At 61.1% G+C, this 54,840-nt stretch carries 61 protein-coding genes and 1 tRNA gene (1 of these 62 running past the window's edge); 34 read left to right on the forward strand and 28 right to left on the reverse strand.

Features of this window, described 5'->3' with window-relative positions; genetic code table 11:
• Window positions 1–149: 149 nt before the first annotated feature.
• Window positions 150–353, reverse strand: a complete 204-nt coding sequence (locus tag AGR7B_RS11830; protein ID WP_003522925.1) for a DUF1059 domain-containing protein — start codon at window positions 351–353, stop codon at window positions 150–152.
• A gap of 288 nt (window positions 354–641) precedes the next feature.
• Complete coding sequence (locus AGR7B_RS11835; protein ID WP_013636730.1) at window positions 642–992, reverse strand: flagellar export protein FliJ; 351 nt, start codon at window positions 990–992, stop codon at window positions 642–644.
• Window positions 993–1,472: 480 nt separating this feature from the next.
• On the opposite strand from AGR7B_RS11835, the gene ctrA reads away from it, so the two are divergent.
• Together ctrA and AGR7B_RS11845 are read left to right on the forward strand one after the other, a co-directional pair.
• Window positions 1,473–2,177, forward strand: coding sequence for a response regulator transcription factor CtrA (gene ctrA, locus AGR7B_RS11840; protein WP_003522926.1), 705 nt, complete (start codon window positions 1,473–1,475; stop codon window positions 2,175–2,177).
• Window positions 2,178–2,327: 150 nt separating this feature from the next.
• Window positions 2,328–2,858, forward strand: coding sequence for a GNAT family N-acetyltransferase (locus AGR7B_RS11845; protein ID WP_065655530.1), 531 nt, complete (start codon window positions 2,328–2,330; stop codon window positions 2,856–2,858).
• On the opposite strand, the gene AGR7B_RS11850 is transcribed toward AGR7B_RS11845, so the two are convergent.
• From AGR7B_RS11850 to chpT, 3 genes are all read right to left on the reverse strand, one after another.
• Complete coding sequence (locus AGR7B_RS11850; RefSeq protein WP_162934117.1) at window positions 2,855–3,901, reverse strand: alpha/beta hydrolase family protein; 1,047 nt, start codon at window positions 3,899–3,901, stop codon at window positions 2,855–2,857. The two genes, AGR7B_RS11845 and AGR7B_RS11850, sit on opposite strands and share 4 nt — an antisense overlap.
• A gap of 140 nt (window positions 3,902–4,041) precedes the next feature.
• The gene (locus tag AGR7B_RS11855) at window positions 4,042–4,569 is read right to left on the reverse strand and encodes a GNAT family N-acetyltransferase (protein ID WP_080815931.1); all 528 of its coding nucleotides are present in this window, start codon (window positions 4,567–4,569) and stop codon (window positions 4,042–4,044) included.
• Between the two features lie 85 nt (window positions 4,570–4,654).
• Window positions 4,655–5,302: a histidine phosphotransferase ChpT gene (gene chpT / locus AGR7B_RS11860; RefSeq protein ID WP_003522930.1), complete on the reverse strand. Its 648-nt coding sequence runs from the start codon at window positions 5,300–5,302 to the stop codon at window positions 4,655–4,657.
• Window positions 5,303–5,553: 251 nt separating this feature from the next.
• Between chpT and AGR7B_RS11865 the strand changes: the two genes are divergently transcribed.
• On the forward strand, window positions 5,554–6,150 hold the full coding sequence (locus tag AGR7B_RS11865; RefSeq protein WP_003522931.1) for a DUF1134 domain-containing protein: 597 nt from the start codon (window positions 5,554–5,556) through the stop codon (window positions 6,148–6,150).
• 274 nt (window positions 6,151–6,424) lie between these two features.
• The gene (locus tag AGR7B_RS11870) at window positions 6,425–7,654 is read left to right on the forward strand and encodes a coiled-coil domain-containing protein (protein ID WP_080856719.1); all 1,230 of its coding nucleotides are present in this window, start codon (window positions 6,425–6,427) and stop codon (window positions 7,652–7,654) included.
• Between the two features lie 222 nt (window positions 7,655–7,876).
• Here AGR7B_RS11870 and AGR7B_RS11880 read toward each other — a convergent pair whose 3' ends face one another.
• Entirely contained in the window at window positions 7,877–8,731 is an 855-nt protein-coding gene (locus AGR7B_RS11880; RefSeq protein WP_121490417.1) for a TrmH family RNA methyltransferase, read from the reverse strand.
• Entirely contained in the window at window positions 8,721–9,113 is a 393-nt protein-coding gene (locus tag AGR7B_RS11885; protein ID WP_065655535.1) for a hypothetical protein, read from the reverse strand. The genes AGR7B_RS11880 and AGR7B_RS11885 overlap by 11 nt, the downstream gene beginning before the upstream one ends.
• Window positions 9,114–9,151: 38 nt before the next feature.
• Here AGR7B_RS11885 and AGR7B_RS11890 point away from each other — a divergent pair, with 38 nt between their 5' ends.
• From AGR7B_RS11890 to rpoH, 3 genes are all read left to right on the forward strand, one after another.
• A complete protein-coding gene (locus AGR7B_RS11890; RefSeq protein WP_080856720.1) occupies window positions 9,152–10,174 on the forward strand; it encodes an RluA family pseudouridine synthase in 1,023 nt (340 codons plus the stop codon).
• A 273-nt stretch (window positions 10,175–10,447) separates the two neighbouring features.
• Entirely contained in the window at window positions 10,448–11,272 is an 825-nt protein-coding gene (locus AGR7B_RS11895; RefSeq protein WP_080856721.1) for a class I SAM-dependent methyltransferase, read from the forward strand.
• 166 nt (window positions 11,273–11,438) lie between these two features.
• Window positions 11,439–12,341 carry an RNA polymerase sigma factor RpoH gene (gene rpoH, locus AGR7B_RS11900; RefSeq protein WP_003522581.1) on the forward strand — a complete coding sequence of 301 codons (903 nt, stop codon included), beginning with the start codon at window positions 11,439–11,441 and terminating at the stop codon, window positions 12,339–12,341.
• A gap of 450 nt (window positions 12,342–12,791) precedes the next feature.
• On the opposite strand, the gene AGR7B_RS11905 is transcribed toward rpoH, so the two are convergent.
• Both AGR7B_RS11905 and AGR7B_RS11910 read right to left on the reverse strand, forming a co-directional pair.
• Entirely contained in the window at window positions 12,792–15,086 is a 2,295-nt protein-coding gene (locus AGR7B_RS11905; RefSeq protein WP_162934118.1) for a hypothetical protein, read from the reverse strand.
• A gap of 70 nt (window positions 15,087–15,156) precedes the next feature.
• Window positions 15,157–16,455 (reverse strand): adenylosuccinate synthase, encoded by a 1,299-nt coding sequence (locus AGR7B_RS11910; protein WP_046801505.1) that lies wholly within the window; start codon window positions 16,453–16,455, stop codon window positions 15,157–15,159.
• 241 nt (window positions 16,456–16,696) lie between these two features.
• Between AGR7B_RS11910 and AGR7B_RS11915 the strand changes: the two genes are divergently transcribed.
• On the forward strand, window positions 16,697–17,584 hold the full coding sequence (locus AGR7B_RS11915; RefSeq protein ID WP_162934119.1) for a DMT family transporter: 888 nt from the start codon (window positions 16,697–16,699) through the stop codon (window positions 17,582–17,584).
• Between the two features lie 90 nt (window positions 17,585–17,674).
• On the opposite strand, the gene AGR7B_RS11920 is transcribed toward AGR7B_RS11915, so the two are convergent.
• From AGR7B_RS11920 to AGR7B_RS25885, 5 genes are all read right to left on the reverse strand, one after another.
• Window positions 17,675–18,208: a transglutaminase-like cysteine peptidase gene (locus AGR7B_RS11920; RefSeq protein WP_080856724.1), complete on the reverse strand. Its 534-nt coding sequence runs from the start codon at window positions 18,206–18,208 to the stop codon at window positions 17,675–17,677.
• A gap of 65 nt (window positions 18,209–18,273) precedes the next feature.
• On the reverse strand, window positions 18,274–18,459 hold the full coding sequence (locus AGR7B_RS25880; protein WP_162934120.1) for a hypothetical protein: 186 nt from the start codon (window positions 18,457–18,459) through the stop codon (window positions 18,274–18,276).
• Between the two features lie 25 nt (window positions 18,460–18,484).
• A complete protein-coding gene (locus tag AGR7B_RS11930) occupies window positions 18,485–20,260 on the reverse strand; it encodes a hypothetical protein (protein WP_080856725.1) in 1,776 nt (591 codons plus the stop codon).
• A gap of 16 nt (window positions 20,261–20,276) precedes the next feature.
• On the reverse strand, window positions 20,277–20,954 hold the full coding sequence (locus AGR7B_RS11935) for a hypothetical protein (protein ID WP_080856726.1): 678 nt from the start codon (window positions 20,952–20,954) through the stop codon (window positions 20,277–20,279).
• Window positions 20,914–21,129 (reverse strand): hypothetical protein, encoded by a 216-nt coding sequence (locus AGR7B_RS25885; protein WP_162934121.1) that lies wholly within the window; start codon window positions 21,127–21,129, stop codon window positions 20,914–20,916. Before AGR7B_RS25885 ends, AGR7B_RS11935 begins: the two co-directional genes overlap by 41 nt.
• A 599-nt stretch (window positions 21,130–21,728) precedes the next feature.
• On the opposite strand from AGR7B_RS25885, the gene AGR7B_RS11945 reads away from it, so the two are divergent.
• The gene (locus AGR7B_RS11945) at window positions 21,729–22,313 is read left to right on the forward strand and encodes a transglycosylase SLT domain-containing protein (protein ID WP_003522586.1); all 585 of its coding nucleotides are present in this window, start codon (window positions 21,729–21,731) and stop codon (window positions 22,311–22,313) included.
• 54 nt (window positions 22,314–22,367) lie between these two features.
• Here AGR7B_RS11945 and AGR7B_RS11950 read toward each other — a convergent pair whose 3' ends face one another.
• The 5 genes from AGR7B_RS11950 to AGR7B_RS11970 all read right to left on the reverse strand — a co-directional run bounded on the left by AGR7B_RS11950 (window position 22,368) and on the right by AGR7B_RS11970 (window position 26,529).
• A complete protein-coding gene (locus AGR7B_RS11950; protein ID WP_078051922.1) occupies window positions 22,368–22,982 on the reverse strand; it encodes an alpha/beta hydrolase in 615 nt (204 codons plus the stop codon).
• Between the two features lie 158 nt (window positions 22,983–23,140).
• Window positions 23,141–24,085, reverse strand: a complete 945-nt coding sequence (locus AGR7B_RS11955; RefSeq protein WP_080856728.1) for a VOC family protein — start codon at window positions 24,083–24,085, stop codon at window positions 23,141–23,143.
• Window positions 24,086–24,248: 163 nt separating this feature from the next.
• Window positions 24,249–25,325, reverse strand: coding sequence for a siderophore-interacting protein (locus AGR7B_RS11960; protein ID WP_080856729.1), 1,077 nt, complete (start codon window positions 25,323–25,325; stop codon window positions 24,249–24,251).
• 71 nt (window positions 25,326–25,396) lie between these two features.
• Window positions 25,397–26,110 carry a uracil-DNA glycosylase gene (gene ung, locus AGR7B_RS11965; protein ID WP_065655545.1) on the reverse strand — a complete coding sequence of 238 codons (714 nt, stop codon included), beginning with the start codon at window positions 26,108–26,110 and terminating at the stop codon, window positions 25,397–25,399.
• Between the two features lie 23 nt (window positions 26,111–26,133).
• Entirely contained in the window at window positions 26,134–26,529 is a 396-nt protein-coding gene (locus tag AGR7B_RS11970; RefSeq protein ID WP_003522591.1) for a VOC family protein, read from the reverse strand.
• Between the two features lie 252 nt (window positions 26,530–26,781).
• Here AGR7B_RS11970 and AGR7B_RS11975 point away from each other — a divergent pair, with 252 nt between their 5' ends.
• Window positions 26,782–27,138, forward strand: coding sequence for a YbaN family protein (locus AGR7B_RS11975; protein ID WP_080856730.1), 357 nt, complete (start codon window positions 26,782–26,784; stop codon window positions 27,136–27,138).
• A 16-nt stretch (window positions 27,139–27,154) separates the two neighbouring features.
• Here AGR7B_RS11975 and AGR7B_RS11980 read toward each other — a convergent pair whose 3' ends face one another.
• The 3 genes from AGR7B_RS11980 to AGR7B_RS11990 are packed head-to-tail and all read right to left on the reverse strand — an operon-like array spanning window position 27,155 to window position 29,912.
• Window positions 27,155–27,937: a heme ABC transporter ATP-binding protein gene (locus AGR7B_RS11980; RefSeq protein WP_078051670.1), complete on the reverse strand. Its 783-nt coding sequence runs from the start codon at window positions 27,935–27,937 to the stop codon at window positions 27,155–27,157.
• Window positions 27,934–29,022: a FecCD family ABC transporter permease gene (locus AGR7B_RS11985; protein ID WP_080850954.1), complete on the reverse strand. Its 1,089-nt coding sequence runs from the start codon at window positions 29,020–29,022 to the stop codon at window positions 27,934–27,936. The genes AGR7B_RS11980 and AGR7B_RS11985 overlap by 4 nt, the downstream gene beginning before the upstream one ends.
• On the reverse strand, window positions 29,019–29,912 hold the full coding sequence (locus AGR7B_RS11990) for a heme/hemin ABC transporter substrate-binding protein (protein ID WP_080857084.1): 894 nt from the start codon (window positions 29,910–29,912) through the stop codon (window positions 29,019–29,021). The genes AGR7B_RS11985 and AGR7B_RS11990 overlap by 4 nt, the downstream gene beginning before the upstream one ends.
• Window positions 29,913–30,099: 187 nt before the next feature.
• Between AGR7B_RS11990 and hmuQ the strand changes: the two genes are divergently transcribed.
• From hmuQ to AGR7B_RS12035, 9 genes are all read left to right on the forward strand, one after another.
• Entirely contained in the window at window positions 30,100–30,447 is a 348-nt protein-coding gene (hmuQ, locus tag AGR7B_RS11995) for a heme-degrading protein HmuQ (protein ID WP_003522597.1), read from the forward strand.
• A gap of 9 nt (window positions 30,448–30,456) precedes the next feature.
• A complete protein-coding gene (gene hutX / locus AGR7B_RS12000) occupies window positions 30,457–30,981 on the forward strand; it encodes a heme utilization cystosolic carrier protein HutX (protein ID WP_080856731.1) in 525 nt (174 codons plus the stop codon).
• A 184-nt stretch (window positions 30,982–31,165) separates the two neighbouring features.
• A complete protein-coding gene (locus AGR7B_RS12005) occupies window positions 31,166–31,555 on the forward strand; it encodes a hypothetical protein (protein WP_245317703.1) in 390 nt (129 codons plus the stop codon).
• Window positions 31,556–31,682: 127 nt separating this feature from the next.
• Window positions 31,683–32,222, forward strand: a complete 540-nt coding sequence (locus AGR7B_RS12010; protein WP_078051667.1) for a DUF2975 domain-containing protein — start codon at window positions 31,683–31,685, stop codon at window positions 32,220–32,222.
• A gap of 9 nt (window positions 32,223–32,231) precedes the next feature.
• A complete protein-coding gene (locus AGR7B_RS12015; RefSeq protein WP_078051666.1) occupies window positions 32,232–32,474 on the forward strand; it encodes a helix-turn-helix domain-containing protein in 243 nt (80 codons plus the stop codon).
• A 94-nt stretch (window positions 32,475–32,568) separates the two neighbouring features.
• Window positions 32,569–33,345, forward strand: a complete 777-nt coding sequence (locus tag AGR7B_RS12020) for a YbaY family lipoprotein (RefSeq protein WP_078051920.1) — start codon at window positions 32,569–32,571, stop codon at window positions 33,343–33,345.
• 218 nt (window positions 33,346–33,563) lie between these two features.
• A complete protein-coding gene (gene purU, locus AGR7B_RS12025) occupies window positions 33,564–34,448 on the forward strand; it encodes a formyltetrahydrofolate deformylase (RefSeq protein WP_065655552.1) in 885 nt (294 codons plus the stop codon).
• A gap of 45 nt (window positions 34,449–34,493) precedes the next feature.
• Window positions 34,494–34,790 (forward strand): type II toxin-antitoxin system RelE/ParE family toxin, encoded by a 297-nt coding sequence (locus tag AGR7B_RS12030; RefSeq protein WP_035263680.1) that lies wholly within the window; start codon window positions 34,494–34,496, stop codon window positions 34,788–34,790.
• A gap of 4 nt (window positions 34,791–34,794) precedes the next feature.
• Window positions 34,795–35,100: an addiction module antidote protein gene (locus AGR7B_RS12035; protein WP_026363923.1), complete on the forward strand. Its 306-nt coding sequence runs from the start codon at window positions 34,795–34,797 to the stop codon at window positions 35,098–35,100.
• Window positions 35,101–35,113: 13 nt separating this feature from the next.
• On the opposite strand, the gene AGR7B_RS12040 is transcribed toward AGR7B_RS12035, so the two are convergent.
• Window positions 35,114–36,508 (reverse strand): sensor histidine kinase, encoded by a 1,395-nt coding sequence (locus tag AGR7B_RS12040; RefSeq protein WP_080856733.1) that lies wholly within the window; start codon window positions 36,506–36,508, stop codon window positions 35,114–35,116.
• Window positions 36,505–37,185 (reverse strand): response regulator, encoded by a 681-nt coding sequence (locus AGR7B_RS12045; protein ID WP_003491888.1) that lies wholly within the window; start codon window positions 37,183–37,185, stop codon window positions 36,505–36,507. The genes AGR7B_RS12040 and AGR7B_RS12045 overlap by 4 nt, the downstream gene beginning before the upstream one ends.
• A gap of 82 nt (window positions 37,186–37,267) precedes the next feature.
• Here AGR7B_RS12045 and AGR7B_RS12050 point away from each other — a divergent pair, with 82 nt between their 5' ends.
• The 10 genes from AGR7B_RS12050 (at window position 37,268) to dps (ending at window position 46,699) form a co-directional block, all read left to right on the forward strand.
• Window positions 37,268–38,335 carry an ABC transporter substrate-binding protein gene (locus AGR7B_RS12050; protein ID WP_425321148.1) on the forward strand — a complete coding sequence of 356 codons (1,068 nt, stop codon included), beginning with the start codon at window positions 37,268–37,270 and terminating at the stop codon, window positions 38,333–38,335.
• Between the two features lie 337 nt (window positions 38,336–38,672).
• A complete protein-coding gene (locus AGR7B_RS12055; protein WP_078051664.1) occupies window positions 38,673–39,617 on the forward strand; it encodes a Bug family tripartite tricarboxylate transporter substrate binding protein in 945 nt (314 codons plus the stop codon).
• Window positions 39,614–40,108, forward strand: a complete 495-nt coding sequence (locus AGR7B_RS12060) for a tripartite tricarboxylate transporter TctB family protein (protein WP_065655556.1) — start codon at window positions 39,614–39,616, stop codon at window positions 40,106–40,108. Before AGR7B_RS12055 ends, AGR7B_RS12060 begins: the two co-directional genes overlap by 4 nt.
• Window positions 40,109–40,215: 107 nt before the next feature.
• On the forward strand, window positions 40,216–41,733 hold the full coding sequence (locus AGR7B_RS12065; RefSeq protein ID WP_020809148.1) for a tripartite tricarboxylate transporter permease: 1,518 nt from the start codon (window positions 40,216–40,218) through the stop codon (window positions 41,731–41,733).
• A gap of 129 nt (window positions 41,734–41,862) precedes the next feature.
• Window positions 41,863–42,120, forward strand: coding sequence for a hypothetical protein (locus AGR7B_RS12070; RefSeq protein WP_080857086.1), 258 nt, complete (start codon window positions 41,863–41,865; stop codon window positions 42,118–42,120).
• A 274-nt stretch (window positions 42,121–42,394) separates the two neighbouring features.
• Window positions 42,395–43,330 carry a siderophore ABC transporter substrate-binding protein gene (locus tag AGR7B_RS12075; RefSeq protein ID WP_080856734.1) on the forward strand — a complete coding sequence of 312 codons (936 nt, stop codon included), beginning with the start codon at window positions 42,395–42,397 and terminating at the stop codon, window positions 43,328–43,330.
• Between the two features lie 76 nt (window positions 43,331–43,406).
• Entirely contained in the window at window positions 43,407–44,372 is a 966-nt protein-coding gene (locus tag AGR7B_RS12080) for an ABC transporter permease (RefSeq protein WP_080856735.1), read from the forward strand.
• Complete coding sequence (locus AGR7B_RS12085) at window positions 44,365–45,333, forward strand: iron chelate uptake ABC transporter family permease subunit (protein WP_080856736.1); 969 nt, start codon at window positions 44,365–44,367, stop codon at window positions 45,331–45,333. The genes AGR7B_RS12080 and AGR7B_RS12085 overlap by 8 nt, the downstream gene beginning before the upstream one ends.
• Window positions 45,330–46,088 (forward strand): iron ABC transporter ATP-binding protein, encoded by a 759-nt coding sequence (locus AGR7B_RS12090; RefSeq protein WP_080856737.1) that lies wholly within the window; start codon window positions 45,330–45,332, stop codon window positions 46,086–46,088. The genes AGR7B_RS12085 and AGR7B_RS12090 overlap by 4 nt, the downstream gene beginning before the upstream one ends.
• A gap of 122 nt (window positions 46,089–46,210) precedes the next feature.
• Window positions 46,211–46,699, forward strand: coding sequence for a DNA starvation/stationary phase protection protein Dps (gene dps, locus AGR7B_RS12095; protein ID WP_003522611.1), 489 nt, complete (start codon window positions 46,211–46,213; stop codon window positions 46,697–46,699).
• A gap of 76 nt (window positions 46,700–46,775) precedes the next feature.
• Here the strand turns inward: dps and AGR7B_RS12100 are convergent, their stop codons facing one another.
• Window positions 46,776–46,997: a hypothetical protein gene (locus tag AGR7B_RS12100; protein ID WP_003522612.1), complete on the reverse strand. Its 222-nt coding sequence runs from the start codon at window positions 46,995–46,997 to the stop codon at window positions 46,776–46,778.
• A gap of 384 nt (window positions 46,998–47,381) precedes the next feature.
• Between AGR7B_RS12100 and AGR7B_RS12105 the strand changes: the two genes are divergently transcribed.
• A tRNA-Gly gene (locus AGR7B_RS12105) sits at window positions 47,382–47,456 on the forward strand.
• Between the two features lie 141 nt (window positions 47,457–47,597).
• Here the strand turns inward: AGR7B_RS12105 and AGR7B_RS12110 are convergent.
• Both AGR7B_RS12110 and AGR7B_RS12115 read right to left on the reverse strand, forming a co-directional pair.
• Window positions 47,598–48,431: an aldo/keto reductase gene (locus tag AGR7B_RS12110; protein ID WP_080856738.1), complete on the reverse strand. Its 834-nt coding sequence runs from the start codon at window positions 48,429–48,431 to the stop codon at window positions 47,598–47,600.
• A gap of 61 nt (window positions 48,432–48,492) precedes the next feature.
• Window positions 48,493–49,674 carry an MFS transporter gene (locus AGR7B_RS12115; RefSeq protein WP_080857087.1) on the reverse strand — a complete coding sequence of 394 codons (1,182 nt, stop codon included), beginning with the start codon at window positions 49,672–49,674 and terminating at the stop codon, window positions 48,493–48,495.
• 191 nt (window positions 49,675–49,865) lie between these two features.
• Here AGR7B_RS12115 and AGR7B_RS12120 point away from each other — a divergent pair, with 191 nt between their 5' ends.
• A complete protein-coding gene (locus AGR7B_RS12120; RefSeq protein ID WP_065655563.1) occupies window positions 49,866–50,765 on the forward strand; it encodes a LysR family transcriptional regulator in 900 nt (299 codons plus the stop codon).
• 9 nt (window positions 50,766–50,774) lie between these two features.
• On the opposite strand, the gene AGR7B_RS12125 is transcribed toward AGR7B_RS12120, so the two are convergent.
• Window positions 50,775–51,674: a LysR family transcriptional regulator gene (locus AGR7B_RS12125; protein ID WP_003522616.1), complete on the reverse strand. Its 900-nt coding sequence runs from the start codon at window positions 51,672–51,674 to the stop codon at window positions 50,775–50,777.
• Between the two features lie 248 nt (window positions 51,675–51,922).
• Between AGR7B_RS12125 and AGR7B_RS12130 the strand changes: the two genes are divergently transcribed.
• The 3 genes from AGR7B_RS12130 to AGR7B_RS12140 form a co-directional block, all read left to right on the forward strand.
• The gene (locus AGR7B_RS12130; RefSeq protein WP_020809339.1) at window positions 51,923–52,729 is read left to right on the forward strand and encodes an alpha/beta hydrolase fold domain-containing protein; all 807 of its coding nucleotides are present in this window, start codon (window positions 51,923–51,925) and stop codon (window positions 52,727–52,729) included.
• A gap of 56 nt (window positions 52,730–52,785) precedes the next feature.
• On the forward strand, window positions 52,786–53,976 hold the full coding sequence (locus AGR7B_RS12135) for an efflux RND transporter periplasmic adaptor subunit (protein WP_078051656.1): 1,191 nt from the start codon (window positions 52,786–52,788) through the stop codon (window positions 53,974–53,976).
• A 130-nt stretch (window positions 53,977–54,106) separates the two neighbouring features.
• Window positions 54,107–54,840: the 5' end (the start) of an efflux RND transporter permease subunit gene (locus AGR7B_RS12140; protein WP_080856739.1), read on the forward strand. Its footprint extends 2,461 nt past the window's final position; only the first 734 of its 3,195 coding nucleotides appear in the window; the start codon lies at window positions 54,107–54,109; its stop codon lies beyond the right edge, outside the window.

A 54,840-nucleotide genomic window follows, 5' to 3' on the forward strand; every position in this document is an offset into this window, starting at 1 on the left:
CGACGTCGGCGATAAATCGAGAACTTGCCCCTCATCCCGCTGCCGCGGACTTATCCCCGCGGGGAGAAGAAACAAGCGGCTTACGCTTAATCCCTCACAACCGTTCCAAATATCGCGGTATTCATACAAAAGGGCGTCGATCCGCCGCGTCACGCCACCTTCAATGGCGGCGTCCCGGCATGCATGCTTCGGCGGACTTCTTCACGGAATTCAAGCGTATCCTTTGCGCCGTGCACGGCCACGGCGTGTTGCACGGCCGCTTCCATAAGTTCCTCCGGAGAATCGGCGGAGATGGCGACGGTGCATCTGCTGTCACTGGGGAATTCGCGGCAATCGATATATTGGCGGGCCATTTTTTCCTCCCTGCAAGTGCCGCCCGCACCCGCACGGGGCGCGTGCGCGTAAAAGCCTCCGGCTCACGGTCGGAACCCCCGTAAAATACGCCTTTCCCCACCTCCGGACAATCGAAATCAGGCCTGACCGTCCCGGCGGGAAACACCGGCGACGCGGCAAAACAAAAGGCCGCCCTTAAGGAGCGGCCTTTCGAAAAAATGCATGGCGTCCCGTCATTGAAAGCCGCCTCCTGATCCACCGGCAGCCGTCAATGAGGACGATCTTCGTAAATTCCTGCGCCTATAGGGTCAGGCGCGGGCGCGGATGGCTCCGTCGCGGTTTTCCAGTGCGGCGGCCTTTTCATATTCGGCCTGCACTTCTTCCAGCGAAGCTTCGGCGGCTTCCTGCTGGGTCTTCAGCTCACGGATCGAGACCTGAAGATTATCCGCCCGCTGGCGCGCGGCCTTGGCGAAGGTCGGATAGGCGAAATGCGTCGGATCGGTAATGCCCGACTTGCTTTCTTCCAGAGATATCTGATGCACCAGTTCCTTTGCCATCCGCTCGAACTCGGACATCATCTGCTGCAGCTGGCTAAGCTGCCGGCGTTTTTCATTGACCTGAAATTCCTTCAGGCGAACCAGGCTGTCACGCGACTTCATACGCAATACTCCATGGATAGCGAGACCCGGATCAAAAAGGCACTATGCCACCCTGATCGGCCCGTTTAACCCGCCCGTTTTTCCGTAAGGGTTGACCCCTGTCCCGGAATGATTCCCAAAAGTTACCCGACGTTAATAAAAAACCGCCGTCGTTAACCTTTCGTTTACGGGCATCGTTAATGATAACGACGATCATTTAAGGGTCGGTAAATGCCAGGTCCAAAAAAATGGACCCGACGATGTAAGAGTCGATTGAATCACTTAACGGGATTTCCTCACGTTAAGCTTCAATTTTGGCGATGGTGGATTCACGTGCAAAAACAGCGAAATGCCTACTTTGCTTAATAAATTCGATACACCTTGCCAAAGGCAATTAGAATTTGTTAACCATTTGGTGGCAGCCTGCAAATCAGGCAACGTCTGGATCCGCATCGCGCGAGGCAATGATTTACCGGTTCGCGGGCGGCAAAGGGGATAATTATGCGGGTTCTACTTATTGAAGACGACAGCGCGACAGCGCAGAGCATTGAACTGATGCTCAAGTCGGAGAGCTTTAACGTCTACACGACCGACCTCGGTGAGGAAGGCGTGGACCTCGGCAAGCTCTATGATTACGACATTATTCTTCTCGACCTCAACCTGCCCGACATGTCGGGTTACGAGGTTCTGAGAACGCTTCGCCTCTCCAAGGTCAAGACGCCGATCCTCATCCTGTCCGGCATGGCCGGCATCGAGGACAAGGTTCGCGGCCTGGGCTTCGGCGCAGACGATTATATGACGAAGCCGTTCCACAAGGACGAGCTTGTTGCCCGCATTCACGCTATCGTCCGCCGTTCCAAGGGCCATGCACAGTCGGTCATCGCCACCGGCGAGCTGATCGTCAATCTCGATGCCAAGACGGTTGAAGTGGGCGGCCAGCGCGTTCACCTGACCGGCAAGGAATATCAGATGCTCGAGCTGCTTTCGCTGCGCAAGGGCACGACGCTGACCAAGGAAATGTTCCTGAACCACCTCTATGGCGGCATGGACGAGCCGGAACTGAAGATCATCGACGTCTTCATCTGCAAGCTGCGCAAGAAGCTCGCAAACGCCGCCGGCGGCGCAAACTACATCGAAACCGTCTGGGGCCGCGGCTATGTTCTGCGCGAGCCGGATGGCGCGACGGAATTCCTCGAAACCGCCTGATCCATTCCGGAACAGGACAGTTTTTAAAAGACCCGCTGGAAACGGCGGGTTTTTTGTTGCGATTTGAAGATTTATTCTCCCTCATTTCTGTGCTTGTCACAGGAATGAGGGAAGAAAACCTGGCTACGCACCGCCAAGGGACAACGGCAGATGAACCACCCTATCCCCACCCTCAGGACCGAACGCCTGACGCTGCGCCCGCTGATGATCCCAGACTTTCCCGCCTATCGGGACTTCATGGCGTCGCCACGCTCCATCGGTGTCGGCGGTCCTTACGACCTGCCCTCGACATGGGGCGTGTTCTGCCACGATCAGGCTAACTGGTACTTTTTCGGCCATGGCGCACTGATGATCGAGCTTGGCGAAACGGGACAATGCGTCGGCCAGGTCGGCATCAATCACGGTCCGCTGTTTCCGGAAAAGGAACTGGGCTGGCTGCTTTACGAAGGCCATGAAGGGCGCGGTTATGCGGCGGAAGCCGCCTCGGCACTGCGCGACTGGGCCTTCAAGACCCTGAACCTGCCCACGCTTGTCAGCTACGTCTCGCCGCAGAACCGCAAATCCGCGGCCGTCGCCGAACGAATCGGCGGCAGGCTCGACCCGGCGGCACCCCGTTCCGATCCCGAAGACCTCGTTTATCGGCACCATCCGGCCACGAGGCTTCCGGAAAACCCGACCTAGCGCATCTCCGCTTTCAGAAAGCCGAGGATTGCCTGCGCGATCTGCGCATGGATGGCCGCGCGGTCCCTACCGCCGCCATCCCGGCAGACGAAACCTTCGCCCGGTGAAAGCTCCTCCACGATCTTTTCGCCGTTCGGCCTACAAATCTGCATAAAGCTGAAATGGCTGGCATCCGGTATCTCCCGATAAACGGTCGTCGCCTTTGGCAGATGCCGGGCGATATAGTCGGAATCGGCCTTGATGGCGGCGATCTCCGGTGTTTCCACACCCGCGGCCAGAACCAGAACCGGCACGCCGACGGCTTGCAGCGTCTCGGGCAGGAAACCGGCGGCCGGCCCGAGATCGAGCGCAATGGCGGCGCGGATGCGGGTATCCTTCAAATCCATCGAAAGCCGCGGATCGGCCCTGCCGTCACCGACAACCCCGACTTTGGCGAGCAGCCGCGGAGCCTTGCATTGCGGCGGGCGCTTCTCCCCGCGGCAATCCTTCAGGGCAAGATCGGCGCTGTATCGCGCGCCAACCAGCTCGATTGCGGTCCAGCCGCCGAGGGAATGGCCGATTACGGCGATGCGCGTCGCGTCGATCCTGCCGGCGAATCGGTCATCGTCGAGCAATGCGGTCAGCGTTCTGCTGATGTCGCGCGGCCGTTCCCCCAATGGAACGATCTCAGCCGCATTTTCTTCGGTGAACGATTCGCCGCCGTGATCCGGGGCGGCCACGACATAACCTTCCCGAACAAGCTCACCGGCAATCCAGTTCAGATTGCGCCAGCTTCCCCCGAAACCGTGCGACAGCAATATGAGAGGACGTGAACCGTCAAGAAGGGAAGCGCCCGGTTGAACCTCAAGGCCGTAAAAGGCGGCATTTTCGCCGACGATCTCGCTTTTGCTCGACGGCGCGGCCGGGTACCACAATGAAACGGCTAGCGTTCTCGAACCGGCCTCATCCGGCAATTCGATCTGTTTAAAACCGATGCCGCTTTCCGCCGCTGAGGACTGGACAGTGGAAAAAATGACGATGACCGCCGCAAGAAGATAGCGCATGGGATGCTCCGGAGTTGATATGGACCAACTCCTGGTTCAATCCGCCGCCCGCCGAGACCTCAAACAGGTTTCAGGTCGTCCTGAAACGCGATTGGAGACAGCAACACCGTGTGCTTGAGAAAGCCGCGTTCAGAAATGCTCTAGATATCCGCGATCCGCTCGAAAAGCCGAACGGGACTGTCGCGGAACGCCGTATCGCGAAATGGCCGGAAACCGAATCGGGCGGCTATGGCCAGCGACGGGCTGTTGAGCGGATTGATCATGCAGACGGTCCGCTGGGAAATCCCGCGACCATCGAACCATCGCAGCGCCGCCTCCACCGCCTCTGTCGCGACACCCTTGCCCACCAGCGCCCCGTCGATTTTCCACATCGCCTCGGGCACGCCGTCGAAATCCTCACCGTTACCACGGCGCATATGGGCAAAGCCCACCTCGCCCACGATGCGCCCCGTGGCAAGCTCTTCCACCACAAAGGGGCCGAAGCCGAACGCGGACCAATGGCCCAGAAAACGCAAAAGCCGGGCGAAGGCGAGTTCCGGGTCCAGCGGCGCAATCGATACGACCCCTTCGATCTGCGGAACATCCGCGCCCCAGAAGGCGCGATAGAGCGCTTCATCCGCGATGGCATGCGGCCGCAGGACAAGGCGAGCGGTTGTCAGACGGGTCATGAACATGCTCCCCAAACGAAAAAGGCCGGCGCGTCGGCAGACGCGGTCCCGGCCCTTTCACAAATTCAGATCGGCGATTGAACGGTCACTCGGCAACCGTCTTGGCGGTAAACACGATGCGGTCGTCATGCACCTTGTATTCCACCGCCATATTGGCCTCCTCGGCCAGAAGCAGCGTGTAATAGGGCTGAACGGAATGGGCATCGACCGCCTCTTCCAGCCTGCCCTCGTAAATTTCCACGAACTTGGCCGGCACGCGCATCATCCGGCCCTTGACGGTGATTTCGAACCTGGCGTCGCCGTCGGGGCTTTCCAGCAGCACATCCACATTGCCGCCGCGCGGAATGGCGCCATAAGCCACGAGGAAGAGATTGAGCAGAAGTTTGACACGATTCTTCGCAACGATGGCGCGCGGGCCGTTCCAGCTCACCTCCGCCTTCTTTTCAGCGGCGGCGAAATCCTGGGCGGCTTTTTCGGCCTCGCCGGTGTCGATGGACGCGCCGGCGGAGCCGGAAGCGCCGAAAGCAAGGCGGGCGAACTTCAGCCGCACGGATGCGTTAAGGGCTGACGTGCGGATGAGATCGAGCGCGTCGTCATCCGTGCCGCCCTCGTCCAGGAGTTCGAGGCCGTTATTGATGGCGCCGACAGGAGAAATCACATCATGGCACACACGGCTGCACAGAAGAGCCGCCAGATCGGGACCGGACAGCGTGATATTGAGTTTGCTGGTCATAAAATTCTCTCCTGCGCAAGGGAGGCGCGGACGGTGTGGAAATTGTTAAGCCATAATGACACCATATTTGGTAAACCGATTGTTAATAGGATGGTTTCAAAATGCCAAATGCCTTAACAGGCCACACTGGAGCCCCGTGTATCCGCAAGGATGCGCGAAACATGCTGTAGAACTTTGACTCTGGGCATCGGCCCTTTCGAAAACCGATTCGGATTTTCGAACCGATGCGCTAACGAAACAGACGGACGGACATGACGATGCGCCTTACGAAAACCCGCACCATTGCACGCCTCGGACTGGGAAAGATTGTCGCGCTCCTTGCGAGCCTCCTGATATGGGTCGCACCGGCCGCGGCCCAGAACAGCGATCAATATTCTTTCCAGGAAGTCGTGGATGCAGGCCACGGATTCTTCGGTGAAACCACCGGCGGCCTTGCCAAGGTGGTGGAGCGCGCCTTCCAGCAATACGGTCTTCCAAACGGTTACATTCTGGGCCAGGAAGGCTCCGGCGCGTTCGTCGCGGGCCTCACTTATGGCGAAGGCACGCTTTACACCAAGAATGCCGGCCAGCACCCCGTCTTCTGGCAGGGCCCCTCCCTCGGCCTCGATTATGGCGGCCAGGGCACCCGCGCCATGATGCTGGTCTACAACCTGCCCTCCGTCGATGCGCTTTACCGCCGCTACGGCGGTGTGAGCGGCTCCGCCTTCATCGTCGCCGGCGTCGGCATGACCTATCTGAAGAGCAGCGACGTAACGCTTGCCCCCATCCGCACCGGCATCGGCGCGCGCCTCGGCATCAATGTCGGTTACCTGAAGCTCACCCAGCAGCCGACCTGGAACCCCTTCTGATAAGACGGGACGGTGCGGCATCTTTCTTCTCCCCGCCGGGGAGAAGGTGGCCCGAAGGGTCGGATGAGGGGGCAACGTTGCCGTATCTCACTACCCTTTCCCCCTCATCCCGCTGCCGCGGACTTCTCCCCCTCGGGGAGAAGAAACAAGTGGCGCCGACACCGCCTGTGCAATTGCCGGGAGCCCCCTCCCCACGGTTGCAATAATAGCGTAACGTGCTTTCGCGCCCCTCTTTCCGAATGCGCGCGTATCTGAGTTTCGGAGACTGTCCCGCGTGATCGAATATGCCATTCTCTTCGGATTGGGTTTCCTTACCGCAACCCTGCTGGCCCTGCTGATCGCACCCGCGATCCACCGCCGCATCGTCGCCTATACGGAAAACCGCATACGCGCGACGATGCCCATCAGCCCGCAGGAAGTGCGCGCCCAGAAGGACATGGCGCGTGCGCTCTACGCCGCCGAAAACGCCAAGGTCCGCCAGGAACTGGATACGGAACGGGAAAAGAACACCTCGCTGCGCCTCGCCAACGAAGCCGCTTCCAGCGATGCCTATCGCCTTGGTGAGCAGAACCGCAGCTTCTCCCTGAAAATCGAGGAACTGACGCTGGAAATCGGCGAATTGCGCGCGGCCCTCGATGCTGCCGAAGAACACGCCGGCATCATACAGGCGAACCTCGCACAGCAGGAGCAGGCCGCCAACGAGCGCGCCAGCCAGATGTCCGATCTCACCGCCCGCCTCACCAATCTGACGCGCGAGCTGGATGATTCGAAAATCCTCGCCGCCACCCGCGATCTGGAAGCCGAGCAGGCCAAGCAGAGCGCCACGCGTTTCCGCAAGGAAGGCGAGACCGCCACCCGCGAATTGCAGGATGTGGCGGCCCGCAACAAGGAGGCGATGACGGCGGTTGCGCGCGAAAGCCGCAAGGTCACCCGGCTGGAGGAACAGGTCGCTACGCTCGTGGCGAAAAATGCCGATCTCGACACGATCCTGACGCTGCGCAACCAGGAAGTCGCCCGCCTTAAGGAACAGCTTGCCGCAACCGGCGGCCGCGCCAACGACATGATCATCCGCCTGCCGAACCCTGCCGTGCCGGTCGAAAAAACGACTAGCCCTTCGCAACCCGCGGCCCCTGCCCCAGCCGCCGCGCTTGAAACCGCACCCGCCGCCGAAGAAGAGGCGGCACCGGCGATGGCCGCAGCGGAGCCAGCCCCCCCGGTCGTGACGGAGCCAGCGGCGTCGCAAGGTCTGGAGCAGGAAATCGAGGATATCCGCAATCAGGGCACCGCGCTCACCGAACGCCTGCTGAACGTGCGCGGCACCGGCAATGACGAACCCATCCGCCGCGAAATCGCAAGGATCGCCGCCGAGATGATCGCGCTCACCGCCGCGCAGGAGGGCGAGAAATCGCCCATTCCGGGGCTGCTCGCCAAGGCCTCCGGCTCATCGGGGCGGGAGAGCCTTGCGAAGCGGGCGAAGGTGGTGATGGAGAAGCGGGAACATTAGGTCCGCGGTGGGTGTGGTTGTACCCCGCGTTGAGTGTGTGGCTTACCCCCCTCTGCCCTGCCGGGCATCTCCCCCTCAAGGGGGGAGATCGATATGCGGCACTCTTCAGCCCAACTCTAACGTTGCGAATGAGCGAGCGTTAGCTCCCAGCTGATCTCCCCCCTTGAGGGGGAGATGTCCGGCAGGACAGAGGGGGGTGAGCCGCATATGCTGCGGAAACCCCTAAACCCGCCCCATAACCCCCGCCATCTGATAAAGCGCCAGCCCCGAAGCCGTCCCCGCATTCAGGCTATCCAGCTGCGGCGACTGCGCAATCCGCGCCGTATGAAACCGCGAGAGCACCGATTGCGGCAGCCCCTCGCCTTCCGTGCCGATCACCAGCGCCATGCGCTCGGACCGGGGAATATCGCGGATCTCGGTCTCGCCACCAGGCGAAAGGCTCCAGATCGCAAAACCGGCCTCGGAAAGCCGCTCCAGCATCTCCACCGCCCCGCCGCCGCGATGCCAGGGAACCGAAAGCACCGAGCCGACGGAAACGCGCAGCGCCTTGCGATAAAGCGGATCGCATGAGGTCTCGTCCAGCAACACCGCATCGGCATAAAACGCCGCCGCGTTACGGAACATCGCGCCGAGATTGTCGTGGTTGGAAATGCCGCAGCCGACCAGCACCAGAGACGACGCAGGAAGTGCTGCCGTCATCTCTTCCAGTCCGCGATCCTGAACCCGCCGCCCGAGCGCCAGAATGCCGCGATGCAGATGGAACCCGACGATGCCATCCAGCACCGGAGCTTCAGCCACATAAACCGGCACATCCGGCGGGAAATCGGCAAGGATATCCGCAACGCCCGAAAGCCGGTTTCTGAGGATGAGGATGCTCTCGGCCGCAAAGGCGCCGCCCGCTTTATGGGCGGCGGCCAGCATGCGCAGCACCACCGTTCCTTCGGCAATGAAACGGCCCTGACGCCCGGTCAGGTCGCGCTCGCGAATATCGCGAAAGGCGGCGATGCGCGGATCGGCTGGATTTTCGACCGGGATCAGCGCGCGCCCGTCCAGCAGCGTATTGGCCTCACTGGCCATCGACCGTCACATCGGCGAGGAACCGGCCGGCCGCGACGTTGAAGACCAGCGCCTTGCGGGTGCCGTTGGCGAGCCGCCCGTAAAACAGCATGTCGCCGCCGGAATAACTGACATTATCGATGACGAAGCCCTGCGGCAGGCTGGCGGTGACGGCAACCGGCCCGTTGCCGGTGGGAACGGCGAGGTTCGGCGCTTCCGTCTGCGTCTGAACCGCCTTCGACGGCCCCATCGCCTTGTAGACAACCGCACCGAAGACGGCCATAAGGCTGATAAACATCACGGAGCCCGACACGATCTGCAAACGGATCATCTTGCGGCGAACTTTTTCCATGGCCGGATCAAGCGGCTTGTCTTCCTGTTCGTCTTGCTCGATCTGCGTCATCGGGTTCCCTGAAATGCTGATGGATCGGAAAAATAAGAATGAACGACCCCTTTAAACAAGGCGGAGACGCAAGGAAAGTCCTGATTGCCGGGGAAGACGCCGAAGGCCGCCTCGATTCCTGGCTGGCAGGCGAAGTGGGCGGCGACTTCTCCCGCAGCCGACTGAAGGCGCTGATCGAACAGGGCGCGGTCTCCATCAACGGCCAGCCGGTGACGGAGCCGAAAAAGAAGGTGCATCCCAAGGATCGCATCGAAATCGTCATGCCCGAGCCGGAAGACCCGGAACCCAAGGGCGAGGACATTCCGCTCGACGTGGAATATGAGGATGAAGACCTGATCGTGCTCATCAAGCCCGCCGGTCTCGTCGTGCATCCGGGCGCCGGCAACTGGACCGGCACGCTGGTCAACGCCCTCATCCACCATTGCGGCGACAGCCTCTCCGGCATTGGCAGCGTCAGGCGGCCGGGCATCGTGCACCGGCTGGACAAGGAAACCTCCGGCGTCATGGTCGTGGCGAAGAACGACAATGCCCACCGCCATCTCGCCGCACAATTTGCCGACCATGGCCGCACCGGGCCGCTGGAGCGCGCCTACAAGGCCGTTGTCTGGGGCCGCCCGCGCACCCTGCGCGGCACCATCGACGCCGCACTGGGCCGCAGCGCCGACCGCACCAAACGCGCCGTCAAGCACGAGGATTCGGACGATGCCCGCGAGGCGATCACCCATTACGAGGTGATGGAGCGTTACCATGAGCGGCCGGACGCCACCTGCCTCGCCTCGATGGTGGAATGCCGGCTGGAAACCGGCCGCACCCACCAGATCCGCGTTCACATGGCCCATATCGGCCATCCGCTGATCGGCGATCCCGAATATGGCGCGGCCTTCCGCACCAAGGCGAACCTTCTCGAAGAACCGGCAAAAAGCACCGTCCGCGGCTTTCCGCGCCAGGCCCTGCATGCCTATCTGCTCGCTTTCGAACATCCGCGCACCGGCGAGGTGATGGAATTCGAAACCGACCTGCCGGATGACATGGAAGCGCTGACCGCCGCATTGCGTGGCTGAAAACCTGCATGGCGCGGTCAAAAAAACTGCGCCACGCATTTCGCCGGAAGCCCCGGATAATAAAAAAAGATTAGCGGATAGCGATATTCCGCAGTCGGTCCTTTTTATAGACCGCCCCAATTTCGCTTCAATCGTCACACCTCCTCGGCCCCGCAAAGCCTGAAATCGCCGCCATTAACCGTGGCGATTTCAAGCCTGCCAAACAAAACCGCAGGGACGCCATTCGTTCGATCCGCACCCGAACGGAACCGGCATGATGACGGGATCTATCGCATGAATATCGAAGACCGCCGGTTTATCTTTCAGGAGTTGCGCAGCGTCGAAGGCTATATCGACCCGCCCGATGCGCTCGTCTTTAAGGCGCTGTTGCAGGCCCAGACGAAAAGCGGCCTCCACGGCGGCATGGCGGAAATCGGCGTTTATTACGGCCGCTCCTATTTCCTGCTGCGCAAATTCGCCGGGAGGCAGGAAAAAGTGCTGGGCATCGATCTCTTCGATCTCGATCCGCCCGAAGATGGCAGCCTCGACCAATATGAACGCCTGATGGAAAACGGCCGTCGGCTGGGTTTCGCCATGGATGAGGACCTGATCATCAGGGGCGACAGCACGCAGCTGGCGCCCGCCGACATCACCTCCCGCATCGGCCCCGCCCGCTTCTTCAGCATCGATGGCGGCCACAACCTGCACCACGTGCTGGCCGATGCGAAACTGGCAATGGAAGTGATCGCGCCGCATGGCGTCATCGTCTTCGACGACACTTTCAATCCCGCCTGGCCGGAAGTGACGGTGGGCGTCGCCGATTTCCTGCGCACCCATGGCCACAGCCTGGTCTGCTTCGGCATGACGAAATACAAAACCTATGTCTGCCGCCGGGAATTTCACGCAACCTACGCGAACGCGATTGCCGCCGATCCCGATCTGCAGGCGCTTGCCCATGTGGAGACGCAGTTCCTCGGCTCCAAGGTTGTGCGTCTGCACAATCCCATGCGCCGGCGGGTAATGTATGAGCTGATGGTGCGCTCCGGCCTTGGCGGTTTTTCGGAACGAATCTACCGTTCGAAAGTTAAACAGGTCAAAGAAGGTGTCACTGGAACATAACGCATGTGTGAACGCAGCGTTCGCTTGAAACGCGGCGCGCGCGTACATATCTGTCACATGGGTTCGTGCGGGGTCGGTAACGACCCGCAGCTTACGGTGTGCCTCCGGCGGGTCAGTCGCCGATCAAAGAGGGTGCCGTTCCAGACCATAGATAAGGGGGTGCTTTATGGCCCGCAATAGTTTGCCTACGATTACAGCCGGCGAAGCCGGTCTCAACAGATATCTCGACGAAATCCGTAAATTTCCGATGCTGGAGCCGCAGGAAGAATACATGCTCGGCAAGCGTTATGCCGAGCATGGCGACCGCGACGCCGCGCATAAACTCGTCACCAGCCATCTGCGTCTCGTCGCCAAGATCGCCATGGGTTACCGCGGTTACGGCCTGCCCATCGGCGAAGTCGTCTCCGAAGGCAATGTCGGCCTGATGCAGGCGGTGAAGAAGTTCGATCCGGAGCGCGGTTTCCGCCTCGCCACCTATGCCATGTGGTGGATCAAGGCCTCGATCCAGGAATACATCCTGCGCTCCTGGTCGCTGGTGAAGATGGGCACGACCGCCAACCAGAAGCGCCTGTTCTTCAACCTGCGCCGGCTGAAAGGCCGCATCCAGGCAATCGACGATGGCGATCTGAAGCCGGAGCATGTCAAGGAAATCGCGACGAAGCTTCAGGTGTCGGAAGAAGAAGTCATCTCGATGAACCGCCGCCTGCATGGCGACGCCTCGCTGAATGCGCCGATCAAGGCGTCCGAAGGCGAGTCCGGCCAATGGCAGGACTGGCTGGTGGACGACCATGACAGCCAGGAAGACGTGCTGATCGAACAGGACGAACTGGAAACCCGCCGCCGCATGCTGGCGAAAGCCATGGGCGTGCTGAACGACCGCGAGCGCCGCATCTTCGAAGCCCGCCGGCTTGCCGAAGACCCGGTGACGCTGGAGGAACTTTCCTCCGAGTTCGACATCAGCCGCGAACGCGTGCGCCAGATCGAGGTTCGCGCCTTCGAGAAGGTGCAGGAAGCGGTGCAGAAGGAAGCGCTGGAAGCTGCGCGTGCGCTGCGCGTGGTGGATGCGTGAGTGGACGCGCTCCTGACGCCAATGCGCTGACCGTGAATCATCCTCGGCCTCCGGCCGGGGATTTTTTATTTGTAAAAGGCGGGCGGGGAAATGCTCTGCCTCTGAGACCCACGATTGTGCTGGAGGAGAAGCGGTAGGGAAAATATCCGCATTTCGGAGTATGCCGCTTACCCCCCTCTGCCCTGCCGGGCATCTCCCCCACAAGGAGGGAGATCGGCAAGACGCGCTGCGTTGCGCTATCTCCGACTGTCAAGAAAAGCGAAACCTCGCCGCGAGTCGATCTCCCCACCTGTGGGGGAGATGCCCGGCAGGGCAGAGGGGGGTGAGCCGCACCCACTCACATCACCAAAACCATCACCCGACAAAGCAAAGACAACGCCGCAGCCATTCCACAAGCACGTCGCCCTTTGCCATGTAACAAAAAGGGCGGCCTGAGCCGCCCTTAAATGATCACTGCCCGGTCGCCGGCGTTGCCGCCGCCCATTCGCTGAGCGCCTTGTCGAAGGCGGCGATGCCGTCATTGCCCTTTTGCAGGGTCAGCAGCGCACGCCGGCCGTTGCGGTAGGAAACCGGGATATCGATCCAGTTGCGGCTCTTCAGAAGCTCCAGATTGGTCTTCATCGCATCCGGGAAGTCGTTGAGCGCGATCATGTGGAAATCGTCGGTGATCTTGGCCGGAACCGCGATCAGCGCGTTGCCGCGATCCTGCTCGGTGCTCTTCATCGCGATGCGCTGGACGCTGTCGATAGCGCCGCCTTCGAAGCCGGGCGAAACCGAGAAGACGATCTCGATCAGATGGCTGGCCGGCAGCGACGGATCGGTATTGCGCTTGAAGGTGATCAGCGCGCTGAGGCCACGGCCGGGAACGGTGATCTGGCCCTGCACGGTCGGAGAAGGTTTGCCCTCACCGTCGTTTTCCTGCTGCAGCGACCAGGAAACGCTGCCCTGAATGGCGGTCGGCACCGTCTGGCCCAGCACTTCCTCATAAAGGAACATGCGGTCGCCGGCAGCGGCCGCAGGCTGCTGCGCCGGCGGCGTGCCGGCAGGTGTTCCAGCGGGCGCACCGGCATTATTGGCCGGAGCCTCGCCCGCAGGCGGCGGCGCGACATTCTGCTCATAGACCGACTGGCCTTCGGCGGTGACCGGCTGGCCGTTCGCACCGGCGGCAGGTCCCTCGTCACGCTCGGTGCCGTCGGCCAGAAGCCGCTGGGTGAACTTGGTGCCGCTGACGGAGCCGTCATCGCCATGGGTCGGGGTCTGATGGTTGGTTGGGGTTGTCGGCTGCTGCCCCGTGGCTGGCGGCTGCTGGGTCGCCGGCGGTGTCGAGGTCTGCGCCTCACCCGTGCCGTTCGAAGCCGTCTGGCTGGTGCCGCCGTTCTGTGCGGAACTGACCAGCCCGCCGACCATATCGTTCAGCGCATCACGGTTCATCCACACGGCATAACCGCCGCCGGCAAGCAGCGCCACGCCTACAAGAGCCAGAACCAGCGACGCATAATTGCGGCGCGGCTTCTTCTTGACCATATAGGCGGGCGTTGCGGCGGCAGCGCCCACGCCATTCGTTTCGCCCGAAGCCTGACGGGTGGAGGACGACGCGCCGTCATAACCGATCAGCTCGTCCAGATCGTCCCAGGGCGTGCGTTCCTTGTTGTCCTTTGCCGCTGCCTGATCGCCGAAGAGATCGTTATCCGCGCGCGGCAGCGCCGGCGCGTCCTTGGCGGGAATGGCAATATCCGCATCCTGGAAATAGGACGAGAAATCCTCGACCACGGCCGCCTTTTTCGGAGGCTGCTCTTCCGGCTGGCGATGGTCGTCAAAATCGTGCCGCCCGCCAAACGCCGGAGCATGCTCCACGGCGGCGGGGCCGAAATGGTCGTCCGCCTCGCGCCGCTCATCCTTTTCGTAAGGGGCGGGCTCGAAACTTACTTCCGGCTCCTGGTAATGCTGCGCGGCATAACCGGCAACGAGCGGACGTTCGTCGGTCTCGTTGCGAACCTCTTCATATTCCTCGGCGGCCGGACGCACATCGTCGTCCTGCCCTTCATCGAGCTTGCGCCAGTCATCCTCATCCACCGGCTGAGCCCAATGGGAGGGAACGGAATCATCGGCAGCGCCGAGCGCCGTTTCAGGCTCCGGCTGGTGAGCCGGCTCTTCATCCGCCCGTGTGAAATAGGTGCCGACGACTTCGTCGGAACCGTGTGCCGGGGCGGGAGCGGCATGAACCGTTTCCGGCGCATCATAAAGCTCTTCCGGCGCGCGGTCGCCATGATGCCGCTCCTCATCGGCAGCGGTGTCAGCGTGCCGGGGCTCTTCCTCTTCGGCCGCGTCTTCGTAAGCCGGCTCCGATTGCGCGGGTTCAGCGGATGCCGGCTCTTCGTAGGCCGGCTCGTGCCGCGCCTCTTCCCGGTCGGCATGCTCTGCCGGCTCGGCAGCGCGGGCCTCGTCTTCGTCGGCAGCATCCTGCTGGTAGTAGGATGCCGCCGTCTCTTCCGCAGCGGCAGAGACAGCGTCATCATCCTCCAGCGCCGGAAGCGCCTCGGCATATTCGCTGTCCACCTCGGCTATGGCGGCGTCCAGCTTGGCGATCTGCCGGCGCAACAATTCTTCCGGCGGACGTGGCTTCATATTCTCGAGTTGGCGCACAACCGCACTGCGCGCCTTGTCGTAAACCTTCGCCCGGTTTTCGGGAGTATTGTTCGCCAAGCCATCCACGGCCTTGCGAATGACTGCTACAAAATCCGCCATAAGCACTTTCTCGTCGTGACCGGCGACGTACCGGCCCGATATGGTTTATGAATCTAGATCGCCGAGGACATTAATCCTCAAACGGATCAGTCACAAGTATGGTGTCGTCACGCTCCGGACTTGTCGACAGAAGTGCGACAGGCGCCCCGATCAATTCCTCGACCTGACGGACATATTTGATTGCCTGAGCAGGCAAATCCGCCCATTTTCGGGCACCGACGGTAGATTCCTTCCAGCCTTCCAGCGTGATGTAGATCGGCTCGACGCGCGCCTGCGCGCCCTGGCTGGCCGGAAGATGATCGATTTCCTGCCCGTCCAGCTTGTAGCCGACGCAGATTTTCAGCTCGTCGAGACCATCCAGAACATCAAGCTTGGTGAGCGCGATGCCGGTAATACCATTGGTGGCGACCGACTGGCGCACCAGTGCCGCGTCAAACCAGCCGCAGCGGCGCTTGCGGCCGGTGACGGTGCCAAATTCATGGCCCTTTTCGCCCAGGAACTGGCCGATCTCATCGTTGAGCTCGGTCGGGAACGGACCTTCGCCGACGCGGGTGGTGTAAGCCTTGGTGATGCCAAGAATATAACCCAGCGAACCCGGACCCATGCCCGAACCAGCGGCGGCCTGGCCGGCAACCGTGTTGGAAGAGGTCACATAGGGATAGGTGCCGTGGTCGATATCGAGCAGCGAGCCCTGAGCGCCTTCGAACAGGATGCGCGCGCCGGCGCGGCGCTTCTTGTCGAGCAGCAGCCACACGGTTTCGCTGAACGGCAGGATGCGCTCGGCAATCGAGCCCAGCTCTTCCATGATCGTCTCATGCGAGACTTCGGTTGCACCGAAACCGCGGCGAAGCGCATTGTGATGCGTGAGGATACGGTCAACCTTGGCGGAAAGCGCCTCCATGTCGGCGAGATCCATGACGCGGATGGCGCGGCGGCCAACCTTGTCTTCATAGGCCGGGCCGATGCCGCGGCGGGTGGTGCCGATCTTGGTGCCGCTGTTGGAGGCCGCGTCTTCGCGCATGCCGTCCAGCTCGCGGTGCAGCGAAAGAATGAGGGTGGCATTGTCGGCGATACGCAGGTTTTCCGGGGTAACCTTCACGCCCTGCGCTTCCAGACGGCCGATTTCGGCGATCAGCGCATGCGGATCGACCACGACGCCATTGCCGATGACGGCGAGCTTGCCGGGACGCACGACGCCGGACGGCAGAAGCGAAAGCTTGTAGCTGATGCCATCGATGACAAGCGTATGGCCGGCATTATGGCCGCCCTGATACCGCACGACGACATCTGCCCGCTCGGACAGCCAGTCGACAATCTTGCCTTTGCCTTCGTCGCCCCACTGCGAGCCGACCACCACAACATTCGTCATTTCTTGCTTTCCTGCTCATGGCGCTTGCGCGCCCGATAACCCGATGGGAAACCCAAACCCGCGAATGTATACTGTGTTGTTTTACGGAAAGCGACCCTGTTTCTTATGGAGAATTTTGCTTTTTCCGTGACAAGGCGCGGATTTCCCGCATTATCTCGCCCCGTGGGGGCCAAGCGCGGGCGCAAGACCGCCATTCACCCCTTAGCCGTTTTCCCGCCCCGTGAAGAAGCGAAACATCAGCGTGCCCTCCAAAGCCTATATCGCCCTCATCATCGCCACGCTCTGCTGGGGCGGCAACACCGTTGCCGGCAAGCTCGCCGTCGGCCACATCAGCCCCATGGCCTTCACCTTCCTGCGCTGGGTCTTCGCCGTCGCCATCATCTTCGCCATTTCCGTGCCGCAGCTCATCAAGGACTGGCCGGTGGTGAAAAAACGCCTGCCCTATTTCCTCGTGCTCGGCAGCGTCGGTTATACCGCCTTCAACGTGTTTCTCTACACGGCCCTGCAACACACCTCGGCCATCAATGCCGCCGTCATCCAGGCCGGCATTCCCATGGTCATCTTCGTCTTGAACTTCATCCTGTTCCGCACCCGTGTGCTGTTCGGCCAGATCGCCGGCTTCTGCCTCACCATCGCTGGCGTCGCGCTTCTCGCCTCGCATGGCGATCCGGTCTCGCTGCTGCAACTGGAAATGAATGTCGGCGACGCGATCATGCTGCTGGCCGTGCTGGTCTATGCCATCTACACCGTCATCCTACGCTGGAAACCGGCGGTCGACTGGCGCACGCTGATGGCCATTCCCGCCTTCTTCGCCCTCCTCACCTCGGTGCCGCTGATCTTCTGGGAAATCTCACGCGAGAGCGTCGTCTGGCCGGATCAGAAGGGCTGGGTGCTGGTGGTCTATGCCGCCATTTTTGCGTCGCTGATCGCGCAGATCCTCTATATCAAAGGCGTTGAACAGATCGGCGCCAACCGCGCCGGCCTCTTCATCAACCTCGTGCCGGTCTTCGGCACCCTGCTGTCGGTTATCGTGCTCAGCGAGACGCTGCACACCTATCAGATCGTCGCTCTCATCATGGCGCTGGCGGGCATTGCCGTCGCGGAACGAAAAAAATCGCCGGCTTCCTGAACCAACAGGGTCAGGAAAACCGGCGTAGTCTGGCAGGCATGAAAGAATGGAGCATCGGATCGCAAATCTTTCCGATGCTCGAACGAAAGGTCAGAGCGCGGTTTCGCGCTCAGCCGGAGAAAGGACGGCGTTGCCAAGGACGATATCGCCCTTGTCGGTGGTGACGATCAGCACTTTTTCGAGCGATCCGTCATTGTTCAGCGAAAAGGCAAGGCGCAGCGCGCTGGAAGACCAGCCGGCGCCGGCAAGGGCCGTGCGCTTGATGGCGGCGCAGTCACCGCAATCGCCAAGGCCCAACGACGGCGTTGCCGGAACATCGGTTGCAAAACCAGAAAAATAATCGTCGAGCGCGCCCATGGTGGCGTTCACATCGCGGTTGACGCGCAGCAGTTCCTCACGGCGCTCGACCGTCAGCGGCGCGGCGATGGTGGAAACGCATTGGCCGGCGGAAAGAACGCAGCCATCGAAACCGCCCCGCGCGGAAACACCGATCTGCGTCGCCGCGGATTTCTCGACGGCGGCAAAACCGCGGGCAAAACCGGCAGCGCCAGCCGCGTCGGCATGATTGGACATGGAAGCAACGGCAATTCCGCAGATGGCGGCAGCAATAATCTTCTTCAGCATTTCATACCCCGTTTGCGATCCGCCGGCTTGTGCCGGTCTCGATTTCTGTTGTGTAGAGCGTCTCTTTAAAAAGGCCGCTCCCCGTCTGTGATCCCACAATGGCACAGCACTGTTTTCAGCTGCTTTAAGCCGATTGCTACAATTTTATCGGTTTTCATTTTTGTACAGCGGACAGCTTTTTTTTCAGTTTTACCGCCCTGAAACACCGAAAAAACGGCGGGCAAAAGCCCGCCGTTTAGCGATATGCACATGGCTGAATCCCCTGAAAAAGAAGAATCAAATAAGCCTTATGAAATCACGCGAGGGATAACTTCTGTTGTTCTGACGGGCCTCATCGCCATCCACGCCGCCCTCCCCGCCTGTATTGCCCTCAATGGTGTCGAAACTCGTCGGCCCGATGGACAGAACAAAACCGACATGGGTCCAGTCCTTCGCATCTTTCCGGATGACGAAAAGATAACCCCGCCGCAGCCTGGATGCGCGAAGGAGCGCGGTGTTTACCTCGCTTTCGGCAATGAACCGCCCGTTCGTCTTCGCGTCCGCAACCAGCGCATCGACGCCAGTCTGGCGCTTAAGCGGCACCTTGATACCCATGTCCCGCGCCGCCTGTTCGAAGATGAGCGAGACAAAACCGGCGCACCAGAGTTGATCCGCCCCCTCCGCTCCGAGCATATAGGCACGCACCCATGGACCGCAATTGTTGCCGCCGGCCTCCTTCGGCCGCTCAGCAATATGCTGCCGAGCAACCTTCAGCACGGTCTCCTCAAAAGACGCACCGGGAACGACCTTCGCCACTGCACGGCGAAGCGGAGCGGTCAGGACTGCCCACAACTCCTCATCCAGCATCGTCGCACCGCTTCGCCCCTGCGCCTTTGCGAAACGGTCCAGCATCGTTTCGGTGGAGGCGCCGAAATCGCCATCGACACTGGTGTAACAGCCGTTCAGATGCAGCCATTCCTGCAAGCGCTTGACACCCGCACCGGAGGAGCCAAGCTTCAACGCGCCGGGAAAGGCGAGTTCCTGCTCGATGGATTTGAACGCGGCTCCGGGCAAATCGTGAGACAGAAGCGACAAATTCTCCGTCGCCGCCAGGGGATTGGCTTTGAGCACATTCGTGGCGCCGAGCGATACAGCCCCCATTTCGATCAGCGTCTTCAGGATGATGGCAGCGCCGACCTGTTTGGATGGCACCTCTGGATCGAAATAACGGTCGCGGGTGTATTTACCCTTGTCGTAGTGATAGCAACCGCTCCACAAATAAGGCGTGGGAATTTTCCGCCGCCGATATTCGTTTTTGACACCATTATAGCGGTGCCATCGGTTCAAGACGTTGGGCAGGGACCAGTCGGTTATCTTGTCCAGCTCTTCATAGGTCATCGCATATCGCGCTGCCGTCTCCCAGTCATAGGGTGGCGACCCGAAAGGCGGCTGGTTCGCAGGCACCCGCACCGTGCGCCCGCTCAAGGGGTCGCCGTTCAGCAGATGACGATCGAACTTGAACCCGCATTCCATGCAATGGACAATCGCCACGAACCACCAGGGCACCGTGGTCCCCGAAACGACGGCTGCATAGCGCTTCTGGTTTTCAACCGCTTTACGCGCTGCAAATTCCGCATCGTCGCGCCATTCAGCACGGATTTCCATCGTATCCCAAAGCGTCTGATAGTCCTCGGACCAACCCGCCGGCTTGCCGGCCGCAACCTTCGCAGGCTCGGCAGACGGTTGTTTCGCCGCCGCCGCATCCAGCTGGGCATCTGAAAACTCGACCTTTTCCGGCGGCTCGAAGGGGTCGGTTGCCGGCGCAGGCAATGGCGAGGCCCGGACTGCGGCGGCTTTACGTTCAAATTCCACACCTTTTGCGGCGAGAAGCGCAACTGCGCGATCATATGCTCCGAGCGCGAGGAGGGAAATTGCCGGGATCAGGATTTCCTGACGAGCGAGCGCCATTTTCATTCCCGCCTCGTCGCCCTTTGCTTTGGCTGCATCATATTCATTGTAGGCTGCATCAAGTTGAGCATTGAGGCGCTTGGTAAGTTCTGCGGCATCGAGCATTGCACGTCCCCCGGCTTTATCTGAGGCGTTCCGACCTTATTTTTTCTGCAAGCACGCGAAGTTCGATCGAGGCGTCGTTGAGGCTGCTGATACTGACACCGGCAGGAGCCGAGGCGGCGGCCAGCGCCCTTGCGAGAGCCACCCGCGACTGGTCAATCAACAAGACCCATCCCGCCAGACGAAGCCGGTTGCTCTCAAAAGCCGCGTTTCGCGTGGCCGCGCTGCCACCATCGGTGGAATAGCGATTCTGTCCCGCATTGAGCAGTAAATGCATGGAAGGCGTCGCGTCCCGTAGGGCGACAAGGAAAGCATCCATGTGCTTGCCATTGGCGACGAGACGGCGACGAAACTCCTCTCGGCCCGCCGCCGCCAGCAGGGCTTCGGCGGCAATTTTCGCCTGCGCCACCCCTGGAGAAAGTGTCAAAGCGGCCTGAGCAACCACCGGAGGAGCGGTTTTCCCGTCAATTGCCCCTATCGCCGCTGAAGCACTTTTGATGTTCAGCGCAAAACCGGTAACTCGATCAACGGCCGCAGCGGCATTTTCACCTTTTCCCAGAGCAACGAGGGCGGCGTTGTAGTCGTTGAGAGCCTGCAGCGATCGACGCAATGACGCGGTGAGCGGCGGCTCGACGCTTTCCACATAATAGGCCGCATCATCCGGAGCAAAGTTTTTGTCCTTTGCCGTTGATATCAAACCACGCCTTTCGCTCGGCTTTGGCAATATCCACAAGAAGTGCGTTCGCTTCGGCAAATTGCGCCTCGTAAGCCTGCCGGTAGAGCTCGAATTCGCGCAGGCCCGTGGCCGTACAACCCTGCAGGAAAAACACTATTACAAAAAAAAGATACAAAAAATTACTTGAAAGTCGCACTATAGCCCCCGCCAGCGACGTATAATTCCTAAAAATTACGCTACACCCTTGGCGGCAATTGTAAAGAGAAAACGTGACGCAATACACCTCAATATTGAAAAATCGCTGCGTTTTTTTTAACCATAACCGATCCCCGCCGCCCCGAATTCGGAAGCAACGTTGGAAAACGATAAAGAGGGCCGCATCGCTGCGGGGGTATCAAGGGGTATTGCAGGGTTTGCAGACGATGCGGCCCCGGGTTGGAACATATGACCCGCCCGCCAAACCGGTTCCTGTTTGGAGGATGGGCATATGCCGGCCGCCTCAACCGTGACATCGGGAAACTCCCCGGTTTTGGCCGCCTGCCCCGTCCACCTTGCGCCGCGCGCACGCCTGATGACCGGGATGGGCCAAGTATAGCCGGGCCGGCGGGACCGTGGACGCGCGGGGATGAACGCTTCTTGAAAAAAGGCGCCCGGAAGCGGCCTCGCCCCATCCCGGCCACAGGAATTTTCAGCGGGTTAACGGTCGGCCGATCGGCGGCATTTGAATTAACCTTGTCTTAAAACCCGACGTTAATGGTTAGCAATTTAAGAATAGCGGAACGAAAGGGTTCCGTTATGCGTGGCGTATTTGCCGTTGTTTTTCTGATGCTCGTTCTGGCCGGCTGCGCCACCGCACCGTCGCAGGTCACCAATGCCTGTGCGATTTTCGAGCAACGGAACGGCATCTTCAACAACTGGCGGCGCGATGCGAAAGCGGCCGAGCGCGAATTCGGCGTGCCCGTGCCTGTCATGATGGCGACGATCTACACCGAATCCGCCTTCCGCCCCTATGCGCGGCCGCCGCGCACCAAGCTTCTCGGTTTCATTCCCTGGACACGCCAGTCGAGCGCCTACGGTTATGCACAGGCGCTGGACGGCACATGGAGCGTTTACCAGCGTGAAACCGGCCGCTGGTCGGCAAGCCGCACCGATTTCACCGATGCCATCCACTTCGTCGGCTGGTATCATGCCAAGAGCCGGCGCGAAAACGGCATTTCGCTGAACGACCCCTATAATCTCTACCTCGCCTATTATTCCGGCCATGCCGGTTATGCGAAGGGCAGCTGGCGCAACAATTCTGCGGTCCAGAAGGCCGCCCGCCGCTCCGCCAACATGGCGCTGCGTTACGAGGCGCAGCTACAGCAATGCGGATATCGCTGAGGCGGCGGCACAGGCGAATGCCGGCTTCAAAGCCGGCATAATGCAGACATTCAGCTAAGCGTTATAAGCCGCCAGAAAACCCCTGACCGCATCGATCTCGCCGGAGCGGATTTCATGCCCGCCCGGATGCCACACGGTTTCCACCGTGCCGCCCTGCGCCTTGAGGCTCTGTTCAAGCGCCTTCGTCAGCGGCACCGGGCAGATCGGATCGCGCTCGCCAGCCGTGATCAACACCCGGCGCGAAGCCTTGGCGGGCAAGATTTTCGGCTCGAACGGGATGAGCGGATGCATCAGCACCGCCGCATCGAAAAGCCCGGGTTCTTCGATCAGCACATTGGCGAGAATATTCGCACCGTTGGAAAAGCCGAGGCCGATGACCGGACCGGCCTGATAATGCTCCCGGTTCGCCCTAATGAAATCCGCCATCTTGACGGTCGCCCGTTGAAGGTCGGCCATGTCGTAGACGCCCTCTCCCGTGCGCCGGAAAAACCGCGCCGCGCCGTATTCGGAGACATCGCCGACGGGCGAGAGAATGGTCGCCTCAGGCAGCAGGCGCGAGCCGAAATCGAAGAACTGGTTTTCATCGCCGCCGGTGCCGTGCAGCAAAACGAAGAGCGGTGCACCGGCAGCGCCGGCGCGTGATTTGTGGAAATAGCTGTCCCTGGTCATGGGAAGGATCCTTTCTGAAAGGAAGAGGTTCAACGGCTTCCGCAAGGCCTCTTCGGCCAAGCGGAGCAATCATATGAAGCGAACGGACGCGGCTTGTGTCTTCTCCCCGGCGGGGAGAAGAAGCAGGTCGCAACGTCCTGCCAAGCGCTATCGAGAGGTTAAGCCTCCTTCTCGTCCCCCAGCGGCTCCAGATGCTCTTCAAGCACGGAGCGCAGATGCGCGTGCTGGGTCGGCAGCTTCAGCGCCTCGCCGAGATGGGCGGTGTCCTCGTCCCGGTCGAAACCGGGTTCGTTGGTGGCCACTTCGAACAGCACCCCGCCCGGCGTGCGGAAATAGATCGCCCAGAAATAATCGCGGTCGATCACCGGCGTCACCTGATAGCCGGTATCCATCAGCGCCTTGCGCACCTCCAGCTGCTTTTCACGGTTTTCGACCGCAAAGGCGATGTGGTGCACGGACCCCGCACCCAGCCGCGCGCCAGAAATATTCGGCATGGTTTCGATGTCGATGAAGTCGGCACCGTTGCCGCCGGGAATACCGAGGCGCAGAACGCCATCCTGACGGTCCACTTCCTGATAGCCCATGAATTTCAAAAGCTCGGCCGTCGCACCTTCATCGCGAAGACGCAGCGAGGCGCCCTGAAAACCATGGATCGCCTGATCCGCGCCGACGCCATTGCCGATCCACTGCGCACGGTTGTCATCCCTGACCTCGACCAGCGCAAAACCGTCGCCATCGGGACCTGCGAAATGCAGACGCTTGTTGCCGAAGGCTTCATCGGCCTTCAGGCCATCCACGCCGGCCTTGGAAAGACGGTCCTGCCAGTAGCCGAGCGATCCTTCCGGAACGGAAAACAGCGTCGTGCCCACCTCACCGGTGCCGGGACGGCCGCGGGCGATATGCGGGAACGGAAAGTAAGTCATGACGGAGCCGGGCGTGCCGACTTCATCGCCATAATAGAGATGATAGACGTCAGGCGCGTCGAAATTGACCGTCTTCTTCACCCGGCGCAGGCCAAGCGTATCGGTGAAAAAACTGTTGTTCTGGCGCGCGCTCGCCGCCATGGACGTGACGTGGTGCAGGCCCTTGATCTGGTTGAGCATGATAAACCCCTTTTGCCTGGCGGGCCTCACGGTTGGGGCCTGCCCTGTTCATGGCGTAAAGATGGGGTAACAGCGCTCTCAGGCATAGAGTGGACAACGGGAACGGATTGTTCCCGAATGATGAACGATAAAACCGACTGTTCAACGGGCCCGATAAGGCAGCTCAATGATCGTCGGCGACGCCCAAGGTCCAGTAGCCGACAGCGCGCAGCGATGCTTTCGGGAAAGCTACCTCGTCGGTGAGGAAGGATTTTGCCGCCCTCGCCTCGGATTTTTCGCAGGCGACAAAGACATGCAGGCCGTCATGATCCGCGCTCCAGCCATGGTCGCGCAGCGCCTTTTCGATGAGGCCCGCGGTGCCGGCGGGCTTGCCGCGGCGATAAAGCCATGTCCACTCGACATTTGCCGCGCAGACGATCTCCTGCCGCTCGGCTTCATCGTCAATCTCGGCATAGACGCTGAGTTTTTTGCCGGCCGGCATTTCGGCGGCCATGCGCAGCATCACCGGCAGCGCCGTTTCGTCACCGGCAAAGACATAACGCTCGGCTTCCGGGCAGACACCGCTCGGGCCGATGATGCCGAGAACATCGCCGGGCTTCGCCGTCGCGCCGAAGGTTGCGCCCGGCATATGGTCGCCCTCATGCATGACGAAGTCGATATCGACTTCACCGCGCGCGATATCGCCGGAACGGATGGTGTAGACACGCCGTGTGAGAAGATCGTCGCCCGCCGGCCAGACGATGGCGCCGGTGGGCGCAAGATAAGGCCAGACCGGCGCGCGGGCCTGATCCGGCACCAGAAGCAGGCGCACATGCATGCCGCCGGTCAGCAGCCTTTCGATGCCGCTTTCGATGGAAACCACCAGCCGGCGCATATGCGGCGTCAGATTATAAGCGCGGGCAACCTTGCCGACGAAAAGATTGGGCAGTTCACGCTGCTCCGCGCCATGGCCGCTCCAGCGGAAATCGAGCCCCGTCTCGCCGGAGAATTCGACGATATGCTCGGCGACCATCGCCTTTACCGACATCAATATATGTTCGGAAATGCAGCTCACCCTTGCGGCGAAACGCCCGCCCTCGGCGCTGAAGCTGCCATGGCCGTATTCCGTCTTGAACCGCACCGTAGCACCTTCGCGGTCCATCTCCATATGCTCGGAAAAATGATCCTCGAAGGCATCGACGATCGACAGCGGATCGGGCAGCGAGACGGAGGTTTCGGCAGACAGGAGAGACACGGGCATAATCCTTCACTTCGTAGTCCGGTTATCTTTAATCCCGACAACCGCAAAGCGTAAAGGTATTTTATGAGTGTCTAGAGAAGGTTTTTGTCGCTTCCCACCGTTTCCGGCAATTGCCAGTCGATCGGCTGGCGGCCATGGGAGGCGAGAAAGGCGTTTGCCTTGGAAAAATGGCCGTTGCCGAAAAAGCCGTTATGGGCCGAAAGTGGGGACGGATGCGGCGAGCGCAGCACGAGATGCTTGCGCTGATCCACGAAGGCCGCCTTCTTCTGGGCATAGGAACCCCAGAGCAGGAAGACGACATGGTCGCATTCGTCGTTGACGGCGCGGATCACGGCGTCGGTGAATTTTTCCCAGCCCTGCCCCTGATGCGAGGCGGCGCGGGATTCCTCCACCGTCAGCACGCTGTTGAGCAATAGCACGCCCTGTTTCGCCCAGCTTTCCAGAAAGCCGTGACCTACCGGGCGAATGCCGAGATCGCTCTGCAATTCCTTGTAGATATTGACGAGCGAAGGCGGAATGCGCACGCCGGGCTGGACGGAAAAGCACAGCCCATGCGCCTGACCGAGCCCGTGATAGGGGTCCTGGCCTAAAATGACGACCTTGACCTCATCGAGAGGCGTGAGATCCAGCGCCCGGAAATATTCCGCACCCTTCGGAAAGATGCGCTTGCCGGCGGTCTTTTCGGCAAGCAGGAACTCTTTCAGCTTCAGCATATAGGGGCTGGCGAATTCACCGGAAAGAACGCGTTTCCAGCTATCCTCGAGTTTGACGCCTGCCTCTGCCATGCCCGCCTCTCCCATAATCGCGTTTATTTGAACCGGTTACCGCGTTGCAGCACTTCGATCTTGTAACCGTCCGGATCGCAGATGAAAAAGTATTTCGCGAAAGGCTGGCCCTTATAATCGGCTTCGATGATTTTTCCCGGGGAAAGGCCGATCTCGGTGAAGCGCTGGTGCTCGCCATCCACATCGGCCACGCTGACCGCAAGGTGACCATAACCATCGCCCAGCGCATAGGGCACTTCGCGACCCCGGTTGACGGTCAGTTCCAGCTCGAAATCGCCCTCGGCGTTGCTGAGATAGATCAGCGTGAAGTTTTCGAACTCGGCGCGTTCCGCAACCTCAAGCCCGAAAGCCTGTTTGTAAAATTCCACCGAACGCTTTTCGTCCAGCACCCGGACCATCGAGTGGATCAGCTTGGCCATGGTGTTTTCCTTCTTCTTCCTGTTGACGGCCCGGTTATGCTCCGGGCATCGCGGCCAAGGGGATAAAGACAGTGTGCTTCGCTTTCAACCCTAAAGGCGCTCTGCGACAGGACGTAACGGCCCGATCACGGCAAATGTGATGGCAAAAACCCCCTGGTTTTTCCGGTGCGGTTGGGACCTGCGGCAACGAGACCGCATGGTTTTGGCTCTGCCGCTCTATCCTGAGTGGTGAACTCATGATACCGGCTAGGCATGCGCCTTTTATACCTCTGTCTTGGCTGGCTTATGGTCGCGACCGGCATTGTCGGCGCATTTCTTCCCGTCTTGCCCACCACGCCGTTCCTGCTTCTGGCGCTCTGGTGTTTTTCCCGCTCCTCGCCAAAACTCGAGGCATGGCTGCTGACCCACCCCAGATTCGGCCCTTCGCTGCGGCGATGGCGCGAACGCGGCGCAATCGCCCGCAATGCCAAGGTCGCAGCGCTTTCTGCCATGTCCGTCAGTTACGCCGCTTTCTGGTTTCTGAGCGAGCCGCCGCCGCTGCGCGCGGCCATCGTCGCCGCCGTCATGCTCGGCTCTGCGCTCTTCATCGCCACCCGCCCGGAAAGCTGAGGCGAAGGACAGGTCCTTAACGGTGGCGCGACTGCGGCAGCACGTAAGGAATATGCCGTGCCGGCAGCCGGCCGACGACACCGCCAATGCCATAGACCCTTGCAATCGTCTCGTCGCTGATCGTTTCCAGCGAGGGGCCGCTCGCCGTCACCCGGCCGCCATGCATGACGATAAGTTGATCGGCAAATTCCGCCGCAAGGTTGAGGTCGTGCAGGATGGCGAGCACCAGCCCGCCGCCGCTTGCAAAGTCGCGCGCCGTTTCCAGCACCGCGATCTGGTGGCCGATATCGAGACTTGCGGTAGGCTCGTCGAGGAAGAGCGCCCGCGCCTCGCCATTTTCCATCGGGTTCGGCACCTGCGCCAGCGCCCGGGCAAACTGCACCCGCTGCTGTTCTCCGCCGGAGAGCATGTTGTAGGACCGCTGCTCGAAACCGCGCAGCCCGGCCTTGGCGAGCGCGCGGCGGGCCTGCTCTTCCGGCGCGCGAGACCCCTGTGCGACAGCCCCCATCCGCACGATTTCGAGCGCGGTGAAGGGGAAAGCAAGCTGGGTGCTCTGCGGCAGCACCGCCCTGAGACGGGCGAGCTGGACCGGCGTGAAGGCCGGCAGGTCGATGTCGTTATAGGTCACCGAACCGCCCTCGGCGCGCATTTCGCCCGAGAGAACCTTCATCAGCGTGGATTTGCCCGCACCGTTGGGGCCGATGATGACATTGACCTTGCCGGGCTTCAGATCGACGCTGACCGCATCGAGAAGCCGGCGGCCGGAGCGGATGAGGGTGAGGTTTTCGGCCCGGATCATGACATGTTCCGCATGGAAAAACCGCCGCGTCCCAATAGCAGGAACAGGAAGACCGGCGCACCGATGAGCGCCGTGACGACGCCGATGGGCAGTTCCGCCGGCGACGCGACGGTGCGGGCGAAACTATCGGCCAGAAGCAGAAGCGCCGCCCCGCCAAGCGCCGATGCCGGCAGCAGGAAGCGGTGCGACGGGCCGATGGCGAGCCGCAGAAGATGCGGCACGACGATGCCGACAAAACCGATGGAGCCGGCCGCCGCCACGCTTGCCCCGCAGGCGGCGGCAACGGCCAGAATGACGATCCGCTTCAGCCGCTGCACCGGAATGCCCATGTGAAAGGCAGCGGCATCGCCGAGAATGAGCGCATCCAGCCCGCGCGCGACGAAGGGAATGATGGCGAGCACGATGACGATGAAGGGCAAGGTGGCGAGCACCTTGGCGGGCGTGGCCCCGCCGAGCGAACCGAGCGACCAGAAGGTAATGTCGCGCAGCGCCCGGTCATCGGCCATGAAAATCATCAGCCCCATCAGCGCAGCGCTGATCGCCGCCACCGCAATGCCGGCCAGAATGAGCGTGGTGGTGGAGGTGGCGCCGTCCTTCGTCGCGATCAGGTAAAGCACCCAGGTGTTCAGCAACCCGCCGAAAAACGCCATCAGCGGCAGAAAATGCGGGCCGAAAAACACGGCGACGGTGGCAAGCGCGCCTTCCCCGAGAGAAATGGCCGCGACCGCGAACAGCGCCGCACCCGAGGTGACACCGACAATGCCGGGATCGGCCAGCGGATTGCGGAACAGGCCCTGCATCATCGCCCCCGAAACGGCAAGTCCCGCGCCGATCAACATGCCGAGCGCCGTGCGCGGCAGACGAACCGCCTCGAGAATGACCCTGTCCCGCGCATCGAGCTGATCGGCACCGCCGGTGAAATAGGCCCAGAGTTCGGACATGCCGACGCCCGTGGGTCCGCTGACCAGCGACACGCCACAGGCAAACAGCAGGATGCCGACGAGCACGGCAAGAGTGACGACCCCCTGGCGGGATCTGTCTCCCGCAACCCTGCCTTCAGCGGAACTCAAGGCGGCAAGGCTCACGGCTTCACCACCTCAGGATAGAGCTTAGCTGCCAGCTCGCGGCCCGCAGCGGGCGTGCGCGGGCCAAAACCGATGAGATAAAGCCCATCCATGCTGATGAGCGCCTTGCTGGCGGCGGCAGGCGTGGACTGGAAGGCCGGCAGCGCGAAGATCTCTTCCGCCTTTGCGGCATGATCGCCGCGCGCCATGGTCAGCACCAAATCGGGTGCCGCGGCAATGACCGCCTCATCCGTCAGCGGCTTGTAACCATTGATCTCCTGCGCCGCATTGATGCCGCCCGCCATTTCGATGATCGCGGCCGCTTCGGTATCCTTGCCCGCCGCCATGATGCGGCCGCCGGCGGTGGAAAGCACGAAGAGAACCCGCTTTCTGCCCTTTTCCGGCACGGCGGCGACATCTTTGGCGAGCGCATCGAGCCCGGCCTTGGTCTCGGCAGCCAGCGCCTTCGCCTTGTCAGAAAGCCCGACCGCCGCGCCGACATCCTCGATCTTTTTGGGGATGGCGTCGCCGCTCGGCGGCGTATCGACGGTGACGAAAGGCACCGCACTCGCCTTCAGGATGGCGATGACATCGGCCGGGCCGGACCCGTCTTCGGAGAGGATGAGATCGGGCTTCTGCGACAGGATGCCTTCCGACGAGAGCGCCCGCATGTAACCGATATCCGGCTTGGCAAATGCATCGGCCGGATAGCTGCTGGTGCTGTCACGCGCAACGACGCGGTCTCCTGCGCCCAGCGCATAAAGGATTTCGGTGACCGTGCCGCCCACCGCGACGATGCGTTTCGCTTCCGGATTGCCCTTATCCGAAGCCATGGCGGCAGGTGCGGCAAAGGCGATTGCGGCGGGCACGAGAGCGGCGAAAACGAAGGAACGAAGGCGGGAATTCAACATGGCGCTATCCTGAAACACGACCCGGCGCGGCTTTCCCTGCGCCAATTAATCTTGAGTTCTTTACACATGTTTATGGGCGGCGCAATCGATAAGTGGAGTAAATTTGTTCGCTTTGTCGTGAACCCCTTTCCAACCTCCCCGCGGCTGGATATCCTGACTCAAACTGGAAACTTAAAGGGAGAATTTCATGTTTATCGCAATGAACCGTTTTCGTGTCGTTCCGGGTTATGAAGAAACCTTCGAATCCATCTGGCGCGAGCGCAAATCGCATCTGAGCGAATTGCCGGGCTACATCGAATTTCACATGCTGAAAGGCCCGAAGGCAGATGACCACACGCTTTATGCCTCGCACACCGTCTGGGCCACCAAGGACGATTTCCTCGCCTGGACGAAATCCGAACAGTTCCGCGCCGCCCACGCCAAGGCCGGCGAAAACCGCGGCAAGGTGGAATATCTCTCCGGCCCGCATTTCGAAGGCTTCGACGTCATCATCCATGAAGACAAGAATGGCGAACGCCGTTCGATTGCCGCCTGAGGCCGCCCGATGAGCATTGCAGCCCAAAAGACCGACGACGACAGGCAGGCCCGCGCCGCCGCTGCGCTCGCCGAAAAGCCCGATGGCATCGTGGAGGCCATCGCCGCCAAGGCCGAGGTGACGCCGGCCGAAATTCTGGCGATCCTGCCGGAAGGTGCCGCCGTTTCCGCTGCCGCCGACCGCTTCGACGCCATCTGGAACGAGATGCGCGGCTGGGGCGAAGTCCTGATGATCGTGCAGACCGGCGATATCGTGTTCGAAGTGCCGGGCCACCTGCCGGAAGGCAGCGAAAGCCACGGCTGGTTCAACATCCACGGCGACAGCCCCATCGGCGGTCACATCAAGAAGGACAATTGCGCCGGCATCACCTTCGTCGATCGCGGCTTCCACGGCCGCCGCTCCTGTTCCGTCTGGTTCATGAACGCCGCCGGCAACGCCATGTTCAAGATTTTCGTCCGCCGCGACGAGAACAAGGAACTGCTGGCCGGGCAGCTGGCGAAGTTCGAAGCGCTGCGGGACGGTTTCCGCGGCTGAGTAGGCACAGGGCTGCCACATCGAGAGTGGCAGCCCTTCCTTCGGGCGTTATCCAACGATGTGAGAAACCCGTTTCGGAGCAAATAATTATCGTTTAACGATAAAAAATCTTGTAAAATCGATATTCTTGATCGAGATTGGCCGCCGTCGGCCGATCCAGCCGTCATTTGAAAAAGGAATTTCGATGATGAAGAAATTATTCACCGCCGCCATGGCGAGCGTGTTGCTGCAGACCTGCCTCGTCTTACTCCCCGCGCAGGCAGCGGGCGGTCAGGACCCTGTCGCGGCAGAACGTACTCTCAGAACCGTTCTGGAGGAGGCGCGTAGCGGCAACGTCAATCTCTCGCGCTTCGAAGATGACATTGTCGCCGATGTCCGGGCCAATGCCGGAGCGGTTTCTGGCGAAATCAAACGCCGTGGCAAGGTAACGGCAATGCAATATCTCGGAAGACAGGCGACCGAGGCGGGTGACCTTCACAAATTCAAGGTCACTTTCGAAAAAGGCCAGATGCTCTGGTCGCTCATTCTCAACGCGCGGGGTCAGATCGCCAATATCGATATGGAAGCCCCCTGACATCTTTGCCTTTGCCTTTATCTGTGCCGGTGGGATGCAGCGTGCAGCCCGCCGGTATCTGACTCGATTGACGTTATAAATTTATCGCCTTACATGAATTGAAAGAACAGGAACTTCGGGATCACTGATGACAGACCCATCCGTCAGCCGCCGCATCGGCCGTGTCAGCCGTATCCTGATTTGGCTCGCCTTCCTGCTCGCAGGCCTTCTCGTGGCCGGTTACGCCGCCATATGGGCTGATGCGGAAACCCTGCGGACGGTGATCGAAGACCAGATCCTGCCGCCCGCCACCCCTTACCGCCTGACGGACTTGGTTCGTGTTACGGGTTTTATCATCGGGCTTCTGCCGCTTGTGGCCGCGCTTTGCGCCCTCTGGTTCGCCATCCATCTGTTCCGCCTTTTCGAAAGGGGCGAAGTCTTTATGCCGGCCTCCGGTAAAGCGATAATACACATTGGCGTAGCGCTCGTCGCCATTCTGCCGGCGCAGATCATCATGACCGGCTTCGCTTCCTTTCTGCTGACGATGGGCAATCCTGTTCCGAGCATTTCCTTTTCTTTTGAGAGCACGCAGATGCTCGTAGGCTTTGCGGGCGGGCTAATGATCGTCGTTGGCTGGGTGCTGGGAGAAGCGACGCGCATCGCCGATGAAAACCGCGAATTCATCTAGGAAACGCCCGTGCCGATCATCGTCAATCTGGATGTCATGCTTGCAAAACGGAAGATGCGATCAAAGGAACTCGCAGCGCGTATCGGCATTACCGAACAGAACCTCTCGATCCTGAAAGCCGGAAGGGCGAAAGGCGTGCGCTTCGAGACCCTCGAAAAGATTTGCGACGTGCTGGACTGCCAGCCCGGCGACCTTCTCGAATACAGGCATGGCCCCTCTGCCGTCGCGAATGATGCCGCGGGCGAAGTCTGAAGGCGACAGGCAGCCCCCTTCGGTTCATCGCCCGTTCAGTGCCGTTTTTTATCATCCGCTGAAATTCGAACGGCACCAGCACGGAGCAAGCACCATGACCGACCGCCAACCTCTTCTTTCGCGCCGCAGTTTCGCCGGGCTTGTTGCGCTTGCGCCGCTTTTTGCAGCGGGCGGCGCGGCTGCCGCACCTGCAAGCCTGCGCGGCAGCGTTTCCTATCGTGAACGCATCGCCCTGCCGCCGGGCGCGACCGTTACGGTGCGTCTGATCGACGTTTCGCTTGCGGATGCGCCCTCGCAGACGATTGCCGAAACCACCATTCGCCCCCGTGGCCAGGTGCCCGTACCCTTCGTGCTGCGTTATGATGACCGAGACATCCGTGGCCGCCGCTCCTATGCGTTGAGCGCCGAAATCCGCGACCGCGACCGGCTGCTCTTCACCACCACGCGCCGTTATTCGGTGCTGACCGGCGGTCGCGACGATACCGACCTCGTACTTGAGCGCGTCGGCGCGGGTCCGGGTCGGCCGGAGCCGGAAGCCGGTATCGACGGGCGCTGGCTGGTGCAGGACATCCGTGGCGAGCGGGTTCGCGGCCGCCGTCAGGCGACGCTGGAAATTACCCGCGAGGGCCGCGTTTCCGGCAATGCCGGTTGCAACGGCATCGGTGGCGAGGTGAAGATCAGCCGCAACCGCATCGATTTCGGCCGGATGATTTCCACCCAGATGGCCTGCGCGCCTGACATCATGCGCCAGGAACGGCAGTTCATCGAAGCGTTGGAAGGCGCCCGCTCGTTCAGGCTGGAGCCGCGCCGGGGCACGCTCGAACTGCTCGACGGCCGCGGCCGCACGGCGATGCGCCTGCGCCGCGCCTGAGGCCGGCAACCTGCCGCAACACCCTGCGTCGCCGTACTGGCCCAAACGGTGCTGGCCATGGAACATTCCATGTCGCTTCCGGCACGGCGCGCTGCCCTTTCCCGCCCTATGACTTTGGCTGCGTTCGTCTTGACGCTTTGCTCCGCCGCGGAGCTGCGCTATGGAACGCGCCAAACTGCGCCGGTTGATGCCGGCGCGACGTCTTTGAGGGAAAACGAATGACATCCTATGTTCTGACCGTAGCCTGCAAATCGACCCGTGGCATTGTGGCTGCGATTTCCGGTTATCTGGCGGAAAAAGGCTGCAACATCGTCGACAGTTCGCAGTTCGACGACCTCGAGACCGGCAAGTTCTTCATGCGCGTCTCCTTCATCTCCGAAGAAGGCGCCACCCTTGAGGCCATCACCGACGGCTTCAAGCCGGTGGCGGAAAAATTCGGTATGGAGGCGGATATCTATCCGGACGGCCAGCGCATGAAGACGCTGTTGATGGTCTCCCGTTTCGGCCATTGCCTCAACGACCTGCTCTATCGCTGGAAGATCGGCGCATTGCCGATCGACATCGTCGGCGTCGTCTCCAACCATTTCGATTACCAGAAGGTCGTCGTCAACCACGACATTCCCTTCCACCACATCAAGGTGACGAAGGAGAATAAACCCAAAGCCGAAGCTCAGCTAATGGACCTGATCGAGACCAGCGGCACGGAACTCGTCGTGCTGGCGCGCTACATGCAGGTTCTGTCCGACGACATGTGTCGGAAGATGTCTGGCAAAATCATCAACATCCACCATTCCTTCCTGCCGAGCTTCAAGGGCGCCAACCCCTACAAGCAGGCCTATGAGCGCGGTGTGAAGCTGATCGGTGCCACGGCCCATTACGTCACCGCCGATCTCGACGAAGGCCCGATCATCGAGCAGGACACGGTGCGCATCACCCATGCGCAGAGCGCCGACGACTATGTCTCGCTTGGCCGCGATGTCGAAAGCCAGGTGCTGGCCCGCGCCATCCACGCCCATATCCACCACCGCACCTTCATCAACGGCAACCGCACCGTCGTCTTCCCGCCAAGCCCGGGAAGTTATGCTTCCGAGCGGATGGGGTGAACCCTTCGTCATTGACGAAATGACAACTACAGTTTACATTGCGCCATGCTCACGATCCGGGAAACAAGCGAGTTTGCCGACTGGCTGGCGGGTCTGCGCGATGTGCAGGCACGCGCCCGCATAGCACGGCGCATTTACCGGCTGGCGGACGGCAATCCCGGAGACGTGAAACCGGTTGGCGAAGGCGTCAGCGAACTCAGGATAGACCTTGGACCCGGATATCGGGTCTATTTTGTCCGGCACGGCGATGTCGTCATCATATTGCTGTGTGGCGGCGACAAGGCATCGCAGTCCCGCGACATCGCCAGAGCCAAGAAACTGGCCAGAGCGCTCAAGGAGTGAGACCATGCCACTTGTGACACGCGATTACGATGCTGCCCGCTACCTTGATAGTGACGAAGCGCTTGCCGCTTACATCGCCGACGCCACAGAAAGCGGCGACGCACAGGAGCTTGCCCATGCGCTGGGCGTCGTGGCGCGGGCCAAGGGCATGACTGACCTTTCGAGGCAAACCGGCCTTCCCCGCCAGACCTTGTACAAGGCGCTGAGCGGCGAGGGAAATCCCGAACTGGCGACGATTGCCAAGGTCGCCGACGCGCTGGGCTACAGGCTCTCGCTGGTGGCGAAATCGCCTGCAGACACAGCCGCCTGATAAACCCGGCGGGCTACGGCGCCTTTTCCACGCCACCAAACATCACCCGCGCCCTCAGCCCACGCCCCTCCGCGCCATCCTCCAGCGTCAGCCGCCCGCCGAACAGCCCGGCGATCTCTTCGATGATGGCGAGGCCGAGGCCGGCGCCGGGGGCGGCGTTAGCTTCGCCGCGGGCAAAGCGCTGGCGCACCATGGCGCGTTTTTCCGGAGGGATGCCGGGGCCGTTATCTTCCACTTCCAGCCAGACGGCGTCCGTCTCCTTGCCGACGCGGACGGTGACTTCCGCGCCACGACCGGCATAGTTGATGGCATTGGAAACGAGATTGCCGATCAGTTCGCCGATCAGGAGCGGCTCGGCGAGAATGGCGACCTCCCCCTCGCCTTCGAAACCGAGATCGATGCCGGCTTCGGCCGCACGCGGCACGAAATCGGCCGTCACATTCTGCGCAACGGCCACGAGATCGATTGCGGAAAAATCATGTTTTTCGCTGGAGCCGGCGGCATCGATATTGGCCATGCGCAGCAGCTGGGCGAGGATATGTTCGGCATGGGCCACCGAAGCACCGCCCTTCAGTGCCGCCACCTGCGCTTCCTCAAGGCTCGCGGCGCGGGCGGAAAGCGCAAGCTGCGTGCTGATGATGGCAAGCGGCGTGCGCAGCTGGTGGCTGGCATTGCCGGTGAAATGCCGGAGCGCGTCGAGCGCCGATTGCAGCCGCACCATGAAGGAATTGACCGTTTCCACCAGATTTTCCACCTCCACCGGCACGGATTGGCGGATGGGGTGCAGGTCGTTCGGGCTGCGCTCGGCAATCGCTTCGCTGAGCCGGTAAAGCGGTCTGAGCGAAATCGTCACCGCGATCCAGACGATGATCGCCGCCCCCACAATCATCAACAGCAGGCGCAGCGCCGAGCGCAGGATGATCGCCTGAGCCAGCTGGCTGCGGGCAATGGTGGTTTCGGCTACCGTTACGGAAAAAGGCACGGAATTGATGCCCGTGGAAGCGAAACGGCGGATCGCAGCGATGCGGATCGGCTCGTCGCGGAACACGGCATCGCGATAGGCAGGGATATCGCCCGCCGGGTTCTCCACCGTCGGCAGGTTCTGGTAGCCGGTCAGGAATTGCCCGTTCGGCCCGTCGACACGGTAAAACACCCGGTCCTGTGCGGCCGATGTCAGCATTTCCAGCGCCACATAGGGAATATCGACTTCCAGCGAGCCGTCCTCGGCCACCACCACCCGCTCGGCAATGGCAAGCGCGGAACCTGATAGTACCCGGTCGGAGACGACATTGGCGGTATTGACCGCCTCACGCCAGGTATCGGTCAGCGCAACGCAGCCGATAATGGCGGTGGAGATGAGAAGCCAGCCTAAAAGACGCCGCCTGAGCGAATAGGCGGCCTGTCTCATTCAGCCATCTCCGGCAGTTTTTCGAGATAATAACCGATGCCGCGCGCCGTCTTCACCGTCAACCCGTGCGGCGCGAGCCGCTTGCGCAGGCGGCTGACATATTGCTCGATGGCATTGGCGGAAATATCGTCGTCGAAGCCGGTCAGCGACTGAACGATGGCTTCCTTGGCGACGACCTTGCCGGCCCGCATGAACAGCACTTCAAGCAGCGCCACCTCGCGCGCCGGAATATCGAGCGGACGCCCATCCGCCGAAAAGGTGCGGGAATTGAGATCGAAAAGCACCTTGCCGAAACTCAGCGCCGAGGAGCGCAGCCCGGCATTGCGGCGCAGCAGCACGCGCACCCTCGCCTCGAATTCGGTGATATCGAATGGCTTGATCATGTAGTCGTCAGCGCCGAGATCGAGCCCCTTGACCTTTTCCTCCGGCGTGCCGCGCGCCGTCAGGATCAGCACCGCCGCCTTGTCCTGGCGCGAACGCATGGAGCGCAGCACCTCGATACCGTCCATTTCCGGCAGGTTGAGATCGAGAATGACGAGGTCGAAACTTTCCGCCGCAATCGCCGCATCGGCGGAAGCGCCATCGGACACCACATCCACGGCATAACCGCTGCCGCGCAACAGCGCCGACAGCCCCTCCGACAGCACCTGATTGTCCTCGACCAGCAAAATACGCAAATCGTCCCTCCCACAGCATTGCCGAGTTTAACCAGACCCTTACCGCTTGTGAATGGCCAGCGCCTGCTGCATGATCTTTTCCATGCGTATCTGCCTTCTCCTCTGTCTCTGTCTTTGCACGGCCTCGCCAGCGCTTGCGCAAGTCGCCGTCTTTCCGGCACCTTCCGGCAAAGCGGATGCCGAAACGCTGGTGGTCTATTCCTCGCTGGACGAACCGCTGGCGACACCGATGATCGAGGGTTTCCAGAAGGCCAATCCCGATATCGCCGTCCATTATGAGGATATGCTGACCGGCGAGATTTACGACCGCATCGTGAAGGAAACCGATGCGGGCAAAAAGACCGCCGATTTCGCCTTTTCCTCCGCCATGGATTTGCAGGTGAAGCTGAGCAATGACGGTTATGCCCAGCGTTCCGACCTCGCCATGAGCGCCCGCTGGCCCGCCTGGGCGAACTGGCGCAACACCGCTTACGCGCTGACTTTCGAGCCGGCGGTTTTCGTTTATCACAAGCCGAGCTTCACCACCGAAGAACCGCCAGCCAGCCGCGCCGAATTCGTCGATTATCTCGAACGCAACGCCAAGCAAGTGCATGGCCGCATCGCCACCTACGACATCGAACGCTCCGGCGTCGGTTTCCTGTTCATGTCGCGCGATCAGGAGCAGTTCGGCGATATATGGAACGTCATCAAGGCCATGGGCGCGGCGGGCGTGAAGGTCTATTCCACCTCCTCGGCCATTCTGGAACGTGTTTCCGACGGCCGTTTCGTGCTGGGTTATAATATTCTCGGCTCATATGCGGCCGACTGGGCCTCGCGCCACCCCGATGTCGGCATCGTGCTGCCGAAAGACTATACCGTCGTCATGTCGCGCATCGGGCTGGTGCCGGAAGCCGCCGCCAACCCGGCGCTCGGCCGCCGTTATCTGGAATTCTTTATGTCGAAGGAGGGCCAGACGATCATGGCCCGGCAGTTGCAGATCCCCGCCGTCAGCCCGGAAGTGGCGGGCGAAAACACCGCCAACACCATGCAGGCCATCCACGGCGCACAATTGCGCCCCGTGCCCGTCAGTCCCGGCCTGATGGTCTATCTGGATCAGGTCAAACGCAGCCGCCTGATCGAGCGCTGGAACGAGGCGTTGCGGTCGCAGTAGTTCCCCCCTCATTCCTGTGCTTGTCACAGGAATGAGGGTGTGGAGAAAGCTTCAAAGGCGCAAAACAAAGCCGTCCCACACGCCACAGTAGACGTCCGATACAAATTAATAGAGAGTAAATGCGCAAGGACTTGCGTAGCGTCAGTTAGATGACAGCTTTCTGTGATGCTCTGCAATTCTTCTTCATTCCGTGGAGGCGGAAGAAGATGCGGGAGGAAATCCAGGATTGCCAAGGCCCCACGCTGAGCATTCAGCGCCGGCGCAGACGCGTCCGAAAAGCCCCCCGCATAAACGAAAAACGACGCCCAAAAAGGGCATCCTGAGGAGGGTTTTCCAAGTGAAGCATTTTCTTATCGGCACATTCCTGGCGGGCGTGATCGCGCTTCCGGCGGTTGCAGCGGACTACACCATCATCGCCCCGGCAAATCCCGGCGGCGGCTGGGACCAGACCGCGCGCTCCCTGCAGACCGTGCTGCAGGAAGAAGGCATTTCCAAGAGCGTTCAGGTGCAGAACGTACCGGGCGCAGGCGGCACCATCGGTCTTGCGCAGTTCGCCAGCCAGCAGAAGGGCAACCCGAACGCTCTCATCGTCGGCGGTTACGTCATGGTCGGCGCGATCCTCACCAACAACGCGCCCGTCACCCTCAAGGAAGTTACGCCGATCGCCCGTCTGACCGGCGAATATGAAGCCATCGTCGTTCCGGCATCCTCGCCGCTGAAGACCATCGGCGACCTCATCGACCAGCTCAAGAAGGATCCGGGCAGCGTTTCCTGGGGCGGCGGCTCCGCTGGCGGCACCGACCATATCGCCGTTGGCCTTATTGCCAAGGCAGCCGGTGTCGACCCGACCAAGATCAACTACATCGCTTATTCCGGCGGCGGCGAAGCGCTTGCCTCGATCCTCGGTTCGCAGGTGACTGCCGGTATTTCGAGCTACGGCGAATTCGAGAGCCAGGTAAAGGCCGGCACGCTGCGCCTGCTCGCAGTTTCCAGCGAAGAGAAGCTGGAAGGCGTCGATGCGCCGACGCTGAAGGAAAGCGGTCTCGATGTCGTCGTCCAGAACTGGCGCATGGTCGCCGCTCCTCCCGGCCTGACGCCGGAGCAGGAAAAGGCCGTCAATGCCGACATCGAAAAGCTGGTGAAGTCCGCCAAGTGGCAGGAAACCCTGAAGACCAAGAGCTGGATGGACACCTATCTCGCCGGTGACGAATTCAAGGCGCAGCTCGCCAAGGATACCGACGCCACCGCCGCCATCCTCAAAGACATCGGACTGGTAAAATGAGCCAGGGTTCCAACCCTTCGCAGCATCAAAAGCGCCGCCCTGACTGGGCGGCGCTGGCGATCGCCATCTTCCTCGTCATCATCGCCTGCGTAATCTTCTGGGATAGCGCCCGCCTCGCCAGCGTCACCGGTTATTCGCCGGTCGGCCCGGCAACGGTGCCTTATGCCATCGGCTTCTGTCTTATCGGCCTGGCGCTGTGGACGGCCATCGAGGCCTGGCGCGGTGATTTTCCCGAACGCGACAAACAGGAAATCGCCCCGGTTATCTGGGTCGTCGCCGGCCTTGCCGCGCAGATGTTGCTGCTCAACGTCGCGGGTTTCTCCATTGCCACCGGCCTGCTTTTCGCCTTTACGGCGCGCGCCTTCGGCAAACGCAAGCTCTGGTATTCGATCCCCATCGGCATCGCCCTGAGCTTCTTCATCTGGTTCATCTTCGCGCGGCTGCTGCAGCTTTCGCTACCCGCCGGGCCTCTGGAACGGCTGTTGTTCTAACAGCCATTCCGACCAAAATTTGAGATCACAGGAAACCGCAGGCGCGCAATGACGCATATGCCAGCCGTTCCGCCCGCCCATCGGGTCCACTTGGGGGACATCTGTCCATGAGTACCTTTGAATTCCTGCTGCACGGTCTTGAGGTTGCCGCCCAACCCATGAACCTGCTCTATGCGCTGATCGGCGTGACACTCGGCACCGCCGTCGGCGTTCTGCCCGGCATCGGGCCTGCGCTGACCGTGGCGCTGCTTCTGCCCGTTACCTACAGGCTCGATCCCGCCGGTTCGCTCATCATGTTCGCCGGCATCTATTATGGCGGCATGTATGGCGGCTCGACCACCTCGATCCTGCTCAACACGCCGGGCGAAAGCGCCTCGATCGTGACCGCGCTTGAAGGCAACAAGATGGCCCGCAAGGGCAGAGGCGGTCCGGCCCTTGCCACCGCCGCCATCGGCTCCTTCGTCGCCGGCCTTATCGCCACCATCGCACTCGCCTTCATCGCGCCCTATATCGTCAAGCTGGCGCTGGTCTTCGGCCCGCGTGAATATTTCGCGCTGATGGTGCTCGCCTTCGTTACCGTTTCCTCCGCTTTCGGGGATTCGGCGCTACGCGGCCTTACCTCGCTGTTCATCGGCTTTGCGCTTGCCATCGTCGGCATCGACCAGCTGACCGGCCAGACCCGCATGAGCTTCGGCATTCCCGACCTGCTCGACGGCGTGGAAGTAACGACGCTTGCGGTCGCCATGTTCGCCATCGGCGAAACCCTGTTCATCGTCGCCCAGGGCAGCACCGGCCCGGACAAGGTCGAAGCCGTGAAAGGCTCCGTCTGGATGAGCGCGCAGGACTGGGCACGCTCGTGGAAAGCCTGGCTGCGCGGCACGCTCATCGGCTTCCCCATCGGCGCCATGCCGGCGGGCGGCGCTGAAATCGGCACCTTCCTGTCCTATGCCACCGAAAAGAAGCTGACCAAATATCCGGAAGAATTCGGCCATGGCGCCATTGAAGGCGTCGCAGGTCCGGAAGCCGCCAACAATGCCTCCGCCGCCGGTACGCTGGTGCCGCTCTTGACGCTCGGCCTGCCCACGACGGCGACCGCCGCCATCATGCTCGCCGGCTTCCAGCAATATGGCCTTCAGCCCGGCCCGCTGCTGTTCGCCACCAATCCGCAGCTGGTCTGGGGCCTGATCGCCAGCCTGTTCATCGCCAACCTGATGCTGCTGGTTCTGAACCTGCCGCTCGTCGGCCTGTGGGTGAAGCTGCTGACCATTCCGAAGCCCTGGCTTTATGCCGGCATCCTGCTGTTTGCGACGCTCGGCACCATCGGCGCCAACCCATCGGTCTTCGAACTCGGCATGCTGCTCGCCTTCGGTATCCTCGGCTATATCATGCGCATCTTCGGTTATCCGATTGCGCCTGCGGTCGTTGGTCTCATCCTCGGCCCGCTTGCGGAACAGCAGCTGCGCCGCGCTCTTGCCATCGGCCAGGGCGACCCGACGGTGCTGTTCACCTCGCCGATTGCCGTTGGCCTCTTCATCGTGGCAGCCGCCGCCTTCATCATCCCGCTCATCATGCGTATCCGCGGCCGTGGCGAGGTGCTGACGCAGCTTGCCGCCAACGAGGACTGAGAAACCAAGAACCTCCCAAGGCAACTGGCCCCGTATCTTCGGATGCGGGGCCTTTTTTATTCACGCCAACGGGATGTGTGGCACAGGCGCGGCCATGATATGATTCCGCTCCAAACGCAGGAGAAAGACATGCGCATGATTGCGATCATGATGGTTCTGGCGCTTGCCGGCTGCACCACCGCCCCCGATGTCGAGCCCATTGCCGGCAGCATCACCTATGGCGGACAGCCTCGCACCAAACTCACCAAATCCCCCATCGGCAGCACGCTCAGCAATGAATTCGTGATGGGCGACGGGCGGCTGGCGATCGAAACCTACCGCGTGCAACCGGACCGGTCGCTGAAACTCGAGAGGCGCGAAATCGTCGGCGACTGGCCTCCGGATTGATGGATGGGACTTGATGTGGTTCCCGCTTCTACTACGACTGACCACTCTTCCCGTCATGCCGGACTTGTGTGGACGTATTGTGGTTTACGTCCGGCGATCACAACGAGTCTTGCTACGCGCGGCTCCCCCTTTCCCGCTCACCGCAATTCAGAACCGTTCTAAAACATAATTTTGATTTCCGCCGACCTTGCCAATAAAGCTGATCGTCAACATCAAGTTAACCCGGCGGGATCACGTCCGCCGGCTCGGAACCATATTGCAAGGGACATAATAAGTGGCCATCAACTTCACCTTCCCCGTTCGGCTGCTGGCGGCAGCGGCCTTCAGCCTCGGCGCGATGACGGCGAGTGCCGAAGAAATGACGATCAAGCACGCGCAGGGCGAGACCGTGCTGAAGGCGGCGCCGAAGAAGGTTCTGGTTCTCGATATTCCCTCTCTCGACAATCTCGATGCGCTCGGCGTCGAGCCCGCCGGTGTCGTCGGCTCCAACCTGCCCACCTATCTGCAGAAATATGCCGACGGCAAATATCTGAAGGTCGGTACGCTGTTTGAGCCTGATTATGAGGCGATCAATGCGGCCGAGGCCGATCTCGTCATCGTCGGCGGCCGTTCGCGGGCGAAATATCCGGACGTTGCGAAGATCACGCCCGCCATCGACATGTCGGTGGATTCCAAGGAATTCATCGGCAGCGTCAAAGCCAACATCACCAAGCTCGGCGATATCTTCGGCAAGCAGGAAGAAGCCAGGAAGCTCGATGCCGCCATCGATGAAAAAGTGGCGAAGCTGAAGGAAATCGCACCCAATTCCGGCACGGCGATGATCCTCGTCACCAATGCCGGCAAGGTCGGCGTGTATGGCCCCAGTTCGCGCACCGGCTGGCTGCACACCGAAATCGGCTTCAAGCCGGTCGCAGCCGACATCGACGACCGTTTTGACCGTGGCGATGTCGTCTCGTTCGAATATCTGGCCGAGGTCAATCCCGAATGGCTGTTCGTGATCGACCGCGACGCCGGCATCGGCCGCGCCACCGATCCGGGCAAGGCAGCCGCGCAGGTGCTGGACAACGAGCTGGTGCACCAGACCAATGCCTGGAAGAAAAAGCAGATCGTTTATCTCGATCCGCAGGCGGCCTATATCGTCAGCAGCGGTTATACGGCGCTCTCCACCCTGCTCGATCAGGTCTACAAGGCCGTCTCGGAGAAGAAGTAACCCCTGCCGAACAACATCAGGGCTCCCGATGGCTTGAGGCTACCGGGAGCTTTCGCCTTTTCCGGAAACCGCCAACGTGAAGTCCCTTTCACTGATATCAGCCCTTCTTCTGGCTCTGGTGCTCGCCATCACCAGCCTGTTCGTCGGCGTCAGCAACGTTTCGCTCACAACGCTTTTCGCACCGGACACGAGTGCAGACGCGCTGCGCGTGCTGCTCGTCAGCCGCATTCCGCGCACGCTGGCGTTGATACTGGCCGGAAGCTCGATGGCGATTGCGGGGCTCATCATGCAGATGCTGGTGCGCAACCGCTTCGTGGAACCTTCGACGGCGGGCACCACCGAATCCGCCGGCCTCGGCCTGCTCACCGTCACCCTCCTGGCGCCGGACACGCCGATCTTCGGCAAGATGCTGGTGGCCGCCGTTTTCGCGCTCGCCGGTACCGCGCTGTTCCTGCGTATCCTGAGGCAGGTGCCGCTGCGCGACGTGCTGCTGGTGCCGCTGATCGGCATCATGCTGGGCGGCGTCATCTCCGCCGTCACCACCTTCTTCGCTTATCGTTTCGATCTCCTGCAATCGCTGGGCGCATGGATGACCGGGGATTTTTCCGGTGTGCTGCGCGGCCGTTATGAATTGCTGTGGGTCGGCTTCCTCTTCGCCATCGCCGCCTATCTCGCGGCAGACCGCTTCACCGTGGCCGGCATGGGTCGCGATTTCACCACCAATCTCGGCCTCAACTATCGCCGCGTCATGGCGCTCGGCCTCACCATCGTCTCGCTGGTCAGCGCGGTCGTCGTCGTCACCGTCGGCATGATCCCCTTTCTCGGGCTGATCGTGCCGAATGTCGTCAGTCTGATGATCGGTGACAATATGCGCCGCTCAGTGCCCTGGGTGGCGACGCTCGGCGCGGTCTTCGTGCTTTCCTGCGATATCATCGGCCGCACCGTGCGCGCGCCTTACGAAATACCCATCGGAACCGTGGTCGGCGTCATTGGCAGCGCGCTGTTCCTCTATCTCCTGCTGCGGAAACGCCACCATGCGTGAGAGACATCCCGACCGGCGTGCAAAAACCGTTCTGCTGGTGCTTGCGGTATTCGCACTCATCTCCATGGCCGCCTTCATGACGCTTGGCGCCAAGGGCAGTTGGAGCTTCGTACTGCCGTTTCGCGGCATCAAGCTTCTGTCGCTCTTGCTGGTGGCCTATGCCATCGCGGTCTCCACCGTGCTGTTCCAGACGGTCACCAACAACCGCATCCTCACCCCTTCGGTCATGGGTTTCGATTCGCTCTATGTGCTGATGCAGACCGGGCTGATCTTCGTTTTCGGCTCGGCAACCGTCGTCCTGATCGATCCGCAGCTGAAATTTCTCACGGAGACCGCGCTGCTCGTCGCCTTTTCCGCCCTGCTCTATCGCTGGCTTTTCGTCGGCGCGGAACGCAGCCTGCATCTTCTGGTGCTGGTCGGCATCGTTTTCGGCGTCTTCTTCCGCAGCCTCTCGGGCTTCATGCAGCGCGTGCTGGACCCCAATGAATATACGGTGCTGCAGGATGTGCTCTTCGCCAGCTTCAATTCCATCGATCCGACGCTTCTTGCCGTCTCCGCCGTCATCATCGGCGTGGTGACCATCATCGGGCTCAGGCTGATGCACACGCTCGACGTCCTCTCGCTCGGCCGCGCGACGGCCATCAGCCTCGGTGTCGAATACAAGCGCACGGTCACCGTCATCCTCGTGCTGGTCTCCGTGCTCGTCGCCGTCTCCACGGCGCTCGTCGGCCCGGTCATGTTCTTCGGCCTGCTGGTCGCAGCGCTGGCCCATTATCTCACCGGCAACGGCAAACACGCCTATGTGCTGCCGGCCGCAATCCTCATCGCCGTGATCTGCCTCGTCGGCGGCCAGGTGGTGCTGGAGCGGGTCTTCGCCTTCGATACGGCGCTCTCGATCATCATCGAATTTCTCGGCGGCATCGTTTTTATCGGTCTTATTTTGAAGCGGGGTGCGCGATGATCATCGCCAGTCAGATCAGCAAATCCTATGGCGACAGCCTCGTCGTCGATGGCGTCTCCGTCTCCATTCCGGCAGGCGGCGTCACCTCCATCATCGGGCCGAACGGTGCGGGAAAATCGACCCTGCTCTCCATCGTCGCAAGGCTGATGTCGATGGATGCCGGAACGGTGACCGTCGACGGTCTGGATGTCACGAAAACCCCTTCCGATACGCTGGCCAAGCGGCTCTCCATATTGCGGCAGGACAACCACATCTCCTCACGCCTGACAGTGCGCGACCTCGTCGGTTTCGGCCGTTACCCCTATTCCAAGGGCCGCCCCACCATCGAGGACAAGGTCCATATCGACCGGGCGCTGGAATATCTCAATCTCGAAGCCCTTGCCGGCCGGTTTCTGGACGAGCTTTCCGGCGGCCAGCGACAGCGCGCCTTCGTGGCCATGGTGCTGTGCCAGGACACGGATTACGTGCTGCTCGACGAGCCGCTCAACAACCTCGACATGAAACACGCCTCCAGCATGATGAAGATCATGCGCCGCGCCGCCGACGAGCTGAAGAAGACCGTGGTTCTGGTGCTGCACGACATCAACTTCGCCTCCTGGTATTCAGACACCATCATCGCCATGCGTGAAGGCCGCATCTGCCATCAGGGGCCGGCCGAACAGATCATCCGTCCGGACGTCCTCAAGGAGATCTACGACATGCCAATCCGCGTCAATGAAATAGACGGCCGGCGCATCTGCCTGTTTTACGAATGACATGATGATTTTGCAGGATTTTCGCTGTCCCAGTGCTTAGCATGGAACAGGGCCTCAGGCCCGGACGTTAAACGACGGACTTTTCCAAAGCGGCATTCCGTCCGCAACTTCAGGAGACATCGATGAAGACGCACAAGACGAAGAACGACCTGCCTTCCAACGCCAAGTCGACCGTGATCGGCATTCTCAACGAATCGCTCGCCTCGGTGATCGACCTTGCGCTCATCACCAAGCAGGCGCACTGGAACCTCAAGGGCCCGCAATTCATCGCCGTGCATGAACTTCTCGACACTTTCCGCACCCAGCTCGACAATCATGGCGATACGATTGCCGAGCGTGTTGTCCAGCTTGGCGGCACGGCGCTCGGCAGCCTGCAATCCGTCTCTTCCACGACGAAGCTCAAGGCCTATCCGACCGATATCTACAAGATCCACGACCATCTGGACGAGCTGATCGAGCGTTATGGCGAAGTCGCGAACATGATCCGCAAGGCTATCGACGATTCCGACGAGGCGGGCGACCCGACGACGGCGGACATCTTCACCGCCGCCTCGCGCGATCTCGACAAGTCGCTGTGGTTCCTCGAAGCGCATGTGCAGGAAAAGAGCTGAGCCGGAAGCGGCTGCCGCCACAACACACGAAAGCGCCCGAGATGCTCGGGCGCTTTTTTATTGTCATATGGCGCAATCAGTGCCGACGTAAAACCGCAAGACCGATATCGCGCAACATCTCATGGTCAAGAATGCCGCGCTGGGCGCTACGGATCAAAACCGCCGCGCACTCATTGGCAACATGGCTGCTGCGGTCTTGAAAGCATTCGAAACATACGCCATCGAAAATAGTCTGCAGATCGGTGATCTGCTCCGGCGACAATTGTGCGCCAACCCGTTCAAAAGCTGCGTACGACAAGGCTCATCCTCCCGATGATGATATGCCAAACATCGTTCCCAATATCGTTTTGATTTTTCTTGTGGACAGGGAATTTGTACACCCGAACGAATCACTTGTCGAATCAGATTTTAACCAAATGTAAATAGGTTATTTTCTGGCCTTCCCGCCGGCCGCCACCCCATGGCAGGGGGATAAAAGCCAGCTGAAACAATATCTTCAGCGGAAATCCCCTGGTCGTCAGCCCGTGATGGCCGCCAGATTTGGATAAATCCGCGCACAGGCGGATTTCCACCGAAACCGCAAAAGAAACTGTTGCATTCCAAAAACGATTGAGCGATATAGCACCCGTCGCCGCTTCGGTGGCCCACGGTTCAGCGAACTACCCCGGACCGGTGGATTTGAGCGGGTGTAGCTCAGGGGTAGAGCACAACCTTGCCAAGGTTGGGGTCGAGGGTTCAAATCCCTTCGCCCGCTCCAAATTTCCAGAACAGGCAGATAAATCTTCACTGCACCCGATGTGAAACGCGTCGTTTCCATGGGCTGTGAGGAGCATTGCCGCGCGAGGATTTCCCACGCACGGGCAAACCGGGAAGGGCGTTCCCTCCCCGGCTCTTATTATCAGGCGGCCTTGTCCCAGACGGGTGCAAGCCCTTCCGGTGAAACGATGCGGCCATCCGGTCTGGCAAGCGCGCGGATCGCCGCCATTTCATCGGCCGAAAGTTCGAAATCGAAGATGGCGAGATTTTCATCGACGCGCGCTTCGCTGACCGTTTTCGACAGTGCGATGACACCCTGCTGCTGCACGAGCCAGCGCAGCACCACCTGCGCCACCGACTTGCCACGGCCTGCGGCGATTTCCTTCAGTACCGGATCGGTGAAGACCTTGCCATCGGCCATGCCGTAATAACCCGTCACCGACATGCCGGCGGCCTTTGCCGCGGCGATAACCACGTCCTGATCGATATAGGGGTGGTATTCGATCTGGTTGGTCACGATCGGGGCCTTGGACAACTTCACCGCCTCGGCCATCAGCGCCGTGCTGAAATTGGAAACGCCGATATGGCGCACCTTGCCCGCTTCCTTTTCCGCGTTCAGCGCGTCGATCTGTTCGGCAAGCGAAACCGCCTCGTTCGGCCAATGCAGCAGCAGCAGGTCGACATAATCGGTCTTCAGCTTTTTCAGGCTCTCATCCACGGAGGCGAGGAAGGCATTATGCCTGTAGTTCTCGACCCAGACCTTGGTGGTCAAAAACACGTCGCCGCGCGCCACGCCCGAAGCAGCGATGGCTTCACCGACCTCGGCCTCATTGCCGTAGATCTGGGCGGTATCGATATGGCGGAAACCGGCTTTCAGCGCATGGGGAACGATGCGCAGCACATCGGCACCGGGAATACGAAACGTGCCGAAACCCAGCGCCGGGATAGAAGCGCCATTTGCGGTGACATCAAACATATATTTTCTCCTTTGAAGCGGCCCGGCCGACTTGGGAGCGGCCGGGAATTTTATGAAAAGTTCAGGCGGTTTTCAGCGTCAGCGCGGCGCGGCGGTCGAGCATACTGCTCCAGAGGGTCAGGAGCAGGGCCACGGCGACGAGGATGGCGCCGACCCACGGGGTTGCGGCAAGACCCATCGGCGATTCCACCACCAGACCGCCAAGCCATGCGCCAATGGCGATGCCGAGGTTGAAGGCGGCGATGTTGAGCGCCGAGGCGACATCGACAGCGCCGGGGCGATGTTCCTTGGCAAGCTGCACCACATAAAGCTGCAGGCCGGGAACATTGGCGAAGGACAGGAAGCCGAGCGCGGCAAGCGTGATGAGCGTCAGCACCGGCGAGAAGGCGGTGAAGGAAAAGACGAGCAGCACGATGGCCTGCGCCAGGAAGAGGCCGATCAGCGCCCTGGCCGGGTTATGGTTGGCGATCCTGCCGCCGCCGATATTGCCGGCCGCAATGGCGATGCCATAGAGCACGAGGATCAGGCTGACGCTCTTTTCGGAAAAGCCGGTGACATCCTGCAGGATCGGCGCAAGGAAGGTGAAGGCGACGAAGGTGCCGCCGTAACCAAGCGCGGTCATGGCGAAAACGATGAGCAGGCGACCGGAGCCGAGAACACGGACCTGATCGACGAGGCTCGCCGGCGGCGCCTTCTTGAGCGTGTTCGGCAGAAGCGTGGCAATGCCGAAGAAGGCGATGACGCCAAGGGAGGCAACGACCCAGAAGGTCGCACGCCAGCCGAAGACCTGCCCGATATAGGTGCCGAGCGGAACGCCGGTGACGATGGCGACCGTCAGCCCCATGAACATCATGGCAATGGCCGAAGCGCGACGATTTTCCGGCACGAGATCCGCGGCGATGGTGGAGCCGACCGAGAAGAAGACACCATGGGCGAAGGCGGCGATGACGCGGGCGACAAGCAGCATCTCATAGCTGGGCGACAGGGCCGCAGCGCTGTTGCCGATGATGAACAGGGCCATCAGGCCGAGCAGCAGCGGCTTTCTTTCGATCCTGCCGGTCAGCGCCGTCAGGATCGGCGCACCAAAGGTGACGCCCAGCGCATAAACGCTGACGATGAGACCGGCAAGCGGCAGGGTGATGTGAAGATCGGTCGCGACCGTCGGCAGAAGACCGACAATCACGAACTCCGTGGTGCCGATCGCATAGGCCGCGATCGTCAGGGCAAATATGGCCAATGGCATGACAAATACCTCTTCGCCCGGAGCGGGATCGCGGGCGTTCTGGACAGCAACGCCGTCCGGTTGGATCATTTGGATAGCGATGCTATCCGGTTGGATCAAATCCATGGACGCAATATGGGCGAAGGGGACTTGCATGATAATCGGCAAGGTTGGATAAATACCTTTGAATTGATTTCACAGGTGGTGCGGCGATGGACAATCGGGCCGGAGAAATGGAAGTCTTCGTGGCGGCGGCGGAACTTGGCAGCTTTTCCGCCGCCGGGCGCAGGCTGAAGCTTTCACCCTCGGCGGTGAGCAAGCTTGTCACCCGTATCGAAGACCGGCTCGGTACCCGGCTGCTTGCCCGCTCCACCCGGCTTGTCACGCTCACACCGGAGGGCGAAGTCTATCTTGCGCGGGCAAGGCGCATTCTTGCCGATATAGCCGAGACCGAGCAGATCGTGGCGAGCGGCGGCAAGGTGGTGCCGCGCGGCCTTTTGCGCGTCAACACCACGCTGGGCTTCGGCGAACGTTATCTGCTGCCGCTTGCGCCGGAATTTTTGTCGCTTTATCCGGAAATCGAGCTGGATATCTCGCTGACCGACGGCGTCATCAGCCTGATCGAGGAACGCACCGATATCGCCATCCGCTCGGGCGCGATGGGAGATTCATCCCTGAAGGCGAGAAAGCTGAAGGAAGTCCGCCGCGTCATCGTCGCCTCCCCCGCCTATATCGAACGACACGGCGTGCCGGAAACACCGCAGGATCTGGCGCGGCACAATTGCTTCAGCTTCAATTTCAGCCGCAGCCTCAACGAATGGCCGTTTCGCAACCCCGGCTCTGCGGAAGTTTACCGTCTGCCCGTAACGGGCAATGTCTCGGTCAACAGCGGCATGGCCATGCGAAGGCTCTGCCTGACGGGCCTGGGGCTGGGAAGGGTCGGCGAATTTCATATCGAGCCGGATATAGAGGCGGGCCTGCTCGTGCCGGTGCTGGAAGACTACAATGCCGAGGAGATGGAAGTGATCCACGCGGTTTATGCCGGTCACGAACACCTGGCCGCCCGCGTTCGCGCCTTCATCGATTTTGTCGCAGCAAGGGTCGGGCGGTGACTGGCCGCCTCAGACCAGGCCGTGCACCAGCTTGGCCAGCCAGTCGACAAAAACGCGGACCTTGTTGGTTACATGCCGGGTCTGGGGATAGACCACATAGATCGGCATGGCCTCGCGCCGCCATTCGGAGAGCACCGGCACCAGTTCTCCCCGCGAAAGCGCATCCTTCACCATGAAAACGGGAAGCTGCACGATGCCCATGCCGGCCAGCGCCGCATTGAGATAGGTGCGGCTGTCATTGACCGAGACGACATAATTCGGGGTCAGCTCGACGCTGCGCACGCCATTGTCGAAGGAGGCCGGCATGATCTGGCCGGTGGTGGCATTGAGGTAGCCCACCGAATAATGCTCCTTCTCCAGATCCTCCGGTTCTTGCGGCATGCCGAAATTTTCGATGTAGGACGGAGAGGCGAATGTCTCGAACCGGAGTTCGCCGACTTTACGGGCAATCAGCGACTGATCGCGCAGCACGCCGACCCGCAGCGCACAGTCGACATTCTCCGCGATATAATCGACCAGACGGTCGCCGACACCGAGGTCGAGACGGATTTGCGGATAACGCTGGTAAAATTCGCAAAGATGTGGGATAACCACCAGGTCCGCGAAGACACCGGCCATTTCCACCCGCAACCGGCCGGATGGCTGCACCTGCGCGCTGGACATGCTACCGTCAAGTTCTTCGATTTCCGATAAAATCTGTGAGGCCCGCTCATAATAGAGAGCGCCGTCCGTTGTCAGCATCACCCGGCGTGTGGTGCGGTTGAGAAGTGTGGTGTGCAAATGCGCCTCCAGCGCCTGCACCATATTGGTAACAGTGGTTTTCGGCATGTTCAGCGCGGTGGCGGCGCGGCTGAAATTGCCGGTTTCCACGACCCGCGTAAAAACCCGCATGGCGGAAAGCTGATCCATTCACTGCCTCGGAGATATGATTATCCGTTATTTCGGAATAGTGTTTTCAAATTTGCATGCTTGATCGTTTCGATCCGAACAATAATATGGATTTCAGATTTTGCAATATGATCCGCCTTGAAGCATGTCGCGCAAAAGTGCGTTGCGGTTTTGCGGTGACGACATGCGGCAAGATAAAAACTTAAAGCGCAGGAGCGTATCCGAAGGATCGCAACACGCTTTAAGTGGCGGGCAAAGGATCTGGGTTCATGAACGCGCATTGGGAAAATATGGGTAGCGAGACGTCCGCGTCGAAGCTCTCCGTGCGCCGTTATGAAGGTTCCTGCCTCTGCAGCCATCCGCCTGTCGTGCTTTATCTGCGCGGCGGATCGTTTCTGGAACCCGGCCTTGAGCCGGGCGGCAATTGCCCGGAGCTTCCGGTGGCCCGCGCGCTCGCGGAAAGCGGCGCAGTGGTCGTGGAAGCCGACTATAGCAAGCCGTCCGGCAACGAGTTTCCGATGGTCATCGACTGCGCCTATGAGGCGCTCGATCATCTGAGCCGGGACCGCAAGCATTATGGCGGCGCGAAATCGCTGCTGTTCGTGGCCGGCGAAGAGGCTGGCGGCAATGTGGCGGCGGGGCTTGCCTTGAAGGCCCGCGACCGCATGCCGGGCAAACTCGCAGGCCAGATTCTTCTGTCGCCCATGATCGACCCGATGATGACGACGGAATCCTTCCGCGATGCGGACAGGATCGGCATGCGCCAGCGCTGGGCCGATGGCTGGAGCCATTACCTTGCCAAGGCGTGCGGGTTTTTCCACCCCTATGCCGCGCCCTGCCAGTGCACGCGGCTGAACCGGGTGGCGCCGGCGCTGATCTTTACCGCCGAGGACGACCCTCTGCGCGACGAAACGGTCAATTATGCAGACCGCCTCATCGCCTCCGGTGTCAGCGTCCGGCAGCATGTTTTCCCCGCCGGTGTCGGCTGGACGGGGCTTTATCAAGGAGAGGGCGGCGGATGGGTCTCATCCGTCTGTTCGGAGTTCAAGACCTTCGTTGACCAGTTAAAGCACTGAAAATTCGCATTTATTTATGAACGACCTGCTCCCGATCGGGGGCCAAGGAGATACCCATGACGCTGAACACAAAGCGCCGGGCCCTGACGGGTGCCGGCATCGGACTTGCCATGTCCGTTGCAGCAGCAGCACTGTTTTTCGACCTCCCAACCAGCCGCGATGCAACGGCAGCCTCCACGCCTGCCGAAACACCGGCAATCCCGGTTACCGTCGCCAAGGTGGAAAGCCGCGACGTGATGCGCTGGGAAGAGTTTTCCGGCCGTCTCGAAGCCGTTGACCGGGTGCAGATCCGCTCCCGCGTCGCCGGCCAGATCAAGGCCGTGCATTTCCGCGAAGGCGCGCTGGTGAAGGAAGGCGATCCTCTCTTCACCATCGACCCGGCCCCTTATCAGGCCGCCGTTGCGGGTGCTGAAGGCCAGGTTGCTTCCGCCGAAGCCAAGGTCAGCCTTGCCAAAACGGAACTCGACCGTGGCCGCAGGCTTTCCGACAATCGCACCATCTCCCAGAGCGATCTCGACCAGCGTCAAAGCTCGTTTGCGGATGCCGAAGCCCAGCTTCGCGCCGCCCGCGCAGCGCTGACCACGGCTCAGCTCGATCTTGGTTATACCGAAATCCTCGCCCCGGTTTCCGGCCGCGTCGGCCGCATCGAAATCACCGCCGGCAACCTCGTCGCCGCCGGCTCCACCTCGCCGGCGCTGACGACACTGGTATCGGTCAACCCGATCTATGCCAGCTTCAACGCCAGCGAAGGCGTGGTGGCCAAGGCGCTTGCCGAACTGCCGCAGACGGACGGCGCCCTGCCCGCTCTCGAACAGATCCCGGTGGAAATCGGCACGCTTTCGGATGAGGGCACGCCGATCAAGGGCACGCTGCACCTGATCGACAACCAGGTGGATTCGGCAAGCGGCACCATCGGTGTCCGCGCCGTCTTCGAAAATCCGGACGGCAGGCTCATTCCCGGCCAGTTCGTGCGGGTGCGCATGGGTGAACCGAAGCCGGAAAACCGCATCGTCATCAGCGACCGAGCCATCGGCACGGATCAGGACAAGCGTTTCGTCTTCGTGGTCGATGCCGAAAACAAGGTGAGCTACCGCCAGATCAAGCCGGGCGCACCGGCCGATGGCCAGCGCATCATCGAAAGCGGCCTTGCCGCCGGTGATACGATCGTCGTCAACGGCCTGCAGCGCATTCGTCCCGGCGCCACCGTCGCACCGCAGGCGGAAGACAAGGTTGCTGCTTCGCAGTAACCCGCCTCTTTGATCAGTAAGCGTCCCGCCTCCCGCGAGACGCCCCTTCAGACAGAACCGGCCTTCACCGGCGGCAGGATTGCCGCCGGAACGGCCTTCGCATTCCCAAAGACCCGGAGAGGGACTGGATATGAATATTTCCAGATTTTTTGTCGACCGGCCGGTATTCGCTGCCGTGCTTTCGGTCCTGATTGTGGTGGCAGGCCTACTCGGCATGCGCGCCCTGCCGATTTCGGAATATCCCGAAGTCGTTCCGCCATCCGTCGTCGTGCGCGCCACCTATCCCGGTGCGAACCCGACCGTTATTGCCGAAACCGTCGCGACACCGCTGGAAGAACAGATCAACGGCGTCGAGGACATGCTCTATATGGGCAGCCAGGCGACATCCGACGGCGTGCTGACGCTGACCGTGACCTTCAAGCTCGGCACCGATCCTGACAAGGCGCAGCAGCTGGTGCAGAACCGCGTGTCGCAGGCCGAACCGCGTCTGCCGGCGGAAGTCCGCGCACTTGGCATCACCACCGTCAAGAGCTCGCCCGACTTCATCATGGTCGTCAACCTCGTCTCCAAGACCGACGCCTATGACATCACCTATCTGCGCAACTATGCGACGCTGAACGTCAAGGATCGCCTCGCCCGCATCGAAGGTGTCGGCCAGGTGCAGGTCTTCGGCGCAGGTGACTATTCCATGCGTGTCTGGCTCGATCCGCAGAAGGTCGCCGAGCATGATCTCGCCGCAAGCGACGTTTCCGACGCCATCCGCCAGCAGAACGTGCAGGCCGCAGCCGGCGTCATCGGCGCTTCGCCAAGCCCGAACGGCGTCGACCTGCAACTCAACGTCAATGCGCAGGGCCGTCTGACGAC

The organism is Agrobacterium deltaense RV3 (assembly GCF_900013505.1).
Lineage (GTDB): Bacteria > Pseudomonadota > Alphaproteobacteria > Rhizobiales > Rhizobiaceae > Agrobacterium > Agrobacterium leguminum.

Excerpts from the sequence above, each read along its gene's own strand:
- AGR7B_RS11830 (WP_003522925.1), bottom strand. The coding sequence starts at position 353 with ATGGCCCGCCAATATATCGATTGCCGCGAATTCCCCAGTGACAGCAGA.
- AGR7B_RS11835 (WP_013636730.1), bottom strand. The coding sequence starts at position 992 with ATGAAGTCGCGTGACAGCCTGGTTCGCCTGAAGGAATTTCAGGTCAAT.
- ctrA (WP_003522926.1), top strand. The coding sequence starts at position 1,473 with ATGCGGGTTCTACTTATTGAAGACGACAGCGCGACAGCGCAGAGCATT.
- AGR7B_RS11845 (WP_065655530.1), top strand. The coding sequence starts at position 2,328 with ATGAACCACCCTATCCCCACCCTCAGGACCGAACGCCTGACGCTGCGC.
- AGR7B_RS11850 (WP_162934117.1), bottom strand. The coding sequence starts at position 3,901 with ATGCGCTATCTTCTTGCGGCGGTCATCGTCATTTTTTCCACTGTCCAG.
- AGR7B_RS11855 (WP_080815931.1), bottom strand. The coding sequence starts at position 4,569 with ATGACCCGTCTGACAACCGCTCGCCTTGTCCTGCGGCCGCATGCCATC.
- chpT (WP_003522930.1), bottom strand. The coding sequence starts at position 5,302 with ATGACCAGCAAACTCAATATCACGCTGTCCGGTCCCGATCTGGCGGCT.
- AGR7B_RS11865 (WP_003522931.1), top strand. The coding sequence starts at position 5,554 with ATGACGATGCGCCTTACGAAAACCCGCACCATTGCACGCCTCGGACTG.
- AGR7B_RS11880 (WP_121490417.1), bottom strand. The coding sequence starts at position 8,731 with ATGGCCAGTGAGGCCAATACGCTGCTGGACGGGCGCGCGCTGATCCCG.
- AGR7B_RS11885 (WP_065655535.1), bottom strand. The coding sequence starts at position 9,113 with ATGACGCAGATCGAGCAAGACGAACAGGAAGACAAGCCGCTTGATCCG.
- AGR7B_RS11890 (WP_080856720.1), top strand. The coding sequence starts at position 9,152 with ATGAACGACCCCTTTAAACAAGGCGGAGACGCAAGGAAAGTCCTGATT.
- AGR7B_RS11895 (WP_080856721.1), top strand. The coding sequence starts at position 10,448 with ATGAATATCGAAGACCGCCGGTTTATCTTTCAGGAGTTGCGCAGCGTC.
- rpoH (WP_003522581.1), top strand. The coding sequence starts at position 11,439 with ATGGCCCGCAATAGTTTGCCTACGATTACAGCCGGCGAAGCCGGTCTC.
- AGR7B_RS11905 (WP_162934118.1), bottom strand. The coding sequence starts at position 15,086 with ATGGCGGATTTTGTAGCAGTCATTCGCAAGGCCGTGGATGGCTTGGCG.
- AGR7B_RS11910 (WP_046801505.1), bottom strand. The coding sequence starts at position 16,455 with ATGACGAATGTTGTGGTGGTCGGCTCGCAGTGGGGCGACGAAGGCAAA.
- AGR7B_RS11920 (WP_080856724.1), bottom strand. The coding sequence starts at position 18,208 with ATGCTGAAGAAGATTATTGCTGCCGCCATCTGCGGAATTGCCGTTGCT.
- AGR7B_RS25880 (WP_162934120.1), bottom strand. The coding sequence starts at position 18,459 with ATGTGCATATCGCTAAACGGCGGGCTTTTGCCCGCCGTTTTTTCGGTG.
- AGR7B_RS11930 (WP_080856725.1), bottom strand. The coding sequence starts at position 20,260 with ATGCTCGATGCCGCAGAACTTACCAAGCGCCTCAATGCTCAACTTGAT.
- AGR7B_RS11945 (WP_003522586.1), top strand. The coding sequence starts at position 21,729 with ATGCGTGGCGTATTTGCCGTTGTTTTTCTGATGCTCGTTCTGGCCGGC.
- AGR7B_RS11950 (WP_078051922.1), bottom strand. The coding sequence starts at position 22,982 with ATGACCAGGGACAGCTATTTCCACAAATCACGCGCCGGCGCTGCCGGT.
- AGR7B_RS11955 (WP_080856728.1), bottom strand. The coding sequence starts at position 24,085 with ATGCTCAACCAGATCAAGGGCCTGCACCACGTCACGTCCATGGCGGCG.
- AGR7B_RS11960 (WP_080856729.1), bottom strand. The coding sequence starts at position 25,325 with ATGCCCGTGTCTCTCCTGTCTGCCGAAACCTCCGTCTCGCTGCCCGAT.
- ung (WP_065655545.1), bottom strand. The coding sequence starts at position 26,110 with ATGGCAGAGGCAGGCGTCAAACTCGAGGATAGCTGGAAACGCGTTCTT.
- AGR7B_RS11970 (WP_003522591.1), bottom strand. The coding sequence starts at position 26,529 with ATGGCCAAGCTGATCCACTCGATGGTCCGGGTGCTGGACGAAAAGCGT.
- AGR7B_RS11975 (WP_080856730.1), top strand. The coding sequence starts at position 26,782 with ATGCGCCTTTTATACCTCTGTCTTGGCTGGCTTATGGTCGCGACCGGC.
- AGR7B_RS11980 (WP_078051670.1), bottom strand. The coding sequence starts at position 27,937 with ATGATCCGGGCCGAAAACCTCACCCTCATCCGCTCCGGCCGCCGGCTT.
- AGR7B_RS11990 (WP_080857084.1), bottom strand. The coding sequence starts at position 29,912 with ATGTTGAATTCCCGCCTTCGTTCCTTCGTTTTCGCCGCTCTCGTGCCC.
- hmuQ (WP_003522597.1), top strand. The coding sequence starts at position 30,100 with ATGTTTATCGCAATGAACCGTTTTCGTGTCGTTCCGGGTTATGAAGAA.
- hutX (WP_080856731.1), top strand. The coding sequence starts at position 30,457 with ATGAGCATTGCAGCCCAAAAGACCGACGACGACAGGCAGGCCCGCGCC.
- AGR7B_RS12005 (WP_245317703.1), top strand. The coding sequence starts at position 31,166 with ATGATGAAGAAATTATTCACCGCCGCCATGGCGAGCGTGTTGCTGCAG.
- AGR7B_RS12010 (WP_078051667.1), top strand. The coding sequence starts at position 31,683 with ATGACAGACCCATCCGTCAGCCGCCGCATCGGCCGTGTCAGCCGTATC.
- AGR7B_RS12020 (WP_078051920.1), top strand. The coding sequence starts at position 32,569 with ATGACCGACCGCCAACCTCTTCTTTCGCGCCGCAGTTTCGCCGGGCTT.
- purU (WP_065655552.1), top strand. The coding sequence starts at position 33,564 with ATGACATCCTATGTTCTGACCGTAGCCTGCAAATCGACCCGTGGCATT.
- AGR7B_RS12030 (WP_035263680.1), top strand. The coding sequence starts at position 34,494 with ATGCTCACGATCCGGGAAACAAGCGAGTTTGCCGACTGGCTGGCGGGT.
- AGR7B_RS12035 (WP_026363923.1), top strand. The coding sequence starts at position 34,795 with ATGCCACTTGTGACACGCGATTACGATGCTGCCCGCTACCTTGATAGT.
- AGR7B_RS12040 (WP_080856733.1), bottom strand. The coding sequence starts at position 36,508 with ATGAGACAGGCCGCCTATTCGCTCAGGCGGCGTCTTTTAGGCTGGCTT.
- AGR7B_RS12050 (WP_425321148.1), top strand. The coding sequence starts at position 37,268 with ATGCGTATCTGCCTTCTCCTCTGTCTCTGTCTTTGCACGGCCTCGCCA.
- AGR7B_RS12060 (WP_065655556.1), top strand. The coding sequence starts at position 39,614 with ATGAGCCAGGGTTCCAACCCTTCGCAGCATCAAAAGCGCCGCCCTGAC.
- AGR7B_RS12065 (WP_020809148.1), top strand. The coding sequence starts at position 40,216 with ATGAGTACCTTTGAATTCCTGCTGCACGGTCTTGAGGTTGCCGCCCAA.
- AGR7B_RS12070 (WP_080857086.1), top strand. The coding sequence starts at position 41,863 with ATGCGCATGATTGCGATCATGATGGTTCTGGCGCTTGCCGGCTGCACC.
- AGR7B_RS12085 (WP_080856736.1), top strand. The coding sequence starts at position 44,365 with ATGCGTGAGAGACATCCCGACCGGCGTGCAAAAACCGTTCTGCTGGTG.
- AGR7B_RS12090 (WP_080856737.1), top strand. The coding sequence starts at position 45,330 with ATGATCATCGCCAGTCAGATCAGCAAATCCTATGGCGACAGCCTCGTC.
- dps (WP_003522611.1), top strand. The coding sequence starts at position 46,211 with ATGAAGACGCACAAGACGAAGAACGACCTGCCTTCCAACGCCAAGTCG.
- AGR7B_RS12110 (WP_080856738.1), bottom strand. The coding sequence starts at position 48,431 with ATGTTTGATGTCACCGCAAATGGCGCTTCTATCCCGGCGCTGGGTTTC.
- AGR7B_RS12115 (WP_080857087.1), bottom strand. The coding sequence starts at position 49,674 with ATGCCATTGGCCATATTTGCCCTGACGATCGCGGCCTATGCGATCGGC.
- AGR7B_RS12120 (WP_065655563.1), top strand. The coding sequence starts at position 49,866 with ATGGACAATCGGGCCGGAGAAATGGAAGTCTTCGTGGCGGCGGCGGAA.
- AGR7B_RS12125 (WP_003522616.1), bottom strand. The coding sequence starts at position 51,674 with ATGGATCAGCTTTCCGCCATGCGGGTTTTTACGCGGGTCGTGGAAACC.
- AGR7B_RS12130 (WP_020809339.1), top strand. The coding sequence starts at position 51,923 with ATGAACGCGCATTGGGAAAATATGGGTAGCGAGACGTCCGCGTCGAAG.
- AGR7B_RS12135 (WP_078051656.1), top strand. The coding sequence starts at position 52,786 with ATGACGCTGAACACAAAGCGCCGGGCCCTGACGGGTGCCGGCATCGGA.